This window comes from Aquimarina litoralis, assembly GCF_039523995.1.
GTDB lineage: Bacteria > Bacteroidota > Bacteroidia > Flavobacteriales > Flavobacteriaceae > Aquimarina > Aquimarina litoralis.
Window position 1 is genome coordinate 1 of record NZ_BAAAGE010000004.1, and the last position, 57,671, is coordinate 57,671.

50 protein-coding genes (1 of these 50 running past the window's edge) are annotated in these 57,671 nt (G+C 32.2%); 22 read left to right on the forward strand and 28 right to left on the reverse strand.

The window, feature by feature from the left end; translation table 11 throughout:
- Positions 1 to 295: 295 nt before the first annotated feature.
- From ABD077_RS19025 to ABD077_RS19045, 5 genes are all read right to left on the reverse strand, one after another.
- Complete coding sequence (locus ABD077_RS19025; protein WP_343913827.1) at positions 296 to 1,450, reverse strand: DUF418 domain-containing protein; 1,155 nt, start codon at positions 1,448 to 1,450, stop codon at positions 296 to 298.
- Positions 1,451 to 1,529: 79 nt separating this feature from the next.
- Complete coding sequence (locus ABD077_RS19030; protein WP_343913828.1) at positions 1,530 to 2,423, reverse strand: alpha/beta hydrolase; 894 nt, start codon at positions 2,421 to 2,423, stop codon at positions 1,530 to 1,532.
- A 134-nt stretch (positions 2,424 to 2,557) separates the two neighbouring features.
- Positions 2,558 to 3,211, reverse strand: a complete 654-nt coding sequence (locus ABD077_RS19035; protein WP_343913829.1) for a hypothetical protein — start codon at positions 3,209 to 3,211, stop codon at positions 2,558 to 2,560.
- Between the two features lie 181 nt (positions 3,212 to 3,392).
- Positions 3,393 to 4,208 (reverse strand): LytR/AlgR family response regulator transcription factor, encoded by an 816-nt coding sequence (locus tag ABD077_RS19040; RefSeq protein ID WP_343913830.1) that lies wholly within the window; start codon positions 4,206 to 4,208, stop codon positions 3,393 to 3,395.
- 121 nt (positions 4,209 to 4,329) lie between these two features.
- Positions 4,330 to 4,683, reverse strand: coding sequence for an SPW repeat domain-containing protein (locus ABD077_RS19045; protein ID WP_343913831.1), 354 nt, complete (start codon positions 4,681 to 4,683; stop codon positions 4,330 to 4,332).
- A 250-nt stretch (positions 4,684 to 4,933) separates the two neighbouring features.
- Here ABD077_RS19045 and ABD077_RS19050 point away from each other — a divergent pair, with 250 nt between their 5' ends.
- From ABD077_RS19050 to ABD077_RS19060, 3 genes are read left to right on the forward strand one after another with little or no spacing between them, the layout of a single operon-like run.
- Entirely contained in the window at positions 4,934 to 5,743 is an 810-nt protein-coding gene (locus ABD077_RS19050; protein ID WP_343913832.1) for an RNA polymerase sigma factor, read from the forward strand.
- Complete coding sequence (locus ABD077_RS19055; RefSeq protein WP_343913833.1) at positions 5,736 to 6,182, forward strand: hypothetical protein; 447 nt, start codon at positions 5,736 to 5,738, stop codon at positions 6,180 to 6,182. Before ABD077_RS19050 ends, ABD077_RS19055 begins: the two co-directional genes overlap by 8 nt.
- On the forward strand, positions 6,169 to 6,588 hold the full coding sequence (locus tag ABD077_RS19060) for an MGMT family protein (protein WP_343913834.1): 420 nt from the start codon (positions 6,169 to 6,171) through the stop codon (positions 6,586 to 6,588). The genes ABD077_RS19055 and ABD077_RS19060 overlap by 14 nt, the downstream gene beginning before the upstream one ends.
- Positions 6,589 to 6,645: 57 nt before the next feature.
- On the opposite strand, the gene uvrB is transcribed toward ABD077_RS19060, so the two are convergent.
- From uvrB to ABD077_RS19080, 4 genes are all read right to left on the reverse strand, one after another.
- Positions 6,646 to 8,652, reverse strand: a complete 2,007-nt coding sequence (gene uvrB / locus ABD077_RS19065) for an excinuclease ABC subunit UvrB (RefSeq protein ID WP_343913835.1) — start codon at positions 8,650 to 8,652, stop codon at positions 6,646 to 6,648.
- 80 nt (positions 8,653 to 8,732) lie between these two features.
- Complete coding sequence (locus ABD077_RS19070) at positions 8,733 to 12,185, reverse strand: T9SS type B sorting domain-containing protein (protein WP_343913836.1); 3,453 nt, start codon at positions 12,183 to 12,185, stop codon at positions 8,733 to 8,735.
- A 26-nt stretch (positions 12,186 to 12,211) separates the two neighbouring features.
- Positions 12,212 to 13,051 (reverse strand): ABC transporter permease, encoded by an 840-nt coding sequence (locus tag ABD077_RS19075; protein ID WP_343913837.1) that lies wholly within the window; start codon positions 13,049 to 13,051, stop codon positions 12,212 to 12,214.
- 4 nt (positions 13,052 to 13,055) lie between these two features.
- On the reverse strand, positions 13,056 to 13,955 hold the full coding sequence (locus tag ABD077_RS19080) for an ABC transporter ATP-binding protein (RefSeq protein WP_343913838.1): 900 nt from the start codon (positions 13,953 to 13,955) through the stop codon (positions 13,056 to 13,058).
- 163 nt (positions 13,956 to 14,118) lie between these two features.
- Between ABD077_RS19080 and ABD077_RS19085 the strand changes: the two genes are divergently transcribed.
- Both ABD077_RS19085 and ABD077_RS19090 read left to right on the forward strand, forming a co-directional pair.
- Positions 14,119 to 15,186: a hypothetical protein gene (locus ABD077_RS19085; RefSeq protein ID WP_343913839.1), complete on the forward strand. Its 1,068-nt coding sequence runs from the start codon at positions 14,119 to 14,121 to the stop codon at positions 15,184 to 15,186.
- Positions 15,187 to 15,262: 76 nt separating this feature from the next.
- Positions 15,263 to 15,958 carry a hypothetical protein gene (locus ABD077_RS19090; RefSeq protein WP_343913840.1) on the forward strand — a complete coding sequence of 232 codons (696 nt, stop codon included), beginning with the start codon at positions 15,263 to 15,265 and terminating at the stop codon, positions 15,956 to 15,958.
- Positions 15,959 to 15,966: 8 nt separating this feature from the next.
- Here the strand turns inward: ABD077_RS19090 and ABD077_RS19095 are convergent, their stop codons facing one another.
- The 7 genes from ABD077_RS19095 to ABD077_RS19125 form a co-directional block, all read right to left on the reverse strand.
- Positions 15,967 to 17,025, reverse strand: coding sequence for a nucleoid-associated protein (locus tag ABD077_RS19095; protein WP_343913841.1), 1,059 nt, complete (start codon positions 17,023 to 17,025; stop codon positions 15,967 to 15,969).
- 82 nt (positions 17,026 to 17,107) lie between these two features.
- A complete protein-coding gene (locus ABD077_RS19100) occupies positions 17,108 to 17,464 on the reverse strand; it encodes a four helix bundle protein (protein ID WP_343913842.1) in 357 nt (118 codons plus the stop codon).
- Between the two features lie 80 nt (positions 17,465 to 17,544).
- Positions 17,545 to 18,054 carry an IS1096 element passenger TnpR family protein gene (locus ABD077_RS19105; protein ID WP_299608042.1) on the reverse strand — a complete coding sequence of 170 codons (510 nt, stop codon included), beginning with the start codon at positions 18,052 to 18,054 and terminating at the stop codon, positions 17,545 to 17,547.
- 43 nt (positions 18,055 to 18,097) lie between these two features.
- Positions 18,098 to 19,138, reverse strand: a complete 1,041-nt coding sequence (locus ABD077_RS19110) for a COX15/CtaA family protein (protein ID WP_343913843.1) — start codon at positions 19,136 to 19,138, stop codon at positions 18,098 to 18,100.
- A 35-nt stretch (positions 19,139 to 19,173) separates the two neighbouring features.
- Positions 19,174 to 20,598, reverse strand: a complete 1,425-nt coding sequence (locus tag ABD077_RS19115; RefSeq protein WP_343913844.1) for a CCA tRNA nucleotidyltransferase — start codon at positions 20,596 to 20,598, stop codon at positions 19,174 to 19,176.
- A 100-nt stretch (positions 20,599 to 20,698) separates the two neighbouring features.
- Entirely contained in the window at positions 20,699 to 21,268 is a 570-nt protein-coding gene (locus tag ABD077_RS19120) for an L-threonylcarbamoyladenylate synthase (RefSeq protein WP_343913845.1), read from the reverse strand.
- An 87-nt stretch (positions 21,269 to 21,355) separates the two neighbouring features.
- Positions 21,356 to 22,345, reverse strand: a complete 990-nt coding sequence (locus ABD077_RS19125; protein ID WP_343913846.1) for a hypothetical protein — start codon at positions 22,343 to 22,345, stop codon at positions 21,356 to 21,358.
- Positions 22,346 to 22,907: 562 nt separating this feature from the next.
- Here ABD077_RS19125 and ABD077_RS19130 point away from each other — a divergent pair.
- Positions 22,908 to 23,897 (forward strand): hypothetical protein, encoded by a 990-nt coding sequence (locus tag ABD077_RS19130; protein ID WP_343913847.1) that lies wholly within the window; start codon positions 22,908 to 22,910, stop codon positions 23,895 to 23,897.
- A gap of 60 nt (positions 23,898 to 23,957) precedes the next feature.
- On the opposite strand, the gene ABD077_RS19135 is transcribed toward ABD077_RS19130, so the two are convergent.
- Genes ABD077_RS19135 through ABD077_RS19145 form a run of 3 tightly spaced genes read right to left on the reverse strand, consistent with a single transcriptional unit; the run spans position 23,958 to position 26,676 of the window.
- On the reverse strand, positions 23,958 to 24,944 hold the full coding sequence (locus ABD077_RS19135; RefSeq protein WP_343913848.1) for a glycosyltransferase: 987 nt from the start codon (positions 24,942 to 24,944) through the stop codon (positions 23,958 to 23,960).
- Positions 24,941 to 25,870 (reverse strand): glycosyltransferase family 2 protein, encoded by a 930-nt coding sequence (locus ABD077_RS19140; RefSeq protein WP_343913849.1) that lies wholly within the window; start codon positions 25,868 to 25,870, stop codon positions 24,941 to 24,943. Before ABD077_RS19140 ends, ABD077_RS19135 begins: the two co-directional genes overlap by 4 nt.
- Positions 25,871 to 25,872: 2 nt before the next feature.
- On the reverse strand, positions 25,873 to 26,676 hold the full coding sequence (locus ABD077_RS19145) for a glycosyltransferase family 2 protein (protein ID WP_343913850.1): 804 nt from the start codon (positions 26,674 to 26,676) through the stop codon (positions 25,873 to 25,875).
- A 145-nt stretch (positions 26,677 to 26,821) separates the two neighbouring features.
- Between ABD077_RS19145 and ABD077_RS19150 the strand changes: the two genes are divergently transcribed.
- Positions 26,822 to 27,466 (forward strand): class I SAM-dependent methyltransferase, encoded by a 645-nt coding sequence (locus ABD077_RS19150; RefSeq protein WP_343913851.1) that lies wholly within the window; start codon positions 26,822 to 26,824, stop codon positions 27,464 to 27,466.
- An 8-nt stretch (positions 27,467 to 27,474) separates the two neighbouring features.
- Entirely contained in the window at positions 27,475 to 28,254 is a 780-nt protein-coding gene (locus ABD077_RS19155; RefSeq protein ID WP_343913852.1) for a lipopolysaccharide kinase InaA family protein, read from the forward strand.
- A 14-nt stretch (positions 28,255 to 28,268) separates the two neighbouring features.
- Here ABD077_RS19155 and ABD077_RS19160 read toward each other — a convergent pair whose 3' ends face one another.
- The 5 genes from ABD077_RS19160 to ABD077_RS19180 form a co-directional block, all read right to left on the reverse strand.
- Complete coding sequence (locus tag ABD077_RS19160) at positions 28,269 to 29,015, reverse strand: LytR/AlgR family response regulator transcription factor (protein WP_343913853.1); 747 nt, start codon at positions 29,013 to 29,015, stop codon at positions 28,269 to 28,271.
- On the reverse strand, positions 29,012 to 30,052 hold the full coding sequence (locus ABD077_RS19165) for a sensor histidine kinase (RefSeq protein ID WP_343913854.1): 1,041 nt from the start codon (positions 30,050 to 30,052) through the stop codon (positions 29,012 to 29,014). Before ABD077_RS19165 ends, ABD077_RS19160 begins: the two co-directional genes overlap by 4 nt.
- Before the next feature lie 10 nt (positions 30,053 to 30,062).
- Entirely contained in the window at positions 30,063 to 30,929 is an 867-nt protein-coding gene (locus ABD077_RS19170; protein WP_343913855.1) for a DUF4249 domain-containing protein, read from the reverse strand.
- A gap of 12 nt (positions 30,930 to 30,941) precedes the next feature.
- The gene (locus tag ABD077_RS19175; RefSeq protein WP_343913856.1) at positions 30,942 to 33,317 is read right to left on the reverse strand and encodes a TonB-dependent receptor; all 2,376 of its coding nucleotides are present in this window, start codon (positions 33,315 to 33,317) and stop codon (positions 30,942 to 30,944) included.
- Positions 33,318 to 33,469: 152 nt separating this feature from the next.
- Positions 33,470 to 34,243: a glycosyltransferase family 2 protein gene (locus tag ABD077_RS19180; protein ID WP_343913857.1), complete on the reverse strand. Its 774-nt coding sequence runs from the start codon at positions 34,241 to 34,243 to the stop codon at positions 33,470 to 33,472.
- Between the two features lie 18 nt (positions 34,244 to 34,261).
- Here ABD077_RS19180 and ABD077_RS19185 point away from each other — a divergent pair, with 18 nt between their 5' ends.
- Entirely contained in the window at positions 34,262 to 35,131 is an 870-nt protein-coding gene (locus ABD077_RS19185; protein WP_343913858.1) for a glycosyltransferase family 2 protein, read from the forward strand.
- Here ABD077_RS19185 and ABD077_RS19190 read toward each other — a convergent pair.
- The gene (locus tag ABD077_RS19190; RefSeq protein ID WP_343913859.1) at positions 35,128 to 36,192 is read right to left on the reverse strand and encodes a glycosyltransferase family 9 protein; all 1,065 of its coding nucleotides are present in this window, start codon (positions 36,190 to 36,192) and stop codon (positions 35,128 to 35,130) included. The genes ABD077_RS19185 and ABD077_RS19190 overlap by 4 nt on opposite strands.
- A gap of 107 nt (positions 36,193 to 36,299) precedes the next feature.
- Positions 36,300 to 37,115 (reverse strand): 2,3,4,5-tetrahydropyridine-2,6-dicarboxylate N-succinyltransferase, encoded by an 816-nt coding sequence (locus tag ABD077_RS19195; RefSeq protein ID WP_343913860.1) that lies wholly within the window; start codon positions 37,113 to 37,115, stop codon positions 36,300 to 36,302.
- A gap of 126 nt (positions 37,116 to 37,241) precedes the next feature.
- On the opposite strand from ABD077_RS19195, the gene ruvX reads away from it, so the two are divergent.
- From ruvX to yidC, 5 genes are all read left to right on the forward strand, one after another.
- Positions 37,242 to 37,652, forward strand: coding sequence for a Holliday junction resolvase RuvX (gene ruvX / locus ABD077_RS19200; RefSeq protein ID WP_343913861.1), 411 nt, complete (start codon positions 37,242 to 37,244; stop codon positions 37,650 to 37,652).
- Between the two features lie 41 nt (positions 37,653 to 37,693).
- Positions 37,694 to 38,284, forward strand: a complete 591-nt coding sequence (gene def / locus ABD077_RS19205; RefSeq protein WP_343913862.1) for a peptide deformylase — start codon at positions 37,694 to 37,696, stop codon at positions 38,282 to 38,284.
- 111 nt (positions 38,285 to 38,395) lie between these two features.
- Positions 38,396 to 38,815 carry a DUF5606 family protein gene (locus ABD077_RS19210; protein WP_343913863.1) on the forward strand — a complete coding sequence of 140 codons (420 nt, stop codon included), beginning with the start codon at positions 38,396 to 38,398 and terminating at the stop codon, positions 38,813 to 38,815.
- A gap of 200 nt (positions 38,816 to 39,015) precedes the next feature.
- Positions 39,016 to 40,659 (forward strand): CTP synthase, encoded by a 1,644-nt coding sequence (pyrG, locus tag ABD077_RS19215; protein WP_343913864.1) that lies wholly within the window; start codon positions 39,016 to 39,018, stop codon positions 40,657 to 40,659.
- Positions 40,660 to 40,750: 91 nt separating this feature from the next.
- Complete coding sequence (gene yidC / locus ABD077_RS19220) at positions 40,751 to 42,637, forward strand: membrane protein insertase YidC (RefSeq protein ID WP_343913865.1); 1,887 nt, start codon at positions 40,751 to 40,753, stop codon at positions 42,635 to 42,637.
- Positions 42,638 to 42,707: 70 nt separating this feature from the next.
- On the opposite strand, the gene ABD077_RS19225 is transcribed toward yidC, so the two are convergent.
- Complete coding sequence (locus ABD077_RS19225; protein ID WP_343913866.1) at positions 42,708 to 43,700, reverse strand: fasciclin domain-containing protein; 993 nt, start codon at positions 43,698 to 43,700, stop codon at positions 42,708 to 42,710.
- Positions 43,701 to 43,954: 254 nt separating this feature from the next.
- On the opposite strand from ABD077_RS19225, the gene ABD077_RS19230 reads away from it, so the two are divergent.
- The 4 genes from ABD077_RS19230 to ABD077_RS19245 all read left to right on the forward strand — a co-directional run bounded on the left by ABD077_RS19230 (position 43,955) and on the right by ABD077_RS19245 (position 48,564).
- Positions 43,955 to 44,641 (forward strand): toxin-antitoxin system YwqK family antitoxin, encoded by a 687-nt coding sequence (locus ABD077_RS19230; RefSeq protein ID WP_343913867.1) that lies wholly within the window; start codon positions 43,955 to 43,957, stop codon positions 44,639 to 44,641.
- A 143-nt stretch (positions 44,642 to 44,784) separates the two neighbouring features.
- Complete coding sequence (gene mnmA / locus ABD077_RS19235; protein ID WP_343913868.1) at positions 44,785 to 45,972, forward strand: tRNA 2-thiouridine(34) synthase MnmA; 1,188 nt, start codon at positions 44,785 to 44,787, stop codon at positions 45,970 to 45,972.
- Positions 45,973 to 46,000: 28 nt separating this feature from the next.
- On the forward strand, positions 46,001 to 47,620 hold the full coding sequence (locus ABD077_RS19240) for a S8 family serine peptidase (RefSeq protein ID WP_343913869.1): 1,620 nt from the start codon (positions 46,001 to 46,003) through the stop codon (positions 47,618 to 47,620).
- A complete protein-coding gene (locus tag ABD077_RS19245; protein ID WP_343913870.1) occupies positions 47,620 to 48,564 on the forward strand; it encodes an NAD(P)H-dependent flavin oxidoreductase in 945 nt (314 codons plus the stop codon). The genes ABD077_RS19240 and ABD077_RS19245 overlap by 1 nt, the downstream gene beginning before the upstream one ends.
- A 7-nt stretch (positions 48,565 to 48,571) precedes the next feature.
- Here the strand turns inward: ABD077_RS19245 and ABD077_RS19250 are convergent, their stop codons facing one another.
- On the reverse strand, positions 48,572 to 49,858 hold the full coding sequence (locus tag ABD077_RS19250; protein WP_343913871.1) for a glycosyltransferase: 1,287 nt from the start codon (positions 49,856 to 49,858) through the stop codon (positions 48,572 to 48,574).
- Positions 49,859 to 49,980: 122 nt separating this feature from the next.
- Here ABD077_RS19250 and mazG point away from each other — a divergent pair, with 122 nt between their 5' ends.
- The 4 genes from mazG to ABD077_RS19270 all read left to right on the forward strand — a co-directional run.
- On the forward strand, positions 49,981 to 50,754 hold the full coding sequence (mazG, locus tag ABD077_RS19255) for a nucleoside triphosphate pyrophosphohydrolase (RefSeq protein WP_343913872.1): 774 nt from the start codon (positions 49,981 to 49,983) through the stop codon (positions 50,752 to 50,754).
- 268 nt (positions 50,755 to 51,022) lie between these two features.
- Positions 51,023 to 52,549, forward strand: a complete 1,527-nt coding sequence (locus tag ABD077_RS19260; protein ID WP_343913873.1) for a helix-turn-helix domain-containing protein — start codon at positions 51,023 to 51,025, stop codon at positions 52,547 to 52,549.
- 566 nt (positions 52,550 to 53,115) lie between these two features.
- Complete coding sequence (locus ABD077_RS19265; RefSeq protein ID WP_343913874.1) at positions 53,116 to 54,579, forward strand: helix-turn-helix domain-containing protein; 1,464 nt, start codon at positions 53,116 to 53,118, stop codon at positions 54,577 to 54,579.
- A 343-nt stretch (positions 54,580 to 54,922) separates the two neighbouring features.
- Positions 54,923 to 57,671 carry the 5' portion of a SusC/RagA family TonB-linked outer membrane protein gene (locus ABD077_RS19270; RefSeq protein WP_343913875.1) on the forward strand. Its footprint extends 284 nt past the window's final position, so the window shows 2,749 of its 3,033 coding nt (coding positions 1-2,749); the start codon lies at positions 54,923 to 54,925; the stop codon falls past the right edge of the window.

Here is a 57,671-nt window from a genome sequence, read left to right on the forward strand (position 1 = left end):
TGAGCATCAATATAAACAAAAGCCATCATTCCAATTGTTGAAATTAAAAATACACTTAGAAGAAATACTATTTTAACAGCTACTTTTTGCATTTATATTAGATATCTATTTCAATGGTGTACAACGTAGTTGTATATGTACTAGTACATATATTTATTATTGTAACCGTTTACAAACTTATATTAAACGTTTAATTCAACGGTTGTCTTTGGTTTTATGATTGGAATTTACTAAAAATTCTATCGATTTATACGATAAATACATTTTTAGCATCATTCACATTCCTAACCAAACTTTACATCCAGGTAGCTTTATGCCATACGGTTTCAAATGGTCCTTGTTTATATCGTTTTGCCCACCATTTACAGAATATACCAATAATAATTGTAAGTGCTAAACCGATTAATAATCCATAAGTAGCGCCTGTATATTTGTATAAACCCAATCCCCAACCATAGAATATGGCTCCTCCCAGAATGGACTGTATGATATAATTAGACATACTCATGCGCCCAAATCTAGAAAAATACATTAATGCATTTTTAGCTTTTGTTTTATAAAAAAGCAAGGTAATCCCGGATACTAATACTAGCATAAATGAAAAATTGGTAATACTAGTTTCTATAGTTAAAGCAGATCTTCGAATTATGTCACTTTCGATAAAATGATCCATGTTTCGTTTTAAAAGATATAACGGAATGAAAGCAATTATTGAAATCTTTAGGACTTGTGTCCAAAATTCTAAGTTCTTATCAGTTTCATGAAATTTTTGATGTTTCCCTAATAGATATCCTAATAGAAAAAGCGCTAGAATAGTGAAAAACCGTCCGTTTTCCCAGTTCCAACGTAAAACTCCAATTTTACCATTAGTAAGATTCCCGATAATGGTATCCCATAATGAAGGTTCTCCAACGTATGTTAGCATCTTACCAAAATAACTCCAAGAGATAGGATCATTGATTTTTTCATCGGGATGTTGTAAGGCATATATTAGATTTGTCCATTCATATGGTAATACTAAAAGGATTATAGCAATACCTAAAATGATGCTGTCTTTCAACTTAGAAAATGGAATTAACAATACTCCTAATACTGCATATATAGTTAATACATCTCCTTGGAAAAATGCTGAATTAAGGATTCCAAAGGCAAATAATAATACCATTCGCCAGGCAAATCTTCCTGCGAAAGATTGTCCTTTCTCTTTTTGTCTAGAAAGCTGAATGGCATAGGTGACCCCAAATAATAAAGCAAAAATAGAGTAGGACTTACCGCTAAATAAAAAGAACATGGTTTCCCATATGGCTCCATCTAGAGTTTTCATCCAAGCTGGTAAGTGTTCGGGAAAATAATAGATGTCAAAATGTTCTATAGAATGTAAAAGCATGATAGAAACGATAGCGAAGCCTCGCAATACATCCAAGATTTGTATCCTTGTTTTAGTGCTCATTGTTCTTTTTAACTTTTTTAGATATCGTAATGTGTTTTATCAAATTCTAGTCTTTGTTATCGTGCATTTATGACTCATTTTATTCCAAATACTTATTGATAAATGCCATCAATTTCTTAGTATATGCTGCTCCGCCTTGCTCGGCAAGACCTACATGTCCGCCATCTTCCACAATGATAAGTTCTTTATCTTCCGATTTTAGACTTTCGTATAATTGTTTTCCATAGGTAACGTCAATATTTTTATCGGCATCACCATGTGCAATAAGTACTGGTTGTTGAATTTTTTTAACAGAAAGGATAGGTTTTACCTGATTGGGATCAAAATCTGCAATTTCACCTGCTCTTCGTAATGCATAATCCGAAATAGGTTTGATGATGATTCCTTTCATCATTTTCTTAGAGTAATCGTATACAACTTGATCCATCTCTGTGAATGTACTTTCTATAACTCCAAATTTAATTCGGTTGTCAAATGCTAATGCTTGGATGGCAATCGCACCACCAAGTGAATTTCCCCATATCCCAATGTTGATATTTTCGTTTTTCGCTTGGATCCAATCTACGATTTTAGAAATGTCTTTTTTTTCATAAAACCCATAGGTCGTAAATTCACCATCACTTTCTCCATGGGCTCTTCCATCAAAAACTATGGTTTCGATACCTTGTTCCGAAAGTAATTTGGCAACTCCTAATCCATGTTCTTTGCAACTTCCGATTCCATGCACAAAGATTATGATCCCTTTTTTAGTAGCTAGTTTACTTTTTATCCAATACCCTTTGAGTTTTATAGTATCAGTAGCCGAAACTTCAATAGATTCACTTTCTAGTTCTAAATCAGATGGCGTTAGCTTTTCATTAATTCTTAGTGGTTTGATAATAGCATAGGGAGCAGAATTGTGAACATAAAAGCCCATAATAACACCCACTACAATAACTATAAGTAGAACAATTTTCAGGATTTTTTTTAGCATATGGTCTATAAGCTTTGGTTGTTATGGCACCAAGTAATTCTAAGTAGGTTCTGAGAAATAAATAAGAGATTTCTACAATATACTTTAATTAAATGAATACTAGCTTAGATACTTCTAGCATCGAGTTATTTTTATCATTTTGGGATTTTTTTTAATCCATTTTTGTAGACATAGACCATAAAAGCTATAATTAAAAGTATACTTAATACAGATGGGATGTATTGGCTATGAGGTTGATATTTTTCTAATACTGTTCCGGAAAAGGCAGATAGTAAGGCCGAAAAAGCACTAATCATTTTATAAATATGTTCGTATATCCAGATTTGGTGTTTTTTGTAAGTGTTTATCGGAATTAAATATTTTAAAAAATCATATGTAATTACAAATAGTAAAGCTCCTACTGTACTGTAGATGACTATAGGAGACCAAATCATTCCAATGGATTTGAAATAATACAGAAAATATCCTAACACCAAAAGACTAACTATAGAGGCAAGGATATCTACTTTCTTCGGGATATTGGATTTTAGAAGTAATACCCGATATCCAGAAAATGAAACATACCCACTTAGTACGGTAATTACAAGTAAAAAAGTATTTCTGCCAAAGATAAATACTCCCATCAGACCTGTTACAATAACGATAGCTATAAGTTTTAAGAAGTATCTTCCGGTTTTGTTATGTGTTTTACCACCTTTGATAGTGGTTAAGGCGATTATTCCGAGTAGGAGTGCTATAGCACCTGTAATAATGTGTACTAAGATGTTTAGTTTATGAGCGATTTCCATAATTAATTATTTTAAAATTCAATGTTGTTTGAATTGCAAATAATTGAAATGAAGTTGTTTACAAAAGTAAAAATGGGTGAGTGGTCTGTATGATTGGCGAATGATACAGGAAAAAAGGTGAATGGCATTCCATGCAATCTGTATGGAAGTCTTCAAATTACTTTTTATTTAATATGTAAGATTACTCGATTTTTATAAGCTTCCGAATCGTATCAATATAGCTCTTACTGCTGGTAATAGCTTCTAAATTTATGGTAAAAGCAATAATATAACGACCATTTAGATGAGGTGTTATTTTTTTGATATACGTTTTATTGACAATATATTTTCTATGGACTCTCGAAAAATTTTTATCCAATCGTTTTTCTAGAAATAATAAGGAATAGTCACATAGCTTTTTATCTCCTTTATCATTATATACAAAAGAATAGTTGTCAAAAGCTTCAAAATAAACAATACTATCAATAGGGATGAGAAGAATATTTTCACCTTGCTTTACAGGAACACTAGTGATACTGGAAGTATGTTCTTCTATGGTTGGTGCCTTCTTATCTTCCACTGCTACAGATTCTGTCGTTTTATTTTTTAAAATCTGGTTTTGAAAAAAACTCCATCCTAATAGCAAAGAAATAATACCGTTAAACCAGTACATTTTTCCAGATGAAAATGGACGAAATTGTTGACTCTCAAAAATCAGTGATCGGATCATATGCTCTATTTCTGTAGCTAATATTCCTAGTAAGAAGAATATTATTATAACAACGATATACACTTTGACGTTTGAAGTGAATATCCTTGTGAACCATGATTTATTCAATCCAATAGCTACTAGGGTATAACCGATAATAAGACTTGTAGAAAGCGATTGGATGCACCATTGTATCCAATTTAAAGAACCATTCATTATGTAATTAGCAGTACCAATTCCGATCCCAACCAATACGATATGAGGAATGAAACAGTTTGCTTTTTTAAATTGAAATGGAGTAGCGGTCATTATAAATTTATCTACTTTCTTAAAAGTACGATTCTAATTTATACAAAAAGTGGAGACAAACGATAGTATTGCACTACAATTTATCTCCACAATGATGAACAATATTCGTTCTTGACCTATATTAAATAGCTAATTCAGATTTGTGTAAGCTAACTACGGTAAGTACAGCAGCTCCATTAATCCAGTAATAATAAGCATCGATACCTTTAAATGAAAAAATAAAAGGAGCTATAATAAATACAATAGCTACAAGAAAGTCTACCAATAAATGTCCTTTATAAGGAATCACTTTAATGATACCTAAATGATGATCAGTTAATATGGTCAGCAATAATGCTGCGATACCAGTGGAAACAGAAAGCCATAAAGCTAAAGGGTTCGACTGACCTAGGTTTAATAAAAATGGGAGTGCTATTAATGCAATAGCAACAGGATAATCTAAGAAAGCGTGTATTCTTTTGGTTACAAATTTCATAGTTCTTGATTTTAATGATTATTGATATAAGTTGTTTCACATTTTTTGTGAATAATTACATCACAAAGGTCTCTTATAATCAAGGTTTTCATGCTACAAAAAAAAGACTAAGAATTGTACTTTTTAATAGTTATAGATAGAAAATTATAGATAGATAACTAGTTAGAAATCATAGTAAATATAGGATGAATGTATAATTTTTTCCATTTCATGTCACACTTGTTCGAGTTATTTTGTCTAATATAATAGTATGGATCAAGAAACTTTAGAAACATTAGTACATCGTGCAAATACTGGAGATCAGGAATCTTTGGAAAAAATAGTATTAGCAATTAAGGATTATGTGTATAATCTTTCTCTAAAGATGTTATTATTTCCTGAAGATGCAAAAGACGCTACTCAGGAAATATTGGTAAAAGTAATCACTCATTTGAGCACATTTAACCATAAGAGTAAATTTTCTACCTGGGTATATCGTATCGCCACGAATTATTTATTAACTCAAAAGCAAAAGAAAGGCAAAGAGTTTCCAATGCCTTTTGCCGACTACGAAGTATTGATTGATTCCGGTCATTCGGATCGTGTATCATACGCTTCTAATGATGGAGAATTGAAGTTGCTAGAAGAGGAAGTAAAAGTAAGTTGTACACAAGGCTTATTATTATGTTTAAAACCTATAGATAGAATCATTTACATCCTATCTGATATTCTAGAGTTTAATAGCAAGGAAGGAGCAGCTATTGTAAATATTACTCCCGAAAACTTTAGAAAAAAACTATCGCGTTCTAGAATGAAAATTAGAAATTTTCTGAATAAAAAATGTGGTTTGGTGAATAGCAATAATCCTTGTAGGTGTGTGAGGAAAATTGATTTTTTGGTAGATCAAAACATTATTGAACCTAAGAGATTACGATTTGCTGAACTTAGTAAAAGGAGTATTGACCTGATAGAAAAGATCGATCAAGTAGAAAAATCAATTGCGGTATATCGTTCCGTGCCTTCATTTACTGCGCCAGACATTATTTTTAAAAATATTAAAGCTATTTTATCTCATGAATAAACAAGATTTTGATCTAAAGGCGTTCGTTTTTGTAGTAGTACTTACCAGTATTTGGATTCATATTTCTGAAGTATTTAGATACTTTGTACTAGTCACGCCAAGAGTAAAATCCTATTGGAATAATTCTGAATCTATTGCAGATATGAATTGGATGATTTTTGGTATTTGGGGACTATGGGATACCATTTTAACAGCAATGATAGTATTTACATTTTGGTTGTACAGTCAGCGATTTGGAAATACGAATCGTTCGGTTATTTCTTCGGCATTAGTGTCATGGGTGTTTTTCTTTGTGCTTTTTTGGGTTGGTGCTGCCAATATGGGATATTCTGATTGGTCCATACTTTTGATCACTTTACCATTGAGTTTCGTAGAGTTGCTTATTGCAAATTTTATAGCTTCTAAACTTTATAAAAAATATGAGTATGCAAAAGTCTAAAATTGTCAATATTCCAGTGTCTATGGAAAAATACTTCGGAAAAGGAACAATGCTTCATCCTTCTGTAACTGCTATTGAAGAATTGATTGAACAAATTCCGGTTGGAAAAGTAACAACGATTCAAAAGATTGCATCTTATTTAGCTAAGGTCGAAGGTACAGATGTTACTTGCCCAATGCGAACAGGCAATGCGATTAAAAAGATAGCAGAACGACATACATTGTTGGGTACAGATCTAAAAACCCCTTTTTGGCGAGTCGTACGAAATGACAAAAAACTGATAAAATCAAAAAACTATGAGAAGTCGATTGCTAAGATCGAAGATGAAGGCTTTGAAGTTGATTATACAAAAAGAGGAGAAGCCAAAATCAGCATTACCGATGATGTTATATTTTCTTTTGCATAAAAATTAAAAAGAAATGCATATCAATAAATGTGTCACTGTATTCCTCTTATTTTTCCATTAAACTTTTTGATTCTGTATTTTTTCTTGTAACATTTTTATTTCATCCCTTAGTCTTGCTGCTGTCATAAAATCTAACTCTTTTGCAGCTTTTTCCATCTCTTTTCGAACATTTCGAATACGAGTTTCTAGTTGTTCTTTTGTGAAATAAGCAGTTTCTTCTTCTGCAGCTTTTAATGTTGGAGCAGTTTCGAATTGATAAGGTTCTACTTTTTTTCCAGCTAATGCATTATCCAACGACTTTTTAATTGCTTTTGGGGTAATGCCATGTTTCGTATTATAGGCAATTTGCTTTTCTCGTCGATAATTGGTTTGATCAATGGTTTCTTGCATGCTTTGTGTAATCTTATCAGCATACATGATCGCCAATCCATTTACATTTCTTGCAGCTCTTCCTATGGTTTGGGTCAGAGATCTATTATTTCTTAAAAAACCTTCTTTATCAGCATCTAATATTGCTACCAATGATACTTCGGGTAAATCTAATCCTTCTCTTAATAGGTTTACACCAATCAGCACATCAAAAAGACCTTTACGCAGATCTTGCATAATTTCTACGCGCTCTAGTGTGTCTACATCACTATGAATATATCGACAACGAATATCTATTCTTGTTAGATATTTTGTCAATTCTTCTGCCATTCTTTTCGTTAAGGTAGTTACTAAGATACGTTCATCGACTTCAATACGTTTGTGCATTTCTTCTATCAAATCATCGATTTGATTCAGACTTGGTCGTACTTCTATAATAGGATCTAGTAATCCGGTAGGTCTAATAATTTGCTCAACATAAGTACCTTCACTTTTTTGTAATTCGTAATCAGCAGGCGTTGCACTTATGTATATTATTTGATTTTGTAGTGCTTCAAATTCTTCGAATTTTAATGGTCTATTATCCATGGCTGCAGGAAGTCTAAAACCATATTCTACTAGATTCTCTTTTCTAGATCGATCACCACCGTACATCGCATGTGTTTGCGGAATAGTTACATGACTTTCATCTACAATCATTAAATAATCATCAGGAAAATAGTCTAACAAACAGAAAGGTCTTGTTCCTGGATCTCTTCCGTCTAAATATCTAGAGTAATTCTCAATTCCAGAACAATATCCTAACTCCTTGATCATTTCTAAATCAAAATTAGTACGTTCTTCTAACCTTTTGGCTTCCAGAAATTTTCCTATTTCTTTAAAATACTCTACTTGTTTTCCGAGGTCTAAAGCTATTTGATCAATAGCACCATGTAATACCTCAGGAGAAGTTACGAACATATTTGCTGGATAGATATTTAGACGATCATATTTTTCAATGATTTCATTGGTTTGTACATCGAAGGCTTCGATTTCTTCGATTTCATCTCCAAAGAAATGTACTCTAAACGCATCATCGGCATAGCTTGGATAAATATCTACGGTATCTCCTTTTATCCTGAAATTTCCATGTAAAAACTCTCCTTCCGTTCTGGAATATAAACTTTGCACTAATTTATGCAGTAATGCTGTTCTAGAAACAAATTGCCCTTGCTGAATAGATATTACGTTTTTCTGAAATTCTACAGGATTTCCGATACCATATAAACAAGAAACCGAGGCTACAACAAGTACATCTCTTCTTCCAGAAAGTAGGGAAGAGGTAGCACTTAAACGTAGTTTTTCAATTTCATCATTAATAGATAAATCTTTTTCTATATACGTTCCTGTCGTAGGTATATAGGCTTCTGGTTGATAATAATCATAATAAGAAACGAAATATTCAATAGCATTTTCGGGGAAGAATTGTTTAAACTCAGAATATAATTGTGCTGCTAGGGTTTTGTTATGTGCCAGTACCAAGGTTGGACGTTGCACTTCTGCCACTACATTAGCTGCTGTAAATGTTTTACCAGAACCAGTAACTCCTAAAAGTGTTTGATATCTTTCCCCTGCTTTAATAGCATTAGCAAGTTGTTTTATAGCTTCCGGTTGATCTCCGGTTGGACTAAACTCGGATGTAAGTTCGAACTTCATTATATAGGCCTATCTTTTCTGAATAAAGATACAGAATACTCTTATGATTTCTCAAATAGAGTATAAGTTTTAGGGAAAGTTTATCGTATTAGAGAAAAGCTTCCTTTACGTATTCTTCCATCATCTAATTCTACTCGAAACCAATATTCACTAGAAGGCATGAGAGCACCACTGTAAGTTCCGTCCCAGCCGTTACCCGAAGGGACCAGTTGCTTCAGAAGTTTACCACTTCTATCAAAAATATAAATGATAGAATTTCCGAGTACCTGCGCAGATATTCCTTCTACATTCCAAGTTTCATTAACGCCATCTCCGTTAGGAGTAAAATATTTAGGGAATCCAACTACCGAAATATCTTGAGTGGTTTCAGGACCACAACCATTTTTATCTCTTACGTAAACCGTATGAAAACCAGGAGGGACATCCGTAAAGGTTGGGCTGTCTTGATAGGTTCTTATATTACTGCCATTAAACGCAATAGCATATTCGTAATCCCCAGTTCCCTCAACATTTATAGTTACTGTATTGTTGTCAGAAGCATCATTAATTTCTATTGGCTGAATGATAATAGCGGGTGAAGATTCGGTTACTGTTATGGTTCTATCTTTAGAACAACCAGTTGATCGATTTGTCATGGTAAGCACATAAATGTCGGCTTGTGATACACTGATACTCTCAGTGGTTTCTCCAGTAGGAGACCATAAATAATCAAAATCATTTGGGTTTCCAAATACTAGTCCAGAATCAATAGTAATGGTAGTTCCTTCGCATAAAAAAGCTTCAGCGGATTCTTCAATGTCAGGTAATGGATTTACAAAAAGAGTAACTTCATTAATACCGAAACATTGATTTAAATTATCTTCTACTCTTGCGTATACAACATCCTGACCTTGGGTACCAGGGGTTGTATTGGTATATATACTTATAGCGTTTGTCTCGCTAAGTGCATTTTCAATAGTTTCATAATAGGCAACAGATAGGTTTGGATTTCCTATTCCAGAAAGTACTTGCACGTCAGCTTCTGTAAGATCAAATTCTCTGAATCCATCTTCAATACCATCATCATCACAAAGAGTTAATGTTGCATCATTGGAAGAAGTGGTACTTACTAACAAATCTAATGTTGAGATTCTAAAACATCCGGTAACATCATCAATTACTCTAGTAAATAATTGTTGATTGGCCGAAGTATTTTGATATGTATCTGTATTAACAATAGATGGTGTGCCTGAATTTGCAGAAGTTATGTCTTCAAAAAATAGAACAGAGCGATCTGAAGTTCCGCCAGTGATTTGATCTATAGCCTGGTTAAGATTAAATAATGTGATACCATCATTAGTATTTAAATATTCATCACATTGAGATAACGAAGTGTTATTAGCAACGGGCAATAAATTAATAGAAACTGAAATTTCGAATATATCAAAACAAGCTGTATTTAAATTATTTTCGAGTCGTGCATAAACGGCAGGCAGAGTATTAGACAATACAGCATTTGTCGGATCTACTATTGGATTTGTGTTATCTTGAGCATCTATTAATGTGGTATGATAAGTTAGAGTAAAATCAGCAGTACTTTGACTTCCGTAAATATCATTATTGGCTGTTGTTAAATCATAGGTAATCATTCCATTAGTGTCATCTCCATCATCAGCATTATCACAAGATACGATTGGATTTGCAGGAAATGCGGTTGGGGTGTCAAAAATTTCCACCTGGAAACTAGCCGTATTATAACAATCAGTATTTTGAATATTCTCTATTCTAATAGCAATGGTCTGTGGATTTGCTTCGGTAGTAAAGTTTTGCGATAATTCGTTAATGTTAGCATCTGCATCAGCTATAGATCTAAAATAACGAATTTGAAATTGATTTGGATCTTGTGACCCAAGTATCTCGGTATTATAAATAGAAAGATCTAAGTCTGTAATTCCATCGTTATTATTATCACAAATGTTTTCATCAACTGGAATATTTTGTACAATCGGAACTTCAAAAAACATAGCATTTGCAACACCTATTGATGGACAGCTCCCATCATTAAGGTCAACTTCTAATCGATAATTACCAGAAGTAGTAATGTCTAAGAAAAAAGTGTTATTAGGGATTTGAACATCATCTACAAACCAAGCATAGGTTGCTGTTGGAATGTCTTGATATTCCAGTCTAAACGTGTCCCCATCACAGAGTACAAGATTTACATTATTCGGATCACCACTGTTAATAATATCAATTGTTTGTGCAAAAATAGATTGGATAAATGGGGGCAATCCAATTCTAGAGCCTCTATTAGCATCAACATTAACAAGGATACCTCTGTCTCGGTAGATTACATTTGTAGCTATTTCTTCTGGATTTTCAATAACACCTAGATAATTTCCTGTCCCAGAATCAAAATCAAATAATGCTCTATAAATCCTTCCATCTGGACCTAATTGTAATGCTCCTGCACTAAAATTCGAAGCGTTTTGTCCATTTTCATTAAGAATTCTAGTTCCACTTGCTGCGATTTGATTATTTGGTAAAGTAAGATCAAATTGCACTAAAAAAGCGTCTCCAAATCCACCATCACCCTCACCAATTGTAGTGTATAGGCGTTCACCACTTTGAGAAAATTCGATACCATAAGGAGCATCACCATCGTAAAGTTCTATTTCATTACTTACGATTCCAGTACTATTGTCAAAATCATACAATAATACTTTACCAGGGCCATCTCCTCCTGTTATTGTAGCCAATCCAAAATGTACAACTGCTAGTTTATCTCCTTCAGGTGATGCTTTAAGATATCCTAATGCATTTCGTCTGTATCCAGAAATTGGAACGGTAACTCCTACTTGTGAAGTAACAGGAGTGGTATTTACACCCGTCTGATCTACACTAAATGCATAATACGTATCAATAAAATGGGTAATTACCCAAAAAGAATCGCAGTCATCACTTTTTACTGCTGTTATTTTTTCAGAACATTTATATGCACTTTCTTGATTGTTTGATGTGTCATATGTGATGAGAGGGATGTTTTTTTGCGCATTAATAACATCACCCATTCCTCCATTTAAGGACATATCAACTATGGAATATGTAAAACCATTATTAAATCCGTCATCTTCGTTTGTTGAAAAACCTGTATTTCGGTCTGGATAGGTAGCTGCATTCTCATGATGAGGTTCATCAACAGCAAAAATGATGTATCTATTTGGTGTATTAGGTTGTGGGACTATTAAGGCGCTGGATGTACTAGAAGGATCACCTAGTAATCCATTACCAGCATTGTAATTAGCATTTGGCATAATGCCTCCATTGCGATCCCACACAGTTCTACCATCTGTATAAAATAGTAAGTTGCCTGTAGCATCAGAGATTGTTGTACAACCCTCCAAAGTATTTATTCTTCCATCGGTAAGTGGAGTAGGAGGTGTTGTACTAAAACTTATTCCAGCGTTTTGTCCAAAATACCAATTATTAGCTTCTCCTTGTCCAAATAAAGAGATGCTCAAAAATAATGAGAGGACAAATATTTTGTATTTCATGAGTTGAGTTGAAAAACTCAAAGATATTACAAATCTCTCTTTTTAAGAAGATAATATGAAAGTCTCACAAATATTGCTGTCCAAACTAATACGATTAGGACCTCATACCAGTGTACTGCATAGTCTCTTTGGAAGTTTTCGCCTAATTGGTTTGCAGCGGATTGTATAAAATTTAACCGAGACCATGGTTCATTAACTAAATTAGCCATACTATCCAAGGGTAAAAAGGGAATTATTTTATAGACAAAATCCGTTTCAAACCTCCATTTTACTAAACTTGCTAATCCCCAGAAAAGCCCTTCTATTAATTGCCAAAATATTAAAAACCCTAAAGCGAAGGCAGATCTTTTGATTAAGATTCCGAGAAACATACAGAATGAAAAGAATCCAACAAGTTTGATAAAATAAGCAAAGATGAATTCCAAATCTGAAAATATAATAGATATTTCATTATAATCTGAGAAAATAAGTCCTAAGATTAAGGAAACTACAAACAAGAATAGGGTTGATAAAAAAGCCAAAATTACTACTGTGAGAAATTTAGAAGCTAAAAATTCTTTTTTGCTCAATCCATCGATTAAGTTTTGTTTTAATGTTCTATTAGAGTATTCATTAGCCATTATGGATACAATGACAATAGCCAGAAATACCTTAAGCCAAGCTGCTATCCATGAATTAAAGTGCCAGATATATGGGAAGTTAAAAATTCCTTGATCGGCTAGTCTAAAATTAATTCCTCCAAAATTGAATTCATAAGAAGCTATAAGAGAAATTAATGTAATTAATATAAAATAGGTTATCGTAAGTATTTTTGCAGACTTATTGTAACGTAGTTTTTGAAATTCTATATTGAGTAATCGTAACATGGCTTTAGTTTAAATTGTTGGTTAATTGTAAGAATTGTTCTTCTAAACTTTCTTTTCGTTTTACAAGATGTGTTAACGTAATTCCAGCTTGGTGCAATTGTTTATTCAAACTTTCAGCATCCAATTCACGATTTAGGAAAGCAATAATTTTGTTTTCTTCTTCTTTTACGTTTCCAAAAGTATCTTGCTCCGATAACCACTTAATGAGCATACTGTTTTGATTACTATTTAATTCGAAGAAACCATGACTTGCATTCATTTCATCTACAGGACCAGAATATAGTTTTACTCCTTTGCGAATAATGACTACATGACTGCAGACTTTTTCTACTTCATCCAATAGGTGAGAAGCTAATAAAATAGTAGTTCCCTGCGAAGCAATCACTTTTATAATCTCTCTAATCTGATGAATACCTTGAGGATCCAGACCATTTGTAGGTTCATCAAGTATTAGAATTTCGGGATCATTTAATAGAGCAGATGCGATCGCTAATCTTTGTTTCATACCTAAAGAAAATGTTCTGAACTTGCTATCCTTGCGATCTAAAAGACCAACTAACTCTAGTTTTTCTTCGATTTTGTTGGTTGAAACCCCCTTGATCTGACATACTAGTTTTAGATTTTGTGCAGCTGTCATGTATGGATAGAAATTTGGACGCTCGATAATAGCTCCTACTTTTTTTAAGGCTTCGTGGGTAGATGCAGATCCATCAAACCAAGTAAAGTCTCCCGAGCTCCTATTCACTACATTAAGAACAATACCTAAGGTTGTAGATTTACCGCTTCCATTAGGTCCTAAAATACCGTATACGTTTCCTTTTTTTATAGTAAAAGAAAGATCATTAACAGCTGTAATACTTCCGAATCTTTTGGTAAGATTCTTCAAGGTTAAAATGGTTTCCAATTGTGATTATTTTTTGGTGGTTATATTAAACTAGACGACCACACCTAGGTTTTGTTACAATAAAAAATGGATTCTTATACTTTATAGTTTTTTACAATCAATAAAGTAATATAATTGTTGGAGTGCGTTTCTTTTGTAAATTGCCATTAGAAAGTAGCTGTGTATGGATGAGAAATTGATGTCTAAAAAGAAACCTACCTATCCGATCAATGATAGTTTAGATAGTTATTTAAAAGAATGTAATCGTAAAATAAAAATCCCAGTGTTTTATGATGATTTATTACGGTTTTCAGGTTCGATTGTAGTATATGATAGTAACGATGAAGATACTTTATGGGTGCGTGTATATTATGAAGAACATGAGCGACCAGAGATTGAATCTAGTCTAAAAAAAGTATATACCATATTGCATTCTGATGGTAATGAAGATGCTATAGAGTTTTTAAATATAGATGCCATTGATTATTGTACTTTCGGAAATTCTAAACCGTTTAGAGTACGAGTTCGAAATATATTGAATGATAACTATACATACATCTATGTTAAAAAAGCAGATGCTTCTCGTATTTATGGATTGGAATTAGAGCATATGTTTTCTCCGAACAGGATCAATTTTCTGGTGTATAAAAATACATTGATCGAAGAACATATTGCTGGAATTCCTGGAGATGTTTTTATCAAAGATTTCTTACCAGATCTTAGTGATCAGGCAAAAGCGCAGATTGCTAAAGAGTTTGTGAAGTTTAACGAACGCTGCCAGATGCGCTTATTGGGAGATATGCGCTCTTATAATTATGTGATTATCCCAATTCATGATTTTGATCATGTACAGTATCGCATACGAGCCATTGATTTTGATCAGCAATGTTTTGAGGGAAAACTAAAAGTATATCAACCACAATTCTTTAAAGAAAACTTTGATATGGTTGATATAGTTTTGAATAGATTGCAGGCTAGTTCCATAGAACAATATAAGAAAGAAGAACGTTCTGTTTTGGCTAAAAGAATATTGAATTCCAGATCTCGTTATGAAACCTTAATTAGCTGTATGTGTGAAGATACGATTTCTACCGAAGAACATTTAAAAGAATTACGAGAACATCTTTATAATTTCACACTGGATCTTAAATTTCGTAGAAGTAAATCCATGGGCGAAGTATTGAAAACTGCATTGGATTTTGTTAGGCGAAATTATGAAAATGTAAATATGAATAGATTATTGGAAAGGTAGTGATATAAACTATAATATTCTCATTGGGTTGTAACATTATCTGTACAGATAACACTTATATATAAAGTGCAATCGTATGAAAATAAATCCTTGGGCGTTTGGTGGTTTGTTGTTGCTAGCTTCTGTTATTATTTGGTGGCACTTTCATTTTACAATTCCCACATTTTATCCTTTCGAAAGAACGGGAGAAGTCAAAGCGGTTGCTTTTCAAGCAAATTTGGTAGATCCTTTATTTCCAAATTATGATTATTCACTAGATCAGATGGTTCATTTTGTTTATCGTGTTGATAATGTGGTGTATGTTTCGAAACATAGAGCAGAAAGATCATGGCAATTTCAAGGAATTGGGGATTCTTTATTAATTCGATATAGTGTAAATGATCCACAAAGGACAGATCCAATTCGTTATTATCATAATGTTTCTCATAAAGCTAAACATGATCACATCAAAAAAAGCTTTTTACACACGAAACCAAATGGATATAAAGGATTAGAATTACAAGCGAACATATTTACTTATGAAGATTATAGTTCATTTGGTAAACGCTTGACTAAAACTACTGGTACTTATATGGTACAAGATTCTACACTTATTTTAACTCCTTTGATTTATTATCAGAAGAGGAAAGTTGAGGATACTATCATTGAAGAACCTAGACCAATGAATGCTGATTTTGAAAAAATCAACATAAGTAATTTTATACAAAATCCTAATGGCAATCTTATTGAGATAAATTCAAATCATGCTTTTAACCTAGCTGGTCAGAAGTAAGGAGTTAACTAGTCTTTTTGCTCTTTGTTAAAATATACTAGGTAATAGTACATTTGCTTTTCTTCATCCCAACCTTTTTCTACAAACTTTTCTGCAGATTCTGGATTTATAAAATCCATTTTAATTTGGATATTCGTGTCTAAGTTAATCGTGTTTTTGATCTTTTTTCTAGCTGCAGAAACCGCAGTATTAGCAATAGGAAATTCTGTAAGATCTTCGATATGGTATTTTGGAGCCTTTTCAGTTTTGTAATGTTTAAACTCGGGAATTAGATCCGGATTATCTATTACTTCATTTAAAAAAGCAGACTCCTCAAAGGTATCGTTTTTGGCAAAGTGATTTACAGCACGATTCATAAACATCACTTCTTCTTTTTTATCTTCTGCTGGTAGTACTACATCTTTGGCAAAATCCTGGCAGAATTTCATATACTTTTTTGTATAAAAATTTTCATCTGCAAAGGCTTTAACCCCTAAGAAATGTTCTAGCCAATATTTAGTGTCATAGCGGTTAGAATCAACAGAAAGGATTTTATATCCTTCTTCTTGTTTATGATTAAAAATTAAACATCCTTTGTCTAATTTATTTAGATTGACACCTTGTTGATGTAGTAATTCTATATTCGTTCCTTTCTCTGCGAACTGAAGGAAATCATACTTTAATTCTGACTTGAAGATCCCTACGGCATTTGTTTTTTCATTATCGATAGAAAGATTCTCTAAATACACTACATAGACTTCTCCGCTTTTGATATGCGGATGTTGTGATTGTTCATATAAAAGAGAAGCAATTCTCTTTGATTTTTCGTGAGCCGAAGATGGGTTGTTGAATATTTCGGTAACGATTTTATATAGCGGATTAAATTCTACATCTACCTCATTGGTAAACTGAAAGTAATTCTCCTCTTTTTCTCTAAACGGTTTAAAAAAGTATTCCTTTAATAAAGCGGTTAACTCGTCATTAAGTGTATAAGGAGTATCTGATAGAAATATGTTTTCATTTCTACTCTTGTTACCTATTTTGTGAATCGATAACGATTCAATTTGGGTGCTATATAAATTGATCATTTTTTTGTTTTAAAGTGACAAAGCTACTAAGAAGTAAAGTGTCAAAGATTAAAAAGTCTTAAAGAGCAAGTTTCAAAATTATTTATGAATCTTTAATTTTTCTAATATAACTTGAAAGCATACGCTCTATTTCTCTAGTGTTTTCGTACAATAAATTAAAATCATTTTCTTTTAAGAAAGAAAGATTTTTTCCAATTTCTAATTGTGTCTGGACTTCAAATAATGAACTAATCGCAATGTTTAGAAATCGAATATATTCTTGTTTACTCTCTCTACCATAGCCTTCGGCAATATTGCTAGGTATTGAGATGGATGCTCTTCTTATTTGAGAAGTCAATCCATATAACTCTTCTATTGGAAATGATTTGGTTTTATCATAAATATTAGTAACTAAAACTATTGATTTTTGCCAAATTTTTAGGTCTCTAAAAGTGCTCATTAAATTTTATAGTTAAATATTGGAGCTTTATAACTTTGAACTTTGTACCTTAGGATCTTTGAAACTTCAATACTTAAGATTTAATTCCAATGTTCATCAAAACCTAACTCATCGTAATCATCAAGGTCTAAAAAACCTTCACCTTCATCATCTTGGTCTAAATCATCAGCTTTAAACTCTTTATCAGGTGCATTATCTGGTATTTGTCCGTGTACGAACATTACATTAGGATATTCTCTTCCGTTTTCATATTCAGCAATTTCCGCAAGCTCAACCAAAAATGTCCACATGCTTAAGAAGTCATAGACATAAATCAATCTAGGCGATGCTTCGTGTACCACATCGATTAATGTTGTTTCGTTCATTAATCGTACTGGCTGATTACCATCACTCATATCAAAAAGAGAGATCTCTTCTCCTTGATTCCATTGCTCATCACTTACATAAAAAGAGGCCATTTCCATGCCATCAAAACCAAAGGATTGATTAATAACATTATGAAACTGCTCTAATGTAGCGTCTTGTTCGATTTCGATATCTCTAAATACGTCTTCTTCTGTATCTAGGATAATTCTGAAACGGTAAACCATTCTTGTTTAATTTGGATTGGCAAAGATACAAACTTGTTTGTGACTATTTTAAATTTTCAGTATTCAATCCCTTTTTTTTAAACACTTCGAGCAGGATATAAAACTGAACTCCAAATAGTAAAGATGATATAACTAAATGTAAGGGTTGTGAAAGGAAAGGGAAATCAAAATAATACATTAAAATTCCAGTAAACGCCTCTAAACCAATCAGGGCAATGACCCAATTTAATTTAGATAATCCAAGACGCATTTTGTTATTATACCACAACAGCCATAAGTTAATCAACACGATGAGGATAGAAAATGATCGATGAATATAAAAGTTCATTGTAGGCGGATCTAACCATTGAGATTTTGCTAGTTCACCAACCATTTTGATTTGTTCATCCACATACTGTCTCACCTGAGTTCCTAAAGCAACCTGAATTAAAGTAAGTACAGCAGAAAAGAATAATATATTTTTAAAAGTTGAACTTATTTTGAATGTTGCAGTTTCCTTTTTTGTAAGAAATAAAATGTAAAGTAATATGGCTAGTATTATAAATGCCACTAACATATGCACTGTAATTCTTAGCGGAAGAAGATTAGAATCTACTACTATTTTACCTAACCAAGCTTGAAATGCCATTGCTATAATGGTGAGTCCCGCATACAGCGGTATTTTTCTTTTTTCTTTCCAGAACCAAAGCGAAAGAATAAACATTAAAAGAATAGGGATTCCAGATACTACCGTAACCAATCTATTAATATATTCGATCCATGTATGCCATACATTAAATTTTGCGTAGTCATGTTTTGTGTAAGGCTCCCAATTGGATGTTTCGTAAGAAGATGAGGATGTAAAATCTTTTGTGGCAATTCTTAGTTCTTCATCCACTATTACAATAAACCCTTTCTCATATTCATGATTGGGTTTCCATTGTATTTGACTTTCTTCGGTAGGAGGGATATAATATCCGAAGCATTTTGGCCAGTCCGGACAGCCCATTCCAGAACCTGTCATTCTTACCACAGCACCTGCAATAATGATTAAATAGATAAGGACTACAGACGTAACTACAAGCGGTCTAAAATATTTTTTCATGTGTTAAGAATCTAAGTTTTAAAGGATTTAAGTTGCTAAGAACTTTTTAACCCTAATTCTTCCCCTTTTTTTATCATAAACTGAAATGCAGCTTCATGTTCATTTGGAATATCTCCTTCTAGTATTGCTTCTTTTATCGCTTCTTTTATAATTCCAATTTCTTTAGAAGGTTTTATGTCAAAAGTTTTCATGATTTCTTCTCCACTCACTGGAGGCTGAAAATTTCGAATATGATCTCGTTCTTCTACCTCCACCATTTTCTGACGAACAATTTTAAAATTGTTATGATATTTTTTAAAACGCTTCGGGTTTTTGGTTGTAATATCGGCTTCGCAAAGTGTCATTAATTCTTCAATATAGTCACCAGCATCAAAAACTAGTCTTCTTACAGCAGAGTCAGTAACGTCTGATGCAATTACAATTGGTCGAGAGCTCATTAAGACCATTTTCTGAACAAATTTCATTTTATCATTCAGTGGCATTTTTAATCGTTTAAATAATTTATAAACCATTTTTGAACCTACGAACTCATGACCATGAAAAGTCCATCCAACTTTTTTGCTAAATCTTTTAGTAGGTGCCTTTCCAATATCATGTAATAGCGCTGCCCAACGTAGCCATAGATCATCCGTGTTTTCGGCAATATTATCAACTACTTCTAAAGTATGGTAAAAGTTGTCTTTATGACGTTGCCCTTCCACTTCATCAATACCTTTTAGTGCAACTAATTCTGGTAATATATATGGCAGTAATCCAGTCTTTTCCAAAAGTAAAAACCCAATAGACGGTTTTTCACTCAATAAAATTTTATGGAGCTCGTCTACAATTCTTTCTTTGGTAATTATTTTAATACGATCTTTATTCTTGGTAATGGCTTTTAAAGACCTTTCTTCTATCTTAAAATTAAGTTGTGTAGCAAACCGAATGGCACGCATCATTCTTAGCGGATCATCAGAGTAGGTAATATCTGGATCCAATGGTGTTCGGATGATTTTGGATCGAAGATCTTCTAATCCATCAAAAGGATCTAAAATATCGCCAAAGTTTTCTTTAGAAAGACTTAATGCCAAGGCATTGATGGTAAAATCTCTTCTGTTTTGATCATCTTGCAGCGTTCCATTTTCTACAATCGGATTTCTACTATTTTCTCGATAAGATTCCTTTCTGGCACCAACAAACTCAACCTCAATATCTCCAGCTTTTAGCATAGCAGTTCCGTATGTCTTAAAGATTTGAATTTTGGGTTGGTTAGGAAGTAATTTAGAAACTTCTTTTGCGAGTTCGATACCACTCCCAACTGCTACTATATCGATATCTTTGGCAGATCCTCTTTGTAAAATATAATCCCTAACAAAGCCTCCAATGACATAACTGTCTAATTCAAGATTTGATGCAGCTTGGGTTATCGTATTAAAAACAGCATGTTGTAATGCTTCTTTGTAATTATTCTCTTCCGACATGAATCAATGTACTCGATAATCGAGATTTAAAAGTTTCGAGAATATGCTCGAAATCAAAAATTGTTCTTATAAATACCTCATATACAAGGATGCTGATACGTTACTTCCTTATAATTTTAACGGTACTATCTCCACCGATTTTTATAATAGAAGAGGGTTTAGCATCTTTATTTTGTAAAGGCAAATTTACGACATAGTCAACGCCTTCCAAAATCTCTTTACTCATTTCTTGCAGGTTCCGCGGAGTTGGTTTGCCACTAATATTTGCTGAGGTAGAAACAATTGGTCTTTTAAACTTTCGTATTAATTTGCTACAAAAAGGATCTCTAGCTACTCTTATCCCAAGGGTGTTATCTTCCGCGATTAGATTTTCAGCAACTCGTAAAGGTCGATCATAAATGATAGTTGTAGCTTTTGTTGCGTATTTCAATATATCATATGCTACTTCCGGAACTTCCTCTACATACTGTTGTAACATCTTAAAATCACTTACCAGACATAACATCGCTTTGCTATCAGCTCTCTTCTTTAAAGCATATATTTTGTCTACGGCTTCCGCATTGGTAGCATCACATCCAATTCCCCAAACAGTATCCGTAGGATATAAAATAAGTCCTCCTTTTTTGAGAATATCTATAGTTTTTTCTATTTCTATTTTTTGATTTTCCATTAATTGACTTTTGGAAAAGCCAAAATACGAAAGAAGCCTCATTAATGAGGCTTCTTTTTATTTTTAGTTCTGTTTGTTGTTAAAAATTTAGTTCCAGTTTACTGTGTGATTCCATTTATTGGTAATATCATCACCATTTATATGTTGAGTGATTTTTCCTGTTATGTTAACATGCCATACGCCATAACCTCCAAGCGCAACCGAATAAGATGCTTCTCCTAACGGAATTCTTTGATCAGTTGTTACACAAGATATAGTTCTATTTAAGCTTCCGCCAAAATTGTTATTTGGTCCTGTTGGGAAACCATTATCAAAAAATAATATTCCGGAGGTCTGAAGATTTATAGTGATGTTTCTGTCTTCTCCAGATCTTCTCCAACGGCCTTTGTAATAGTATCCCATGTTTACATCTAAATAGACCTGGCTTCTGAGATTATATTGAAAAATGTTAATTGTTCTGTTTGTTAGTTGGTGTGCATATTTAGTAGTACAGCAAGTACCAAGTGTTCTGTATCCATCTGCGCATCGAGTCCATGATTTTCTACGAAATTCTTTTCCTTCAATTCTAATAGTTCCTGTTCCTGCATTAAATGTTAATGTTTTTCCATTATTGTCTACTAGAGAAGTTTGCGCACCGGCTTCTCCAACTTTTTTTAGGTTGGAAGTAGCGTCTTTATAATTCTTATTTTTACTAGTTTGGGGAACTTCGTAAAAAGAACCATCTGTGAAATAAATGGTGTTTTCTCCTACTTGGAACTCTTGATCACTATTTAAAATAGCTAGTAATCCATTGGTAAGAGTGTTTAAATCATTTTCTTTCTGAACGGAAAGATCCTCTTCGTTATACAATGATAACAGTAGAGCGTTGTGTTCTTTTTCTAATGCCCATAATTTTAAATCTTCTTGAGGTAAATTCGAAATAGCATCGTATTGTTCAAAAAAAGCATCCCAATCTTTAAACTGTAAGAGTTCTGTTTTCTCTGTTAAAGATTGAGAAGGAATGTCATTTTCGAGGTTTTGCTCATCAGAGCAAGAGATAATGAATAATGCCAATAAAGCAAATAATAAATTTTTCATGAGTTTTATTTATTAGATTAATAAACGAAGCAATATTGCTTCACCATGACATTATCCTTTTGCTAGATTTGTTATCTTTTGATGTTGTTAATTTTATGTTAAAAAGAAGTGTGTATTTGGTTATAAGGGGGGGTATGTGGTTTTGATATGAAAAGATAATTTGAATCTTAGTTTTCAAAGGGTTTGGGTCATAATATTTTTTTAATCAACTTATTTCCTGATATGTTCATATCTTCTTTATAGTGATTTTTTACTTCTGGTCGTTTTGATTAGCAATCATTTTTAGTAGTAACAATTATCTAGATTTTCATTTTTTTTTGATTGAAAACCAAAAGTTTGTATCGGGTTATAGGGAATGTAATTGAATCATTTATTTCTCATGTTATAAACAATGTATGACTATAAAATCTCTTGTAAGAAAAGTTAAAATAAACACAAAGGTTACTATTGGGGAGTAATAAATTACAATCCAAGGGAACATTATGGTGTAATTGGCCAATTACAGACGTTTCCTGAATGCATAACAGGACATTTTATGCAAAAAAATAAAACCTAAAACAATATGAAAAAAATCATTTTTTTATTAGTTATTTCCATTGGAATTATTTCCTGTGAAAAAGAAGAAACATTAATAGAGTCAGTAGTTTCTAAAGATATTTTAACTTTTCCAAGTAAAGAAAGTTTTTTTGAAACTGATGTGATGCTTTCTCAATTGTCTGATAAAGAATTATTGGAATGGAGTAGAGAAAATAATAGTAATTCTTTGTTGATCTATGAAAACGATTTTAATATTAAAGAAAAAGAAGATGTTTTTAGATCTATAAAAGCTATTTTGAATAAGGATCTAATGTTTAAAATTGGTCAAAAAAGAATAGTATTGATAAATGATGTTTTTTACGAATTACCTGATGATTACTATATGAAATCAGTGAATCAATTAAAAGGTAATGTAGATAACTTTAAAAGTATAGGAGAAACTAAAAATGTGGTGAGCCCGAACAATTCTGAAGATAGCTCATTGGTTTTAGAAGACAATTCTAAAGCTAATTGTTATGTGACAAGTTTAACACATAATGAGGTGCATAGAAGAGGTTATCAGAAAGAATTTACTAGACGTAATTATCGAGATTTTTGTGGTCAAGGAGCTGTACAACCTGGTAATCCAAGAATGAAATATTTTCATGAATTAGTATCTAGATATGTAAAATTATATGCAACTGAACAGCATACTTTGTACATTGTCTCAAACATTTTATATTATAATGGTAGAAAATGGAGAGATGCAGGTGAAGATCATAATGTAACAGTAAAAGTTACGGATTGGTCTTTTCTTAAGCCTTATCATCAATATGCTAATTGTCCAAGGCGGACTCCTGTTTTTATTAATAAAACTGATTCGTGTAAAAATGGACAGGTTTGGACTTTAATAAGATTACAGGAATCCTTTATTCCAGCTAATTTAAACTGGGGGATAAAAGTAGAAGGAACTGTTACTCATAGCGTAAATACTGATATTAGTAGTAATACTTGGGTGAATTCAGTTAGCTGGTAATCATTGAAAGCATATACCTCGAAATAATTATTTCGAGGTATATTTGTGTCGGATGTTTTATTAAGAGAATTTAGAAATTATATTTTCCGATTCAATATACTTAGGAGTTTCGTTGTTTATAGTTTCTCCTGAGATCACCTTTTCGTATAGTTTTACGTACGAGGCAGTCATCACTTTAGAGTTGAAGTGCTTTACAGCATATTCATGACATTTTTTTGGATTATAATCAAATTCTTTAATTGCTTTTGCAATTTCCTGAGAGTTATTTCCTGTATATCCAACTTCTGGAGTTATTAATTCTGGTAAAGAACCATTTTTAGTTCCAAAGACTGCACAGCCAGCGTACATACTTTCTACAATGGCTAAACCAAATGGTTCATGCCATATGACGGGAAAAACTAATCCTTTAGAATATTGAATAATATCCATTTTAGTTTGATTATTCACCATTCCTCTAAAGATTATTTTAGGATTTAGTATATACTTTAAGCCTCTTTTGAAGTTTCTAAAGGTCCATTTTTCTCCACCTAAAATATGTAAGCTATTCCCCGAATCTAGCGCTATTTTTGCAGCACCAAATACGTTTTTAATTTTCCATGCTGCTTTTCCCAAAAAATGTAAATAACTTCTTTTCTTATCTAGATCGGGATTTGGATAATCATCCCAATCCAAACCATTATACACATAGGTTGAAGATCCGAAACGCTGTGCATGATTTTTTGAAATAAAAACCGTGTTGATATCTAATACCTCGTCTGTTGGAGGATTTGTATGGATAGTAACAATAAAAGGTTTATGAACCGGATATAGAGGAGTGTGACTAAAATGCGCAATGTCAATGTCATCTGGTATTTGAGAAATTAAATCTCTATTTGGATCTAGTGGCAATACTTCTGCAAAATCAGATGTAGATCCAGGTTTAACTAGGTAGACAACTTCATGACCTAATTTAGATAATTCTTTGCCAAGCCCCCAAATAACTCGTTCAATACCACCATAGTTAGTTGCTGGAATAATTCCAGAATTGTCCACAATTAATATTTTCATGCTATGGGTCTAATTTTTTGTTGATGTTTTAAGGATTTTGTTAACGGAGCTTGCAGCAATAATGTGTAAAATAGTTTCCAGTATTTTGGTTTGATAATACTACTAAAAAAGTATCTAATCTGTAAATACGTTAATAAAATATAAAAAGGGATGATTCCGTAATGCTTTTTAATAACATACAAAAGAGAAATTTTCAATTCTGTTTTTATAGCTACTGATTTCTCGGTACTTGCGCCATGATAATGTATAAAAGATGCATCTGGAACTAAATAAGCTGACTTATTAATCTGAGAAAGCCTTTTGCAAATATCCGTTTCTTCATAATACAAAAAGATATTAGTGTCAAAACCTCCAACAGCATTGAAATCTTCCGCTCTAAAAAACATAAAACTTCCTGCTACGAACTGCCCTTGTTGGGGTTCGTTGTACAATCTTTTTCGTTTAGGATATTTTTTTGGATTTATAGTTTCTAACATTTTTCTTCCAAAAATTTCTCTACCCAAAGAAGCAAAATGATCTATCGTAGGTAGGATTTTCTTATCCTGTGTAAAAGCTTGTGGTCCGCATACACCTACATCAGATCTTTCATCCATAAAGTCTTTTAATGATAATAGACAGTCATTTTCTAGAATAGTGTCATTATTTACAAAAGCTAAATATTTTCCTTTAGCTTTTTGTACTCCTATCATATTACCACTTCCAAAGCCTGTATTGATATTACTTCTGATGAATTCAATTGTAATTTCGTTACTAATGGTATCGATAAAACTTTGAACTTTTTTATAACTTTCTTTCTCTGATCCGTTGTCTACTACGATATATTGACATGATAACTCTTTAGAAGTATGATGTGAAATTGATTGCAAACAATTAATGGTATAATCTTCGGAATTGTAGTTGATCATAATGATCGAGATATCAAACATAATTAGCTTTTTAGATATTGGTCTACTCCTTTTTCAATGTAGGTTACCTTTTTTTCGGTAGTTTCATTCTCGATAATTTCGTTTAAGTGAATGTGACTTTTATCTTGTTCATGATGATAAATATGATAGACGATTCCTTTGAATTTTAACCTTTTTCCTTTTATACCAATATTAATCAATCGCTGAATCATTTCACTATCATCAATACCCCAACCGGTAAGAGATTCATTGAATCCGTTAACTTTTATAAAATCTTCTCTCCAAAAAGACATGTTACAGCCTCTTAATTTTGATGAACGTCGGTCTTCTTTTTTATATCTATTTGCTAGAAAAGGAATTCGTAAAGTACGTCCTCTTTTTTTAATTCCTTTTGAGAAAAAATTAAAATGAGTTTGTTTTTTTGTAAATAAAGTATCTAAATAATCTTCTTGTATGTTCACACGACTACCATATAAAAACACTCCTTTTTCGGCTAGTGACAAATGATCTTTTACAAAATCTTTATGCATGATAATATCGCCGTCAATTTCAATAATATAATCAAATTTAGCACTGGCAATTGCCTTGTTCATTATTGCCGGTTTTTGATTTTTATTGTCTTCATGCCAAATATGATGCAGTGGAACTGGAAAATCTTTTTGCATCTTCTGTATGAGTTCGGTGGTCTCTTTTCTGGAACCATCATCTGCAACAATTACTTCGTTGGGTAAGTAGGTCTGCTTTTTTATGCTTAAGAGTAATAGTTCTAATGCTTCAGGCCAGTTATATGTGGGTGTAACTAAAGAACAAGTCGGATAGGCAATCATCTAAATTTTGTTTACGCTACAAAGTAACGGATTTTAATGTAAAATATTTATAATACAAAATGAATAAAGTGATAATCTTAGTGTGAGGTCTTTCTTATTATAAATATCATTATTGATATATTTGTCTCCAGCTAATACTATATTTATGGATTACGATAATAAACCTGAAGGGTACTACGATAACGTTAGGCAAGAAATGATTGCTTATCTTCCTGATAATGCAAATAAAATTATTGATATCGGTTGTGGAAATGGAGCTTTTGCGGAAATATTGAAACAAAAAACTGGAGGAGAAGTTTGGGGTATTGAATATATGGAGGAAGAAGCGAAAATCGCTGAAACGAAATTAGATAAAGTGTTTGCTGGTAAATGTGAGGATTATCTTGATGAATTACCGGATAAGTATTTTGATGTTATCTATTTTAATGATGTGCTAGAACATTTAACGGATCCATATATGGTTTTAGGAAAGGTGAAACATAAATTAACTCCAAACGGAGTTGTGATCAGTTCTATTCCAAATGTTAGATATTACGATACTTTTTTGAAAGTTTTGTTTCAAAAAGATTGGAAATATGAAGGTCATGGAGTTATGGATAAAACGCATTTTAGATTTTTTACGGGTAAGAGTATTCAAAGAATGTATGAAGAAGAAGGATATACTATATTAAGACATGAAGGAATCAATAAAAGTAGATCCATAAGACCATTTTTGTACAATATTCCAGTTTTATTTAGACACATGGATATCAGGTATCCTCAGTATGCAACAGTAGCAAAATTTATGTAAAGTATTATATGTCTAAAACATTGGTAGTACATCCTTCTAAAACAAATCTAAAATTAGTAGTAAAAAAAGCTATTGATAATTTTGATGCATATACAGAAGTATTAGGTGATGCAGAACGTAATGTGATCAAGATTGTAGATCTTGATGGTCAAAAACAAACAATAAAATCTTTTAAAATACCAAATATCATCAATCAGGTCGCTTATCGTTTTTTTCGTAAGTCTAAGGCTGAAAGATCATATATGTATGCTAATCGGCTGCTAGAATTAGGAATTAAAACACCATTTCCTGTGGCCTATGAGACTAGAGCGACTCCTTTTTTATTTAAAAGGAGTTTTTATGTAAGTGAACTTGTAAATTGTGATCTTACGTATCGAGAATTGACTACAGATTTTAGTATTTCTGATCATGAGAGTATTCTAAGGGCTTTTACTAGATTTACTCATAAATTGCATATTAGTGGCGTTAATTTTTTAGACCATTCACCAGGGAATACATTAATTAAGAGAACAAAAGAAGGATATGAGTTTTATCTTGTAGACTTGAATAGAATGGAGTTTGGTGAAATGGATTTTGAAACGAGAATCAAAAACTTCGCACGGTTAACAATTCATGAATCTATGATACAAATCATGAGTAACGAATATGCAAAATGTACAGGAGAAGAAGAGTCAGAGATATTTAGATTGATGTGGCAGTATACTCAGGAGTTCCAAAATCGATATCATGGCAAACGAAAGTTAAAACGAAAAATTTTCTTTTGGAAGAAGAAATATAGAGATCAATAATAAATTGTACGTCATTATAGAGAAAGCCACTTTTTGAACTTCCCAATTTTCTCTATTGCCACAAAAATATTATTCTCTTCTGCTTTTGGTTGCAAAGAGACTTTTATTCTAGACTTTGAAGTGTAGTACATGTCATTTATGGATTTAAGATGCACAATGTACTTTCGGTTTATCCGAAAATAGTCTGAAGGATTAAGTTCTAGTTCTAGTTTTTTTAATGAAAAATCTACCGGAATTTTTTTTCCATTCCATAGCACTATAAATGTAACTTTATCTTCCGCGTAAAAATAAGCAATCTCATCAATTTCAATAGTTTTAAGACTGTTGTTGATTTTTGCCAAAAACCTTTTTTTATGTTGTTTTGCATTATGAAGAAACAGGTTTTTATACTCTGGTAACTGAGTTCTATTAAGGTCAAAGAATTTTTCAATACTTCTTTGTAAAGATTCTTTGGAAACTGGTTTTAATAAATAATCAATACTATTTTGTTCAAATGCTTTAATTGCATAGTCCGAGTAAGCAGTTGTAAATATTATTGGTGTTTTTATTTCCAAGATTTTAAATATTTCAAATGAATATCCATCGGATAAGTTAATGTCCAGAAAAATTAAATCCGGATTGGTATTTGATAAATAATCAATAGATTCATTGATTGAGGTAAGAACTTTTATAATTACGATTTGATCGCTTACTTCCTGAATTAAATTTTGTAACCTAATTGCAGCAATGCTTTCATCTTCTACGATAATTGCTTTGGTCATATTTCTGGTTCTATTAAGGGAATTGAGGCGATATAATGGTTGTTGATTATTTTGAAAGTTGGAATTGAAGAGTGTAACATACTATATTGATTAATCAGATTTTTTTGTCCAATACCGAATGACTTTTCATACTCATTGTTTTTTGGTTGAAAATTATTAATTACTTCAATTGCATTTTCCGCACTTTTAATATGTATTGTGAGTGGTTTATTAGTCTCAATAACATTATGCTTGATGGCATTTTCAAATAATAATTCTAAGGTCATTGGAGGAATAAGAAGAAACAGTTGGGATTCTTCGATATGATTTTCGAAGATGATGTTGTCTCCAAATCGTATTTTCTGAAGTGCGATATATGATTTGATCAATCCCAGCTCTTTGCTCAATGAGACTACAACTTCTTCACTTTGTGTTAAATTATACCGATATACTTTAGATAATTCCTGTAAGAAATACTCTGCTTTTTCCGTATCCGTTCTTATTAGGCCGGATAAGCTATTAAAACTATTAAATAAAAAATGGGGGTTTAATTGCTTTTTTAAGGCAAGGTATTGAGCAACTGATTTTTCATTTTGATATTGGGTAAGCTTAATTTGAATATCTTGTTTTTCCTTTTGAGATTCAAGAAAGATCTCTACAAAATACACAAATACAATAACGGCAAAATTTATCAATAAAATTGACCAAAATCCTAAATCAAAAAAGGATTCATTGATATCGTCCTCGTCATTAAATAAAGCCGAAGAAATTCCCTTTAACATAAATGTTAGAAAAATAGTTTTTGTACAAATCACAGTAGTCCAGACAATTAGAAATTGAGATCGATTCTCTATATCTATAAGTCTAGAAATTACTTTTTCTTTTAAATACAGTCTAAACCAAAAAATGATTAAGGTAAAAATGAAACTAATTGGCAACAATATGATTGTTTCTTTTAGACCTTCTTTCAGGTTTGCTGTATAAACTTCGGCAATAAGATGAAATGCATTGAATAAGAGTACAATGAATAGATAAAAATATATTCGGTTAGTGTTCAATGTTTTAGATTTAATCTTCGGTAATCGTTATGGTATCTTCCTCTATATCTACTGCATAAAAATATCCAAGTGCTCTGTTATTTGGATTGTTTAAATTTATTAAATTTCCACGTATTGAAGCTGGAGGTGGGTTTCCGATAATAGGATTTCCTAGGTTTCCCGTTTGTACAAATAGCTCGTTTAAGAAATCGAAGTAGTCTTCTGAGATAGCTAATTGTTGTGCAGTGGCAATATCACCAACTTCAAAAGGGACTTCATCATTTGGGTTTACACCAATTCTTTGCCTTCCATCAAAAAATTCATCAGATACAATCAAAACCTGACTGTTTCCAGGATCTGGAACGATAATGAATTCATTATTTCTAAAAAGTCGGTAGTGATAAAAGTTTTGGACACCAGCTGGATCTGTTGTGTCAAATTTTACAAAGTATCCTTCATCTGTCGCAATGGTTTCTTCTTCAAATTCGAAATAAAAATCATCAAATCTGGGAACTTCGGTAATAGTATCAGAGCCTTCATAGGTCTCACCATTCCAAACAATTGTAATGGTGTAAGTGTTTCCAATTTGTGGGATTATTTGATCGTTTTCATACACTCCATTTCCGCGATATGAGAATGCCCAAGTATCAGTTCCATCGGATATGGTAACAGATGCATCTTCAACAACAGGAAGATCTTCATTCGATAAAAACGAACCTGTTGTAGTTAATTGAATTCTTTGAGCAGATAACGGAGTAACAATATTTCGTTCTAATCCTCCATTGATTACAAGTTTAGGAGTGGTTTCATTTAATGTAATATCATTAGTTACATCAGTTTCGCAAGAAGTTAGAAATATGGTTATGATTATTATTGAAAGTTTGCATATATTTTTCATAGTACTTAGTTTTTAGAATTTGAATTGATAAGAGATGCTAGGTACAATACCAAAGAAGGATAGTTTAGTAGCTTGTGTCATTCCGGTTGCGATATCAGTTTCACCAATTTCTCCAACTTCATTAAAGTAAATAGATGCTGCATTTTGTCGGTTGTAAACATTGATAAGGCTGAAGGTCCAAGTGCCGTTCTTGCCTTTTTTAGGATTTAATGTAGCAGATAGATCAAGTCTGTGATATGCTGGTAATCGATTACCATTCCGATTATCGTAATCGGCAACGACAAGTCCGTTTTGTTCGTATCTTCCGGTTGGATAGGTAACAGGTCGACCGGATCCAAACACGAAGTTTGCTCCAAAATCCCATCTTTTATTGAGTTTATAGAATCCTACTAGATTTAGTTCATGTAATTGATCGCTATTGGAAGGGTAATACGCATTATTGTTGATTCCCAAAACTTTGGTTTCAGATCTGGCAAGTGTATAACTCAACCAACCTGTAAGTTTGCCTTCATTCTTACTTAATTGCATTTCCAATCCATAGGCTCTTCCTTCTCCTTGCGCAATCTGAGTTTCAATATCTTCTGTGAATAATAAATCAGCTCCATCAATAAAATCTGTTACATCATTCAATTTTTTGTAATAGGTTTCAAGACTTAGATCATATTTCCCGTCTTTAAAAGATTTAAAATATCCAACAGCAAATTGATCTGCATATTGGGGTTCTATATAAGGACCACTTGGAGACCAAACATCTAATGGAGTAGGAGAGGTAGTGTTAGATATAAGATGAAGGTACTGATACATCCTGTTATAACTTAGTTTAAAGGAGCTTTCATCATTGATTAAATATCTTGCGGATATTCTAGGTTCGAAACCATTAAACGATTCTATTGATTTACCCGAACTAAATGAAGTGGTTCCGATTACTTCATTTTCTTCATATGTATTCTGCTCGGCATTATAGGTTAAAGGAGTTCCTGTTTCATATTCAACTATTTCTTCGCTTCCCAGTCTATTAAAATTGGACCATCGCAACCCATACTGTAGACTCAGCTTATCGGATAATTTTTGCTTGAGATCTACATACATTCCATTTTCTAAACCAAACTTATCACTGAATTTTTCTTCATTTATACTGGAACCTCTTAAGGAAGAAATCTTTCCTGGTTTAAACTGGTAATAAGTAATGTCAATACCTGTATTCAGTGTATTGTTGTTATTAATATACCAGGATAGTTTGGGTTTTAAATTGTAATTGGTAATATTAGATTTCCATCTAAATTCAGAGCCAGTTCTTAAATTATCCAAGTTATATTCATAGCTACTGTAAACTCCTGATGTTTGTAAAAACAATTTTTCATTAAGTACACTTGTCCACCTCAAGGTGGCAGATGAATTCCCCCAAGTTGTTCCTACTAATCCATCAAGTTCGAAAGTATCTCTTCCAAAATATCCCGAAAGAAAAAGACGATTGTTTTTGTTTACGTCATAATTTGCTTTCAGATTGAAATCATAGAAAAATAAGGAACTATTTTTAAAATCTTCCAAGAGAAACGAAAATAGATCAATGTAAGATCTTCTTCCTGCTAGCATATAACTTCCGGAAGCTTCTTCTTTATCTTTCTTCAGAATAGGTCCTTCTACTAAAGCTTTTGCTGAGAGCAATCCAATCCCAATATTACCACCAAATTCTTTTGTGTTTCCCTCTTTCTGCTTAATATCTAAAACAGAAGACAACCGTCCTCCGTAGGTTGCAGGAATTCCACCTTTGTATAATTTGGCATTTTTGATCGCATCAGAATTAAAAACAGAGAAAAAACCAAATAAGTGAGAAGCATTATAAATAGTAGCTTCATCTAGCAGAATTAGGTTTTGGTCAACAGAGCCGCCTCTCACATTAAAACCAGATGAGGCTTCATTAACACTTGATACTCCAGGTAATAATTGCAACGATTTCAGTACATCAGGTTCTCCTAGAATTGCAGGCATCTTTTTTATAGTTTCTCCTTTTAATGAGATAACACTCATTTCGGTAGATGCTATTTTTTTTCTAGTGTTGTTAGAAGAAATTACAATTTCATCGAGTTGAGCTAACTCCTCGGATAGATTAAAGTCTATTTTTTGACTTTTAGTTATATTGATTTCCTGAAGGATAGTTTTATATCCTAAATAACTAATTTCAACTTGATGCGTTCCTTTTTCTAATGAAATTGAATAGTAACCATAGTCATTAGTAGTTGTACCAGAAGTATTATCTACTATAATATTGACTCCAAGTAATTTTTCTCCAGAACTATTGTCTTTTATATATCCGCTTAGCGTAAATTTTTCTTGTCCGAAAAGGGCAAAAGTGAAAAAAGAAAATAGAAATACAAATCTTTTGGTCATACGAACTTTGTTTTAAAATGTGTTTAAAACTATATAGTTCCTATTGCTAAAGACGGTAAAAAATGATAAGCCTAGAAAAAATCGGATAAACGTCTACCTAGATAAGTAAGTAAAACTTTTTTTGAGAGATTTTTATAGTAATAGATAAACGTTTAAAATCTTGTTGAGCTATTTTTATTCTTAATTAGCTCTCTTAGTTTAGAATATTTCAGGAAAGTAATATTGGCAGTTTGAACTGAAATTACAAAACCATTAAAACCGTCCAAGAAACCAAGTCGTAGAAAATAAGCTTTAAAAAATGCCCAAGTGGGATTAACTATAATTTTCCAAACGGGTGCTTTCTTCCCCAACTCAAAATAAGACTGAGCAGATATGGAAGAAAACTTGTCTGTTTTTAAGTTGAATTCTTGATAGGTGGCATAATTCCAGTGTAAGAGATCACCCTTGAGTTTTGATACTTTTTTTGAGTCATATAATTTGAAGGAATCATGAGGGTTAATGCCTTGCCATTCTCCTTTGCCTTTTATGAATGCTCTTAGTTTTTTATCTGGATACCAATCAGAAAACTGTATCCATTGACCGCAGAAGTTATTATATCTATTTACATAATATCCATCATACATCCAATTCGATTTTAACTGTATTAGAGAGTTCTGAAGTTCTGCTGATAAAGCTTCATCTCCATCCAAAGAAATAATATGATCATAAGAAGCTTTTGTGATTGCAAAGTTTTTTTGTTCGATATATCCTAAAAACTGTTGTTTAATGAATGTAACGTCAAATTGTTTACAAATCTCTTCTGTTCGATCTGTAGAAAAGGAATCTACAACTACGATTTCATCTGCAACACCCATAAGAGAGGATAAACATCTTTCTATTTTTTTTTCTTCATTATAGGTAATAATAACAGCAGATAGTTTAATCATTCGGATGTTTTAAGATTGATGAGGCTAAATATAGCGTATCGTGCAAAAATAGTTATTTTTACGGCAATGCAATTACCAGAAATAACAGTTATCATAAGTACGTATAATCAACCTATGTGGTTGCAAAAAGTTTTATGTGGTTATGAAAATCAAACAGTAGATCATTTTGAAATTATCATAGCCGATGATGGTTCTACCGAAGAAACTAAAATAATGATCAATGAGTTTAGCAAAACTTCAAGATTGCAGATAGAACACGTTTGGCATCAAGATCTTGGGTTTCGTAAAACGGCTATTTTAAATAAAGCAATACCTTTGGCGAATTCGGATTATTTGTTGTTTACGGATGGCGATTGTATTCCCAGAAATGATTTTGTGGAAACCCATTTAAAACTGCGAAAAACAGGTTGGTTTTTATCTGGTGGTTACTTTAAATTGCCTAAAGATATTTCTGAAGAAATTACTAAGGATCATATTGTAAGTCAACGATGTTTTGATGTAGATTGGCTTCTATCTAAAGGATTACCATCTTCATTTAAATTAAATAAATTAACTTCTAAAGGATTTAAAGAACGGTTTTTAAATTTTATTACACCTACAAAAGCTACTTGGGATGGGATGAACGTGTCTGGTTGGAAAAAAGATGTTTTGCTAGTGAATGGTTTTGATGAACGTATGCAATATGGTGGAGAGGATAGAGAGATAGGTGAGCGATTATTTAATTTGGGTATTAAGGCGAAGCAAATAAGATATAGTGCCATATGTCTGCATTTATATCACGAAAGAGGTTATGTTGCACCAGAAATGATCACCAAAAATAGGGCAATTCGAAAAGTCACTAAGCGTGAAAAAGCCATCAGGACTCCGTTTGGAATAGAAAAAGATTAACGATTTAATTTTTTGAGATACGACTTTAATTTAGGAATGATTAATTCAGTAGATAAGCTCTTATATAATTCTAAAGCTTGATCTTTCATTTCTTTAGGAGTTTTATCTCCATATAATTCGGGTTTAAAATCATGTAGATGAACAGAGTCATGTTGATGACCATCTTCAAACATATTCCAATCTTTTTTAATAATCCAAGGAGAAAAAATAGTAAAAGTTGATTTGTCTAGTGCTTTAGCCATATTTACGGCGCCACCTTCATTACCAATTAAAGCATCACAATGCGAAAGTATGGCAATGAACTCTCGTAAGCTTTTTCCAAAAACATTGAAATGAATATGCTCCTTGGTTACTTCAGAGGTTAACTCATAAATAGCTTTTGCATCAGCTTCCTGATTTGGAATATAGTTAAATAAGATATTGGCTTTTGTACTAGATACAATTTCATCAATTACCGTTGCCATATATTCAAAAGGTAGTGTTTTCCTCATTTCACTTCCTAATACGCTAATCATAATAAGTTTTCTTTCAGCCGTAATTCCGTTTGTTTCTAAATACGATTTGGATGTTTTCTTTTCTTTATCTTTGAGGAAAATTTTCGGGCGAATAATATTAGTGACTAATTCATCTTCATTATGTACTAATCGTAAACGGTTTTCTATAGCTATAGATGCATTAGTGATGGGTTCTGGTTTTCTTCGAATAACCTCGGTATATATAAATTGTGTATACCATTTATAAAAAGATATTCTTTTGGGAGCTTTCGAAAAATAGGAGATGAGGTTGCTTTCTAGTTTGCCATAGGCATCAATTACTAAATCATATTTAGATTTTTTAATATCCTTTAAAAAAGAGTAAAAGGCTTTCTTACTATCACGATATTCGTTTTTAAATTCTATGATATTATGAAAATATGGATTTTCAAGAATTACAGGTTTTGTATTCGAGTTTACTAAATAGTCAATGGTAGCATCAGTATACTTGTTGGTAAGTGCTTCACAAATAATGGTACTAGTAAGTACATCACCTATCATCTTTTGCTGAATGACTAGTATTTTCACACGTTTAAATTTTAGTAATTATCTTAATGTTTATTTATATATAAGTGTTAAAAAAATGAGCTTGTCTTTTACCAGACAAGCTCACAAGTATACTGATTTATTTCTAATTATACAGCTACATCATGTTCTCTTAGGGCGTCATTAAGAGAAGTCTTTTTGTTGGTACTCTCTTTTCTTTTACCAATAATTAATGCACAAGGGACATTATATTCTCCTGCTGCAAACTTCTTAGTATAGCTTCCTGGTATTACTACTGATCTAGCAGGTACCACTCCTTTCATTTCTACTGGTGTATCACCTGTAACATCTATAATTTTAGTAGAGGCTGTAAGTACAACATTAGCACCTAATACAGCTTCAGTTTCAACACGAACTCCTTCTACAACAATACATCGAGATCCAATAAACGCATTATCTTCAATAATTACTGGTGCTGCTTGTAGCGGTTCTAATACACCACCGATTCCAACTCCACCACTTAAGTGTACATTTTTTCCTATTTGAGCACAACTACCAACTGTAGCCCAAGTATCTACCATTGTTCCTTCGTCTACATAAGCTCCAATATTAACATAACTTGGCATTAAAATAGTTCCGGCGGAAATATATGCACCATGACGAGCAACAGCATTAGGTACTACACGAATCCCTTTGGCTTCATACCCTCTTTTTAATGGAATTTTGTCGTGATACTCAAAAATACCTGCTTCTAAGGTTTCCATTTTTTGAATTGGGAAATAAAGTACAACTCCCTTTTTTACCCATTCATTTACTTGCCATCCACTTTCTATAGGTTCTGCTACACGAAGGTCTCCAGCATCCAATAGGTCTACAACTTTTCTTATAGCCTCTTGTGTTTTTGATTCTTTTAAAAGCTCTCTGTTATCCCACGCTTTTTCTATGGTTTCTTTTAGTTGGTCCATGTATTAAAAAATTTTGGTAAAGATAATAGCTTCGATGGAAAAACATAGACAGATTAAATATTTTAGGATAGTCTTAATAATTCGCACTATATTATAATATTATCATACTTTTGCACAAAATAGTATATGGCAAGAATTCTGGCAATAGATTATGGAGCAAAACGATGTGGTATTGCAGTAACAGATGAATCTAAGATCATTGCATCTGGATTAACTACTGTGGATACAAAAGAATTACTGGGTTGGTTGCAAGATTATGTTGTTAGTGAAGAAGTAGAACTGTTTGTTGTGGGAGAACCTAAAAGGATGCATGGAGAGGCTTCCGAAAGTGAAAAGCTCATTCAACCGTTTTTAGAAAAATTATCAAAAATTTTGCCTGATATTCCGGTAAAAAGAATAGATGAGCGATTTACTTCTAAAATGGCTTTTGATACCATGATAGCAAGTGGGATATCTAAAAAGAAAAGGCGAGATAAGAAGTTAGTAGATCAAATTAGTGCCACTATTATATTACAGGATTATCTTTATAATTTATAGAGATATCGTTTACAAGAACAGAAAATAGAGAATATTATCATATGATTTTACCAATTGTAGCATACGGTGATCCGGTTTTAAAGAAGAAAGCAAAGGAAATTAATAAAGACTATCCGAAGCTTTCAGAATTGTTAGAAAATATGTTTGAAACCATGTATAATGCACATGGCGTTGGATTAGCGGCTCCACAGATAGGACTTCCTATTCGTTTGTTTTTGGTGGACGCAGAACCTTTTGCGGATGATGATGAGCTTTCTGAAGAAGAAAAAGAAGTATTGACAGGATTTAGAAAAGTCTTTATAAACGCCACCATTATCGAAGAAACTGGAGAAGAATGGGGGTTTACAGAAGGTTGTCTAAGTATTCCAGATGTTCGTGAAGATGTCTTTAGAAAGGAAACGATCAAAATAAACTACTTCGATGAAAACTTTATAGAGCATACAGAAACTTTTAGTGGTTTGGCAGCTAGAGTAATACAACACGAGTATGATCATATCGAAGGAATTTTATTTACAGATAAACTATCCAGTCTTAAAAAGCGTTTGATTAAAGGAAAGCTAACGAATATCTCTAAAGGTAAGATCAATGCAGATTATAGAATGAAATTTCCGTTAGCTAAAAAGGGACGTTAACAGTTGATCGTATTTAATAAAAATATAGAAGTATCTTAATTATTTATGTTGGCTAAAGTTTGATTTTTAAAATTGAACTATTGATATTTGCCAACTTCGAAAAAGAAATTTATGAGCTTAGACAAAATTTTATCAATTTCTGGAAAACCAGGTTTATATGAATTAAAAGCGCAAACACGAAGTGGGTTTGTAGCCGAATCATTAGCAGATGGAAAAAAACTTTCTGTTAGTATTCAGAATAATGTTAGTATTCTTAGTGAGATTGCGATTTATACTTTTACTGAAGAAGTTCCTCTAAGAGAGATCTTTAAAAGGATTCAGGAAAAGGAAAAAGGTGAAAAAGCGATAAGTCATAAAGAGTCCAAAAATAAATTAGAATCATACTTTAGTGAAGTATTACCGGATTATGATGAAGATAGGGTGTATGTAAGTGATATGAAAAAAGTAATACAATGGTATAATATTCTACAAGCTAAAGGAATTACTGATTTCGAAGATCCGGAAGCATCAGGGTCTGATGAAGAGGAATAGCGACTTTTAAAAAATAAAAAGATCCCATCTAATTTAAGGTGGGATTTTTTATTATACATTCATTTTCAGTTTTTTATACTGTTGAAGAATTATGGATAAGTAATGCAAATATTGCCTAGTTTTCAATGCTTTATTTGGGTTCTTCTTTGTATTTTTGCGCAAAATTTAAACACAACCCTACAATAAATAGTAAAGTTTACATGGCTAATACCAAATATGTTTTTGTAACCGGAGGCGTATCATCATCTCTTGGAAAAGGAATTATAGCAGCTTCATTAGCAAAATTGCTTCAGGCGAGAGGATATAGAGTTACGATTCAAAAACTAGATCCCTATATAAATGTTGATCCGGGGACTTTAAATCCTTATGAACATGGAGAATGCTATGTAACTGATGATGGTGCAGAGACTGATTTAGATTTAGGGCATTACGAACGCTTTCTGAATACTCCTACTTCACAAGCAAATAATGTAACTACAGGTAGGATTTATCAGAGTGTTATCGAAAAAGAACGAAGAGGAGAGTTCTTAGGTAAAACTGTACAGGTAGTTCCTCATATTACAAATGAGATAAAAGAAAGAATACAAATTCTTGGAAAAAGTGGTAATTATGATATAGTCATTACAGAGATAGGAGGAACCGTTGGTGATATAGAGTCTTTACCTTATATAGAAGCAGTAAGGCAATTAAAATGGGAATTAGGAGATAACAATGCATTGGTTATTCATCTAACATTAATTCCGTATCTATCTGCTGCTGGTGAATTAAAGACAAAGCCTACTCAACATAGTGTGAAAACCTTAATGGAAAGCGGAATTAAGGCAGATATTTTGGTATGTCGTACCGAACACGAATTATCGGAAGATCTCAGAAGAAAACTAGCCTTATTCTGTAACGTTAAGAAAGAGGCAGTTATTCAGTCTATTGATGCTTCTACAATCTATGATGTACCTAATTTAATGCTAGAAGAAGGCTTAGATGCGGTCGTTTTAAGACAATTAGTGTTGCGAGACGATAATGTTCCTAATTTAGATAAATGGAATGATTTCCTGAAAAGACATAAAAATCCAAAATGTGAAGTAACTATTGGATTAATTGGTAAATATGTAGAATTGCAAGATTCTTACAAATCAATTTTAGAAGCATTTATTCATGCAGGAGCCGAGAATGAAGTAAAAGTGAATGTTGAGAGTATTCATTCAGAATATATCGATGATAAAACTATAGAAAATAAAATAGCACATTTAGATGGTGTTTTAGTAGCTCCAGGTTTTGGGGAAAGAGGAATAGAAGGCAAAATTAAGGCAGTTCAGTTTGCTAGGGAGAAAGGATTACCATTTTTCGGTATCTGTTTAGGAATGCAAATGGCAGTTATAGAATACTCTCGTAATGTTTTAGGTTTAAAGGATGCTTGTTCTGTTGAGGTAGACGAAAACACTGCTAATCCAGTTATTAGTTTAATGGAAGAGCAAAAGAATATTACCGATATGGGAGGCACGATGCGATTAGGATCGTGGGATTGTGAGCTAATTGAGAATAGTAAAGTGTCACAGGCTTATGGAACTTCTTTGATAGCTGAAAGACACCGTCATCGCTACGAATATAATGATCAATATAAAGCACAATTAGAAAAGGCAGGACTAAGAACTACAGGAGTGAATCCTAAAACTGGATTAGTAGAAATTATTGAAATCCCTGAGCATCCATGGTTTGTAGGTGTTCAATACCATCCAGAATATAAAAGTACAGTTGCAAATCCTCATCCTTTGTTTGTGGCATTTGTAAAAGCAGCCGTAGCGTATGCTAACTCCTCCAAAAGTGCCAAAGTGGCACAAAAATCTTAAGTGGCGAGATAATTGACAATGAAAAGTAACAAAAATTAAGAAAACGTGTCTGATTAGTTAATCATATACGAGAGTATTTATACACAGATCAATGGAAGAAAAGAAATTTGACCTTAATACAGTAATTGGATTTGTTCTAATATTTGGAATTTTTGCGTGGATGTTTTATATCAATAAACCTACACCAGAAGAAATTGAAGCTAAAAAAGCGGAACAAGAACAAGTTGAAGCTAAGAAAAATGAAAGTGATAATGTAGCAACCGATTTTGTTCCCGAAAGTAAAGCTGTAGCAGTAGATCCTAAAGATTCATTGGCAATGGTACAAGCTAAATCTACTTTAGGTGTAGTAGCTTATTCGGCTAGTTTGCCATCTGCAGTAGATAAGGTTACCACAATTGAAAATGAAGTTCTAAGTCTAAAGATTAATAACAAAGGAGGATATATTGAAGAAGCTTTACTTAAGAACTTCAAAACGTATGATTCTGTTCCGTTATATTTAATCAAAGATGGAAAAAATGCATCTTTCAATTTGAATTTTGGAACTACAGACAATAGAATTTTAAATACGAGAGATCTTTTTTTCGAACCTTCATTGACCAAAAATGGTAAGAATAGTGTTTTATCTATGAAATGGAAGGTTTCAGAATCTCAATTTTTGGAATATCGTTATGAGTTGAAGCCTAATGAATATATGTTGGATTTTTCAATAAGATCACAAGGATTACAACAAGTATTTAATAGTAGTCAACCCGTAAACTTAGATTGGAAATTACAAGCGATAAGACAAGCTAAAAGTGCTTCTTATGAAAATCGTTACACTGATATTCATTATGAGTACGATGGAGGAAAGGATGATTTTACAGGACAAGGAGATTATGATGAGGATAAGGAAGAACAAGTTACTTGGATTGGATTTAAACAACATTTCTTTACGTCAGTACTTTTAACCGATACACCATTTAAAACAGCCACTCTTGCTTCTAAAAATATTGCAAATACCAGTGATTTAGATGATAAGAATATAAAGGTTACTAAAGAGTTTGCGGCTACAGTTCCTTTAGAGTTGAGCGGAGGAGAATTAAATTATAATATGGATTGGTATTATGGTCCTACGGACTATAAGATTTTAAGCTCTTATGATCGCAATCTTGATGAAATCGTACCATTAGGTTGGGGTATTTTTGGAGTAATTAATAGATATATCTTTATTCCTTTTTTTAGCTTACTAAGTGGTTTCTTACCTTATGGTATTGCTATTATCGTAATGACAATTGTAGTGAGAATTGTATTGTCTCCTGTAACCTATAAATCTTATGTTTCTCAGGCTAAAATGAAAATTTTACGTCCTGAAATCACTGAGATTAATGAAAAGTATAAAGACAATGCTATGAAGAAACAACAAGAAACGATGGCATTGTATAGCAAAGCAGGAGCAAGTCCAATGAGTGGTTGTTTACCAGCTTTGATGCAAATACCTGTTTTTTATGCCTTGTTTAATTTCTTTCCTAGTGCTTTTGATCTGAGACAGAAAAGTTTTTTATGGGCAGACGATTTATCTAGTTACGATACCATAGCAAAGCTTCCATTCGAAATTCCTTTCTATGGAGATCACATCAGCTTATTCCCAATATTAGCCTCTATTGCTATTTTTATTTATATGATGATGACTACAGGTCAAACCATGCAACAGCAGCAACCAGGAATGCCAAACATGAAGTTTATCATGTATTTATCACCATTGATGATGTTAGTATTCTTTAATAATTATGCGAGTGGATTATCGTTATACTATTTTATCTCTAACTTAATTACTATTGGTATTATGCTAGTAATTAAGAATGTTATTATCGATGAAGATAAAATTCATGCTAAAATTCAGGAGAATAAAAAGAAACCTAAAAAGCAAGGGAAGTTCCAGAAGAAAATGAAAGAATTAATGGAACAAGCAGAACAACAACAAAAAGCTAAAAAGAAATAATTTTTCTATTGATAAACCAAAAAATCCTGTTTTGTAAAAAAACAGGATTTTTTGGTTATAAATCTTTAGTTTAATTAATGAGTCCTGGATCAAATACGGGATTTAATAAAACCTTATCTATCAAATGAATTACTCCATTTGTAGTCTGAATGTTTGTTGAAACGATATTGCTTACAGTTGCTGGATCAGAACCATCAGACACAGTTTTTGCTGTAGCATTGATACTAACCTGACCACCAATGGTTGAAACATTACCATCTGTTAGGTTCTCTTCTCTAACATTTGCATCTGGTAGCACATGTAAGTTTAGAGCACTTTCTAAAGTGGTTTCTTCGATGTCAGCAGGTGTATTCCAGTCTACATTTGTAGCTAATAAATCATTAAAGGCAGCATTATTTGGAGCAAAAACAGTAAAAGGCCCATCTCCTTGCAGCGTAGTTACATAGTCAAAATTATAAGCCGATAATCCTTCAAGTAATCTTGATAAATTAGGATCAGCTGTAGCAAATGTTGTAAGATCGGGTAGTCCAATAACTGCATCTATTTTGTGTATAATTCCGTTTGAGGCAGCTATATCTGCTGTGCTTACTGTAGCAGAACCATTAAAAACTACTCCATCAGTAGTATTAAAGTATACGCTTAGAGCAGATCCGTTGGGTCCAGCAGTAGAAGAGGTTTGTTCATAACCAGCTGCATCATTGATCAGATCACTAGAGCTTATTTCTCCAGCGATTACATGATTTAGCAAAATTTGTTGTAATTCATCTGTTGGAACAGCATTTATGTCTGCATAATTATTTGCAGTTAAAAAAGCCTCCATAGCGGAATTGGTTGGAGCAAGAATGGTAAAAGGCCCATCACCATTTAACACAGACACTAAGTCTCCATCAGCTGTTGTAAGAGCTGAAACTAATAACGATAAATCGGAATCTCCTGTTGCAATAGTAACAACATTATCTGTTGGTATAACAACATCACCATCATCATCACTACCACAAGAATAAGTACCTAGTACCAATACTGTACAAAAAACAGCATAGGTAAATTTTGAAATAATTTTCATTTTTTTGAGTTTTAAAAGTTTATTTGTTCATTAGACTCAACGGGGCATCATTTTTTTATATTTTTAATGATTAGTTAAACATACGTTAACAAAGGTTGTTTTTAATATTTGAAGATTGTTTTTTTGGAAATTTTAGTGTTTTTTTTGTAAGAGCTTAGGGGTCTGAAAACATTTGTTTTCGCCATACAGACAGAATTTACATAATATTTGGTACACTTTTTGGATAAAAAAAGTTGTTAAAATTGAATAATACTATGCGAAATATATATACGTTATTTTTATTCTTTATTTTTTTTATAAGTATAGGACATTCTCAGGAATTTAATGCCTTTGACAAAGAAGGTAAAAGACATGGTAGATGGCAAAAAAAATACGATAATAGTGATCAAATCAGGTATGAAGGCACTTTTAACCATGGTAAAGAAATAGGAGAATTCAAATTTTACAAACCAAATAGTGGAAATGTACCAACCGCAATAAAAATATTTTCAAAAGATAATGATAGTGTGCAAATTAAGTATTACACGGCCAGAGGAAAAGTGATTAGTGAAGGAAAGATGTTGGGTAAAGATCGCGTAGGGACATGGGTATATTATCATAGAGGGTCTACAAAAGTAATGATGACCGAGGAGTATAAGCTCGGTAAGCTCGATGGTGAGCAGAAAACGTATTTCGAAAGTGGACAGCTTACCGAAAAGACTATTTATGAAAAAGGTGAAAAACAAGGTAAAAGGATAGTGTATTCTGAAAAAGGTATTATGATTAAGGAGTTTACCTACGAAAACGATCAATTGCATGGCATTACAAAATATTATGATGCAAATGGAAATGTGCAAATAGAAGGTAATTACAAAAGAGATAGGAAAGACGGAATATGGAATTATTATGAAAATGGTAAACTAATTGAACAAAAGAGATTTCCAATCGAAAAAAATAGATGATAGCATAAGATTTAAAAATAAAGTCATAGATAAAACCTTAAAGTAATGCATGAGCGTTACTTTTTTTATTTATTATTTTTGCAAAAGATTTTAGGTGAGATTTTTAGTTTAACAGATTAGTAAGAAAGAAGAAAATTAATATAATGAAAAGGGTAGTGGTAGGTTTATCAGGTGGAGTAGATTCTAGTGTAGCAGCTTATCTTTTAAAAAAGCAAGGTTATGAGGTTATTGGCCTTTTTATGAAAAATTGGCATGATGACTCTGTTACTATTTCTGATGAATGCCCTTGGTTAGATGATAGTAATGATGCATTACTGGTTGCTGAGAAATTGGGAATTCCTTTTCAAACAGTAGACTTAAGCGAGGAATATAAAGAGCGGATAGTTGATTACATGTTTAATGAGTATGAAAAGGGCAGAACACCAAACCCAGATGTTTTGTGTAATCGAGAAATCAAGTTCGATGTTTTCTTAAAAATAGCTTTATCCTTAGGAGCGGATTATGTAGCTACAGGACATTATTGTAGAAAAGATACGATTATAGAAAATGATAAAGAAGTATATAGATTATTAGCAGGAAAAGATCCTAATAAAGATCAATCGTACTTTTTATGTCAGTTATCTCAAGAGCAATTGGCAAAGACATTATTTCCAGTAGGAGAATTATTAAAGCCAGAAGTAAGAGAAATTGCAAAAGAGCAAAATTTAATTACTGCTGATAAGAAAGATTCTCAAGGGCTTTGCTTTATAGGAAAAGTAAGATTACCAGAGTTTCTTCAACAAAAGTTACAGCCTAAACAAGGTTATATTATTGAAATACCTTCTTCTGAAGAAATGTATCGTAAAAGTGTTCCGAATTTCACCTCTAAACAGGAAGAATTAGAGTTTTTATCAACAAAATACAAGTATAACGTAAATGATGGGAAAGTAGTAGGTAAACATCAAGGAGCTCATTATTATACAAAAGGTCAACGCAAAGGGTTAGCTGTCGGAGGTACTCCCGAACCCCTATTTGTAATAGAAACAGATGTCGAAACTAATGTGATCTATACAGGTCAAGGTAAATCTCATCCTGGATTATACAGGAAAGCATTATTTATCAGTAATGATGAATTACATTGGATAAGACCAGATCTCAAACTGGATGTAGACGAAGAATTACAAGTGATGGCTAGAATTCGTTATAGACAGCCGTTGAACAAAGCTACCTTACATCAGGTAGACAGTGGTATGTATATTGTTTTCGACAATGCTCAAAGCGCTATTACCGAAGGGCAATTTGTCGCTTGGTATATCGATGATGAATTAGTTGGATCAGGAGTAATTTCGTAACTTAGAAAGCTTTTAAATTACTCATGAAATGAAAAATATAATTACCCTGTTTATTGTCTTATGCGTTCAGCTGTGTATTGGGCAAACGGAAGATGCCTGGATCTATTTAACAGACAAGGAAGATGTGGCAAGTTCTATTGCAAATCCAATTTCTATTTTAACGCAAAAATCAATAGATAGAAAAGCTCGTCATAATATCATTATTGATGAAAAAGATGTTCCTGTAAATGAGAATTACATTGATCAGCTTAAAAATGCGAATGGTATTACGGTATTGGCAAAATCTAAATGGTTTAATTGTGTTTATGTAAGAGGAGATAAGGCAAATGTTGATGATTTATTGAATTTAAGTTTTGTAAGTGCTATCGAATTTGCGGATAGATCTTTGAATACTAAAAGATTTAGGCCTCTACATAAGGATAGTTTTGCTGAAAGAAATAATAAATTTGAAGTGAAAACTTCATTTGATTATGGAAATGCTACAGAACAAATAGAGCAATTAAATGCTGAATACCTTCATCAGATCGATTATACTGGAACAGGAATGACAATTGCAGTTATGGATTCAGGTTTTCCAGGTGTCAATACTATAGATGGTTTCAAACGTGCTAGAGATAATGGAAGAATATTAGATGGTTATGATTTTGTAAGACGTGATGACAATGAGTTTGCTTTTTCTGGAAGTTCCCATGGAACACAAACCTTTAGTGATATTGCCGGTTTTATAGACGGACAATTTGTAGGAACTGCCCCAGATGCGAACTACTATTTATTTATTACTGAAGATGTGGCAACAGAAGGTCCAAAAGAAGAATCTTTATGGGTAGAAGCAGCAGAAAGAGCTGATAGTTTAGGTGTAGATGTTATTAATACTTCTCTCGGATATTCTAATGGATTTGATAATCCGGCATATGAATATACTACCTCCGATATGGATGGACAAACTACTTTTATTTCTCGAGGAGCCAATATTGCCTTCGAAAAAGGAATGCTTCTAGTATCATCTGCAGGAAACACTGGGAGTTCTAGTTGGGGAATTATTACATCTCCAGGAGATGCTCCGGGAGTATTAACAGTTGGAGCAATTAATGCCTTAGGGAATTATGCTTCCTTTAGCTCAAGAGGACCTACTGCAGATAATAGGGTTAAACCCGATGTTGTCGCCCGAGGACAGAGCGCTGCGGTAATTAGATCTGATAATTCAGTTTCAGTCAGTAATGGTACTTCTTTTAGTTCCCCAATTATGGCTGGAGCTGTTGCATGCTTATGGCAGGCATTTCCTTCCATGACGAATGTAGAAATTATGCAGTTGATAAGAGAGTCTTCATCCTTATATGCCAATCCAACGAATCAACTAGGGTATGGAATACCAAACTTTAAAAGCATAGTTCAGAGCTTATCAGTTAATGATAACGTCTTGGAAGATATAAGAGTTTATCCAAATCCAGTCAGTAATAAATTATTTTTTGATGTTAGTTCTGCAAAACCCCTTAAAATTAGAATTTTTACAACTGAGGGCAAACTGGTGAAGACCGAAGTATTAGAAAAGACTAATACAATATTATTAGATAATCTAGCTAATGGTTTGTATTTGTTGGAATTAGTGATAGATAATTCTATAAACACACTGAAGATATCCAAATATTAATGAATAGAATCAAAGATCTTTTTAAAATTCAATACCCGATTATACAGGGAGGAATGATTTGGGCAAGTGGCTATAAGCTTGCTAGTGCTGTTAGTAATTCTGGAGGATTAGGACTTATTGGAGCAGGCTCCATGTACCCAGATGTTTTACGAGAGCATATTCAAAAATGTAAAAAGGCAACAGATAAACCTTTTGGAGTAAATGTTCCGATGTTGTACCCTAATCTTCAGGAGATAATAGAAATAATTATTGAAGAAGGTGTTAAAGTGGTTTTTACATCAGCTGGTAATCCTAAAACATATACATCATTTTTAAAGTCTAAGGGTATTACTGTGGTTCATGTAGTAAGTAGTTTAAAGTTTGCTTTAAAAGCGCAAGAAGCCGGAGTAGATGCAGTGGTGGCAGAGGGATTTGAAGCTGGAGGGCATAATGGTAGGGATGAAACAACCACCTTAACCTTAATCCCTATGGTTAAAGAAGTAATTAAGATTCCCTTGATTGCTGCTGGCGGAATAGCAACGGGAGCTTCAATGTATGCAGTAATGTCGTTAGGAGCAGATGGAGTTCAGATAGGAAGTCGTTTTGTGGCAAGTGAAGAAGCTTCTTCACATCGAGACTTTAAACAAATGGTAGTTGACGCAAAAGAAGGAGATACACATCTTACTTTAAAGGAATTAGCGCCGGTGAGATTACTCAAAAATAAATTTTACCAGGATGTAATGGAGCTATATTCTAAAGGTCCTTCAATTGAAGAACTAAAAGAATTATTAGGGCGTGCAAGAGCTAAAAAGGGAATGTTTGAAGGAGATCTTGTAGAAGGAGAGTTAGAAATTGGTCAGGTATCTGGATTAATTAATGACATAAAGCCGGTAGAAGAAATAATGAAAAAATTGATTTTGGATTTTGAGGCTACCAAAGAAAAAATGGAACAAGTAGAAATTTAGTTATGGATTACGACAAGAGGTTTTCTATATGTTTTTCGCAAATTTCTAAAGTTTTATAAGAGTTCAATATACTTTGTAATCGTTTTACATTCTCTTTATAGGTGTCAGTAGTTAAAATTTGGGATACAGCTTCTTTGATAGAATAGCTTCTGGGTCTTTCCGTTTTTAAATCTATACCTAGTCCACAATAATCAATCCGAGCGCATATTTCATTCTTACCTTCATTAATTCCTGCAGTAACCATTGGAATACCATGTTTAATACTAATCATAGAACTTCCATATCCACCATTTGTGATAAACACATCAGTAAATGGCATAATCACTTCAAAGGGAATAAAATCTTCGATGTGGATATTGTTATGTGGATATTGGTGTTGTAGGGACGCAGTATCATTATTCCCGGTTACTACAACAATATTATAAGGTTCATTTTTAAAAGCTTCCAAGGAAGGAATGGTTAATTTTTTATGGTTCTTTTCTACGGTACCTTGAGATATCAAAATTGTTTTTTTCTTGGGATCTAATAACGTTTTCCAATCTTTTTCTTCTTTGACTATTGACTTTTTAGTCCAAGTATTTAGTGCTCCAACATATTTTATAGTTTTTGGAACAAAATTTCTTGGGTAATCCATTTCAGGGACACCATTTTGTAAAAAAACAGTAGCATTCAATGGAGAAATATCGAATATATTGTGATCTTCTGGAGGTAAATTTAAACTCTCTAATAATTGATTGTAAGCCAATTTAGTTTCTTTAAAAATTAACTTCTCGGCCATTAACTTTATAAAATTTTGTTTTCGCTTACTTAAAAAGTTATTTGCTGGTTGGTGTCCAAGTCCATATTGCGGAATATCTGGTGCTGATAATGCTAAAGGTACAACACCAATACCAACTGCAGGAATTTTTAATTTGTCTTTTACAATGGTTCCTGGGAAAGTATTGTCAAATACCAAAAGATCGAAAGGAAAAGAACGAAAAAGATCTGCTACATCCTCGTAGTAATCTTTCATTCGATTTATAAAAAGATTTATAATGTCAAATTTAATATGAGAAATTCCCTTTAATTTCTTTCTCTCTGGATAAGCTTCGTCTAGCTCTGAGATTTTAATCTCTTTAGCTTTGACAAAAGGAATATAGGTAATATCCATTTGTTTTAGTTTCTTTTCGTAAGTTTTCCCAGTATACCATCTTACATCATATCCTTTATTTTTTAGATACACAGCTAATTCTGTCATTGGGTTAAAATGACCATCTGCAGGAATGCATGCAAACAAAATTTTTTTCTGAGGCATATGGTATATAGTTGAAAAAATTACAAAACATCAAATCTATACTTTTTTGAAAGAAAAAGACTTTCAAATGAAAATTTAATAGAAGATTTTATTATCATTATTTTTGAATTAAAACTAAACTAATGAATTCTAGAGCAGATCATTTAAAAGCCTTTGATAGATTACTTACAATCATGGATGAGTTAAGAGAACAATGTCCGTGGGATAAGAAGCAAACGTTACAATCATTAAGATATTTAACGATAGAGGAAACTTATGAATTAGGAGATGCTATACTAGAAAATAATTTAGATGAAGTAAAGAAAGAACTCGGAGATCTGTTATTGCATATTGTTTTTTATTCAAAAATTGGTAGCGAAACAAATGATTTCGATATTGCAGATGTAGCAAATTCTATATGTGAAAAACTGATTAACCGTCATCCTCATATTTATGGAGATGTAATGGTTGATAACGAAGAAGATGTAAAACGCAATTGGGAAAACCTCAAATTAAAAGAGGGTAAGAAAAGTGTCTTGGAGGGAGTTCCGAAATCTTTACCTGCAATGGTAAAGGCAAGTAGAATACAAGATAAAGTAGCGGGTGTAGGATTCGATTGGGAAGAACCGAAACAGGTTTTCGAAAAATTAGAAGAAGAACTTTCTGAGCTCCAATACGAAATCGAAAAACAGGATATAGATAAAATAGAATCTGAGTTTGGAGATGTATTGTTTTCCATGATCAATTATGCCCGATTTTTAAACGTTAATCCTGAGGACGCATTGGAAAGAACTAATAAAAAATTTATGAAACGTTTTCAGTTCTTAGAGAATAAGGCTAGGGAAAAAAACAAAAGTTTAAAAGATATGTCATTAGCAGAAATGGATGTGTTTTGGGAAGAAGCTAAAAAGCTTTAGTTCATTATAGAATTAAGATTATTTTTTAGTTGTCGAATAATTAAAAAGATGTATTTGTGTCTTTTTTGTGATTTGTTTTTAATTGTATTTATTGAGTTTTTGTACTTTTTTTACGGTAATACCATATTTTTCATAAAATTTTAATGGTCTGTAAACCCTCGGTTTTACTGAATTTTTTAGTAAGATATTATCGGGAAACCCCTCTTTATGAAAAAATTATGAAAAAGTTATTGTAAATTAGGTGGTATAATTATGTAAAAATAATTGTGTGGCTAACTCAAACAAAAATACATCAATATCGTTATTGAGTGTTCTTTTATTAATGCTCATTTATTCTTCTTTTAATGGATGGAGCAGTACTTCCTATGATATAAATAAAACAAAAAATACTTCTTCATTTTTATTAACAGATAATGAAAATAGCACGAAACATTATCAGGAGGTAATAGATGAATATTTGCAAAGTTTGAATGAAAAGAAAGCTGATTCCCTCGCTGTATTTCAGAAGTTAGCTTTTACATACTCTGAAATGAATGAACCAGAACTAGCTGTACAATATATTGATAGGTATGTTAAAGCAAGTTTAGATCTTAACGTTGTAGGGCACAGTTTTTTTGATAAAATTAGTGATTCAAAAGCATATCAGCTGTTAGCGGCTAAATATCTCAAAAAGATAGATGTCTGGTCTATAATCTGCTTATATATTGGTCTTATTGGTTTTTTTGTCTCCATTGTTCTTAATCTTAGAAAAAGATCAGATAAGGTGGCTAATCTTTTGATGAGCTTTTTTGTTTTACTACATTCCTTTTTTATACTACATATTTGTGCTTTGCTAACAAATTATCAATACTATTTTTCACATAGTTTATATATATCTACTTCTTTTTCTTTTTTATATGGTCCTCTAATATATTTTTATTTCAAAAGGGTTATACAGAAACACAAGTTTAGAAAATATGACCTATTACATTTGGTACCAACTTTACTCTTAATTGTTGGTATTCTTATGCCAATTTATTTACAATCTTCTGAAGAAAAACTACGAATATTAATACATGGAACCTACCCGTACATAAGACTTATTACTATTGTTAAATTAGTTTCTTTAATTGTTTATGGGGTCTTAGTTATCAGAATGTATTTGAAATCGTTAAGAATAAAGAATACTCGTAAAATATCTAGAGTAAAGTTTATTTGGCAAAGAAATATTGTTGTTTTTTGTTCGCTTTATATTATAACATATAGCGTATACACGTTTTTAATCTTTTCTGAAATTTACAGTGGATTTTTATTTAATATGCAAGTTGGTTTAATGGCATCTTTAGTATTGTATGTGAGCTACACAGCATTTGTACAGCCAAGTATTTTTGGTAGTCTTAAAATAATAAGAACTCAACCAAAAGATAAAATTCCTGTAATTAAATATGTAAAATCAGGGCTTACAGAAAGCTTATCAATAGAATTAAAACAAAAGTTATTACATCTATTAAATGATCATAAAGTCTATAAGCAAAATGATATTACATTACAGAAGTTATCTGAGTTAATGGATACCACAAGGCATAATACTTCTCAGATTATTAATGAGCATTTTAATTTGAACTTTTTTGAACTTATTAATAAATATAGAATTGAAGAAGCAAAAGAGCTGTTAAAAGAAGAAAGACATAAAAACTTTAATATTATTGATATTGCCTATGAGGTCGGTTTTAATAACAAAGTAACGTTCAATAAATCTTTTAAAAAGTATAATCAAATTACTCCTTCTGAATATCTTAAATCATTAGTTGCTTAGTTTTTTATACGTTTTAAATATACTTTTCTTTCCTTAATAAAGGAATTATAATTTATTGATGTTAGTAGATTGGGGTATAAAAAGTTTTCCCGTCTTACATTAGAAACTACTTCTGTTTTCGAGTAATTCATTAAATGAAGCAGTATTTTTCGTTTAACATCATTTTGGTCTATATATAAAATATTTGGGTAGAGTTCGATATAGGCATTTAAGAGTTCCGTTGATAAGTACATTATACGTCATAATTAGGATGATTGACTTAACAGGTAGGATGTATTAATTAAGTGTTAATTAACACTATTATTAGTTAATGATTTAACAAAAAAACTGAAATGTTTTTGATGTTTTTTTCTTTTTTAATATGTTGATCAATAGAATTTTAAATGTTTTAAATAAGCTTTAGTATTATTTAATAATCGTCATACATGTATTTAAAAAATATTGTAAAAATGGCTCTACACTAATAGTATTTTTACCCATCCCTAAATATTCAGGTGAATATGTATCAAACTCAACGTAATATAAAATCCACATCAATGTGGATAACTCTTATATGCTTAATTTGCGTGACTGATCTACGCGCTAATAATATCGAATTACCCTCTTATGATTATAGGACTAATCAAATTAAAAAAATAGAATTAATAAATTCTTTTTTCAATTCATCCTATCATAATGAAGCCACTTTGGGATACAATGATGTACCGAAAACAAATTACATTGATTCTACATATTTATTTAAAAGAATTGCTTTTGCTAATGCTAAATCTGAAAATCATGAAGAAGCGGTTCTATATATTGAAAAATATATAAAAGCGACTTTGGATGTTTCATTTGTTGACCATAGCAATTTTGAATCATTAAAAGGTTCAACGCCCTTTAAGAAATTACAAAAAAAATATCAGCGAAATATAAATGGATGGGCTTTATTCTGTCTATATGTTGGATTTATAGGAGTTTTTATTTCTACAATATTAATCTTTAGACCTGTAAAAGATAGAAAAGCTAATCTGCTAATTGGCTTTTTTCTTCTGTTGCATTCATTTTTCGTTCTTAGGATTAGTGTTTTTATTACAAACTATGAATTTTGTTTACCTCATACCTTATATATATCAGCCTCTTTTTCTTTTTTATATGGACCGCTTATTTACTTCTATTTTAAACGAATCAATGAAAAATACACTTTTCAGAAAATAGATTTATTACACCTAGTTCCTACAGTAATATTCATAGGGTTAATAATTCCAGTGTATGCATTGTCGAGAACTGAAAAACTGCACATGATTATAAATAATGAGAGACCTTATGCTTTATTAATAATGATTGCTAAGTTAATATCTTTAACAGTTTATGGTATTTTAATAATCTTAAAATATAAAAAGAGGAAAATTACCCATAGGATGACTAGTCAATTAGAAACTAATTGGCAAAGAAATCTAATCTTGTTTTATAGTTTTTATACTATTTTCTATGGATTTTATGTTCTTGTTTTTGAAAAGTACGAGATAGGGAGTTTACTTTTTAATTTACAGGTTTTTGTTATGACTTTTTTAGTGCTTTATATAAGTTATAATACATTTTTTAATTTAGCATTAGTAAGAGAAAAAGACGGTTTAGTTGTGGCAAAAGGTGAGAGTAGATTACCAAATAATTACAAATACAGCTCTTCCAGTTTAACCACAAAGTTGTCTATAGAATTGAAAGATAAATTGGTTTATTTATTGGATAAGGAAAAAGTATATAGATACAATGACATTACGTTACAAAAACTTGCTGATCTTTTAGATACAAATAGACATAATACTTCCCAAGTCATAAATGAGCATTTTGGTCTTAATTTCTTTGATCTTATTAATTCATATAGAATCAATGAGGCCATAAGTATTCTTAAGAAAGATAAATCAAAAGGAGTAAATATCATTGATGTGGCGTATGAAGTTGGTTTTAATAATAAGGTTACTTTTAACAAGTCTTTTAAGAAATATAACGACGTTACCCCTTCAGAGTACCTCAGAAATTTTAGTGTATAGTCCCTATTTTTTTATCAGTTTTTCACTTCGCAAAAGCTAATAAATGAACTCTATAGTTAATGTATTCACTAATAAATGAATCTTCAAGAATAAAATTAGGTAAATAGGTAAAATTTTATCGGTAAATAGGTAAAGCTTGATCAGTTTTAACTAGTTCAACCCCCATAATTACTTGCTTTGTCAGAAAATTGCAGAAAGGAGTAAGGGAAATTGTATTATCTACGAAATTATTTGATTCCTTTTATAATATGTCATTAGATAAATTGAATTAGCCATCAATCTCAATTTACCTTTTCTCCCTTCTGTAATTTCTAACTGAGGTTTAATTTATGAAATTTTATTTATGAAACAACTTGATTACAAATTATTACTATTTGTTTTTTTTCTCTCTAGTATTGTTTTTGCACAACAAAAAACAATAACGGGTACAGTAACGGATAGTGACGGATTACCTTTGCCAGGTGTAAACGTGGTGGTAAAAAATACGACCAACGGGACACAAACTGATTTTGATGGTAATTATAGTATTGATACAAACAAGGGAGCTATATTAACATTTAGTTTTGTAGGTTTTACTACAAAAGAAATTGCGGTGGGTGACGGAAGTGTGATAAATGTACAACTAGAAACATCAGCCGATGAACTTGAAGAGGTAGTAGTAGTAGCATATGGAGCGCAAACTCAAAAAAAATTAGTTACTAGTGTTAGTACTGTTACTAATAGTGATATCCAAGATATTATTACAGATTCTCCACAGAATATTTTACAAGGGCAAGCTGCGGGTGTTCAAGTGTTTTCTAGTTCTGGAGGTTTAGGAGCTTCTCCGACAATTAATATTAGAGGTAATAGTTCTATAACAAGTAATACTAGACCTTTATTCGTGATAGATGGTGTGCCTTTAGGAGATGCTTTTACTACTTTTAATCAAGGAACTGGAGCTGGGATTAATCCATTAGCAAGTATCAATCCAAATGATATTGAAAGTATATCTGTTTTAAAATCAGCCGCAGCAGCTGCACTATATGGATCTCGAGGAGGTAACGGAGTGGTACTTATTACCACAAAGAAAGGAAATAAAAACGGTAGAGTTACGGTAGATATAGATGTGAATACCTCATTTGCGAACATAACAGATACTCCAGATTTGTTAAATTCTCAGCAATATATTGATTTTACTACGCTTGTAAGAAACGGCTCGGCTGTAAGTGCAGGTCCACTTACTGACGCGGGAGGTGAGTTTGATGCATTAGATGCTGTTTTAAGAACTGCAGTGAGTCAATCCTATAACTTTAGCGTTAGAGGTGGTAATGAAAAATCAAATTACTTCATTGGGGCTACGCGTGAAGATATTGAAGGTATAAGAGTAGGAGATAATTTGGAAAGAACAAGTTTTAGATCCAATATTCAAGTGAATGCTACTGATTGGTTAAAAACCACTTTAAACGCAAACGTATCTCATAATAGGTTCGATAGGGTTCCTAATGAAAATAGTTTCGCTTCTCCTTACACTATTGCATTATTACAAAGACCAGATGTAGAACCTTTTGATGAAAACGGTAATTTTACTACAACAGGTAATGTTGGAGGTGGTAATGTAATTGCACAAGAAGCATTAAACCTGAACTTAGCTACTACAACACGTATTGTAGCCAATGGTTCTTTAGATTTTAATCTATCTTCTTTAATCGATGGTTTAAGTTTTAAACAAGACGTAGGAATCGATAGAGTTTTTACCGAAAATCAACAGAGAAATGTTGAATTGTTAAATCCAGAGGGATTTGCTGCTAATTCTGTATTTCAACAAAATAGATATATTCTTAACAGTTTATTATCATATAATAAAACTTTTGGTGATGCTCATAATTTGAGTGTTTTAGCAGGATCTTCCTTTGAGGATAATCAATTTAGAAACGTTCAAACGCAAGGAACAGGGTTTTTATCCGATGCGCAACAAAATATAGAATCAGCTTCTACTTTTCCTGTTACATCTTCAAGCGGTGATGCTACTAGGTTAGTATCTTATTTAGGGCGAGTTACTTATGATTATGCTGACGGAAGATATATTCTCGAAGGCTCTATCAGGAGAGATGGTTCTTCTGTATTTGGAGCTAATAATAGGTTTGGAACATTTTGGTCTGCAGCTGTTGGATGGAATATTTCTGATGAAGCTTTTATGGATAATGTAGAATGGATCCAGGGATTAAAATTAAATGCAAGTTATGGTACTACCGGAAATGATAGAATTGGTAACGCAAATCTTTTCCCAGCATTAGGTCTTTTCGCAGGAAATAATTTTAACGGTAATCCAGGATTGACACCGTCGACACTTAGTAATCCAGATTTACAGTGGGAAAGTACTACAACACGTGACGTAGGATTAACAGCTGCATTTTTTAATAGAAGGTTAACGTTTAACGTAGAATACTATAACAACGTAACAGATGATTTAATTTTATTCGTTCCTGTTGATCCAACATTTAACAATGGAATAAATGGTGTGAACAGAAATATTGGAGAATTAGAAAATAGAGGAGTTGACCTTACTATAGACGCTGTTATACTTACAGGGGCAAATGATGGTCTTAAATGGACTTCTAGTTTAAATTTAGGGTTTAATGAAAATGAAGTAACAAATCTTCCGGATGGTATTAGTGTAGATGAAAGAGGAAATAAATTTGTAGATAGGACAGGAGGATCCCTTGCGTTTTCAGGACAAAGAGCTATAGAAGGATATTCCGTAAATTCTTGGTATCTAATTCCATATTTAGGAGTGAATCCTCAAACTGGAGATGCTGAATGGTTAGGAGCTGATGGTAATCCTACTACCACTCCGGTAGCTGCAGACAGAAGAATCGTTGGGCAGGCTAATCCAGATGTAGTTGGAGGTTTTTCTAACGTATTTACTTATAAGAATTGGTCATTAAATACATTGTTTAATTTTTCTTTTGGTAATGATATTTTACTAACATCTAGAGCATTTACAGAAAATCCAATAAGCGGATTTAATAAAACAACAAGAGTGTTGAATGTTTGGCAACAGCCAGGTGATCAGGCGTTTATTCCAAGCCCTGATAGTCCAACTATAAATACAT

What these genes read in the sequence shown, in the direction of transcription:
- ABD077_RS19155 (WP_343913852.1), top strand. Translation starts at nt 27,475, where the DNA reads ATGTCTAAAACATTGGTAGTACATCCTTCTAAAACAAATCTAAAATTA.
- mnmA (WP_343913868.1), top strand. Translation starts at nt 44,785, where the DNA reads ATGAAAAGGGTAGTGGTAGGTTTATCAGGTGGAGTAGATTCTAGTGTA.
- ABD077_RS19125 (WP_343913846.1), bottom strand. Translation starts at nt 22,345, where the DNA reads ATGAAAAATTTATTATTTGCTTTATTGGCATTATTCATTATCTCTTGC.
- ABD077_RS19225 (WP_343913866.1), bottom strand. Translation starts at nt 43,700, where the DNA reads ATGAAAATTATTTCAAAATTTACCTATGCTGTTTTTTGTACAGTATTG.
- ABD077_RS19070 (WP_343913836.1), bottom strand. Translation starts at nt 12,185, where the DNA reads ATGAAATACAAAATATTTGTCCTCTCATTATTTTTGAGCATCTCTTTA.
- ABD077_RS19210 (WP_343913863.1), top strand. Translation starts at nt 38,396, where the DNA reads ATGAGCTTAGACAAAATTTTATCAATTTCTGGAAAACCAGGTTTATAT.
- ABD077_RS19105 (WP_299608042.1), bottom strand. Translation starts at nt 18,054, where the DNA reads ATGGTTTACCGTTTCAGAATTATCCTAGATACAGAAGAAGACGTATTT.
- ABD077_RS19240 (WP_343913869.1), top strand. Translation starts at nt 46,001, where the DNA reads ATGAAAAATATAATTACCCTGTTTATTGTCTTATGCGTTCAGCTGTGT.
- ABD077_RS19050 (WP_343913832.1), top strand. Translation starts at nt 4,934, where the DNA reads ATGGATCAAGAAACTTTAGAAACATTAGTACATCGTGCAAATACTGGA.
- ABD077_RS19090 (WP_343913840.1), top strand. Translation starts at nt 15,263, where the DNA reads ATGAAAATAAATCCTTGGGCGTTTGGTGGTTTGTTGTTGCTAGCTTCT.
- yidC (WP_343913865.1), top strand. Translation starts at nt 40,751, where the DNA reads ATGGAAGAAAAGAAATTTGACCTTAATACAGTAATTGGATTTGTTCTA.
- ABD077_RS19245 (WP_343913870.1), top strand. Translation starts at nt 47,620, where the DNA reads ATGAATAGAATCAAAGATCTTTTTAAAATTCAATACCCGATTATACAG.
- ABD077_RS19135 (WP_343913848.1), bottom strand. Translation starts at nt 24,944, where the DNA reads ATGAAAATATTAATTGTGGACAATTCTGGAATTATTCCAGCAACTAAC.
- ABD077_RS19085 (WP_343913839.1), top strand. Translation starts at nt 14,119, where the DNA reads ATGGATGAGAAATTGATGTCTAAAAAGAAACCTACCTATCCGATCAAT.
- ABD077_RS19045 (WP_343913831.1), bottom strand. Translation starts at nt 4,683, where the DNA reads ATGAAATTTGTAACCAAAAGAATACACGCTTTCTTAGATTATCCTGTT.
- uvrB (WP_343913835.1), bottom strand. Translation starts at nt 8,652, where the DNA reads ATGAAGTTCGAACTTACATCCGAGTTTAGTCCAACCGGAGATCAACCG.
- ABD077_RS19040 (WP_343913830.1), bottom strand. Translation starts at nt 4,208, where the DNA reads ATGACCGCTACTCCATTTCAATTTAAAAAAGCAAACTGTTTCATTCCT.
- ABD077_RS19120 (WP_343913845.1), bottom strand. Translation starts at nt 21,268, where the DNA reads ATGGAAAATCAAAAAATAGAAATAGAAAAAACTATAGATATTCTCAAA.
- pyrG (WP_343913864.1), top strand. Translation starts at nt 39,016, where the DNA reads ATGGCTAATACCAAATATGTTTTTGTAACCGGAGGCGTATCATCATCT.
- ABD077_RS19035 (WP_343913829.1), bottom strand. Translation starts at nt 3,211, where the DNA reads ATGGAAATCGCTCATAAACTAAACATCTTAGTACACATTATTACAGGT.
- ABD077_RS19140 (WP_343913849.1), bottom strand. Translation starts at nt 25,870, where the DNA reads ATGTTTGATATCTCGATCATTATGATCAACTACAATTCCGAAGATTAT.
- ruvX (WP_343913861.1), top strand. Translation starts at nt 37,242, where the DNA reads ATGGCAAGAATTCTGGCAATAGATTATGGAGCAAAACGATGTGGTATT.
- ABD077_RS19055 (WP_343913833.1), top strand. Translation starts at nt 5,736, where the DNA reads ATGAATAAACAAGATTTTGATCTAAAGGCGTTCGTTTTTGTAGTAGTA.
- ABD077_RS19110 (WP_343913843.1), bottom strand. Translation starts at nt 19,138, where the DNA reads ATGAAAAAATATTTTAGACCGCTTGTAGTTACGTCTGTAGTCCTTATC.
- ABD077_RS19025 (WP_343913827.1), bottom strand. Translation starts at nt 1,450, where the DNA reads ATGAGCACTAAAACAAGGATACAAATCTTGGATGTATTGCGAGGCTTC.
- ABD077_RS19230 (WP_343913867.1), top strand. Translation starts at nt 43,955, where the DNA reads ATGCGAAATATATATACGTTATTTTTATTCTTTATTTTTTTTATAAGT.
- ABD077_RS19170 (WP_343913855.1), bottom strand. Translation starts at nt 30,929, where the DNA reads ATGAAAAATATATGCAAACTTTCAATAATAATCATAACCATATTTCTA.
- ABD077_RS19030 (WP_343913828.1), bottom strand. Translation starts at nt 2,423, where the DNA reads ATGCTAAAAAAAATCCTGAAAATTGTTCTACTTATAGTTATTGTAGTG.
- ABD077_RS19150 (WP_343913851.1), top strand. Translation starts at nt 26,822, where the DNA reads ATGGATTACGATAATAAACCTGAAGGGTACTACGATAACGTTAGGCAA.
- ABD077_RS19185 (WP_343913858.1), top strand. Translation starts at nt 34,262, where the DNA reads ATGAGGCTAAATATAGCGTATCGTGCAAAAATAGTTATTTTTACGGCA.
- mazG (WP_343913872.1), top strand. Translation starts at nt 49,981, where the DNA reads ATGAATTCTAGAGCAGATCATTTAAAAGCCTTTGATAGATTACTTACA.
- ABD077_RS19060 (WP_343913834.1), top strand. Translation starts at nt 6,169, where the DNA reads ATGCAAAAGTCTAAAATTGTCAATATTCCAGTGTCTATGGAAAAATAC.
- ABD077_RS19175 (WP_343913856.1), bottom strand. Translation starts at nt 33,317, where the DNA reads ATGACCAAAAGATTTGTATTTCTATTTTCTTTTTTCACTTTTGCCCTT.
- ABD077_RS19180 (WP_343913857.1), bottom strand. Translation starts at nt 34,243, where the DNA reads ATGATTAAACTATCTGCTGTTATTATTACCTATAATGAAGAAAAAAAA.
- ABD077_RS19100 (WP_343913842.1), bottom strand. Translation starts at nt 17,464, where the DNA reads ATGAGCACTTTTAGAGACCTAAAAATTTGGCAAAAATCAATAGTTTTA.
- ABD077_RS19145 (WP_343913850.1), bottom strand. Translation starts at nt 26,676, where the DNA reads ATGATTGCCTATCCGACTTGTTCTTTAGTTACACCCACATATAACTGG.
- def (WP_343913862.1), top strand. Translation starts at nt 37,694, where the DNA reads ATGATTTTACCAATTGTAGCATACGGTGATCCGGTTTTAAAGAAGAAA.
- ABD077_RS19115 (WP_343913844.1), bottom strand. Translation starts at nt 20,598, where the DNA reads ATGTCGGAAGAGAATAATTACAAAGAAGCATTACAACATGCTGTTTTT.
- ABD077_RS19250 (WP_343913871.1), bottom strand. Translation starts at nt 49,858, where the DNA reads ATGCCTCAGAAAAAAATTTTGTTTGCATGCATTCCTGCAGATGGTCAT.
- ABD077_RS19075 (WP_343913837.1), bottom strand. Translation starts at nt 13,051, where the DNA reads ATGTTACGATTACTCAATATAGAATTTCAAAAACTACGTTACAATAAG.
- ABD077_RS19095 (WP_343913841.1), bottom strand. Translation starts at nt 17,025, where the DNA reads ATGATCAATTTATATAGCACCCAAATTGAATCGTTATCGATTCACAAA.
- ABD077_RS19195 (WP_343913860.1), bottom strand. Translation starts at nt 37,115, where the DNA reads ATGGACCAACTAAAAGAAACCATAGAAAAAGCGTGGGATAACAGAGAG.
- ABD077_RS19160 (WP_343913853.1), bottom strand. Translation starts at nt 29,015, where the DNA reads ATGACCAAAGCAATTATCGTAGAAGATGAAAGCATTGCTGCAATTAGG.
- ABD077_RS19130 (WP_343913847.1), top strand. Translation starts at nt 22,908, where the DNA reads ATGAAAAAAATCATTTTTTTATTAGTTATTTCCATTGGAATTATTTCC.